Genomic DNA, 50,369 nt, shown 5'->3' with positions numbered 1-50,369 from the left:
GAGTGTTATTGATCATAGTTTGTGTGTGGTCAAGTTTTTAAGGGCGCACGGTGGATGCCTTGGCATTAGGAGCCGAAGAAGGACGTAGGAATCTGCGATAAGCCTCGGGGAGTTGATAACCAAACTTTGATCCGAGGGTGTCCGAATGGGGGAACCCCGCTACCCGGTGTGAGCCGAGGTGGTGACCCGCATCTGAATATATAGGGTGTGTGGAGGGAACGTGGGGAAGTGAAACATCTCAGTACCCACAGGAAGAGAAAACAATAGTGATTCCGTTAGTAGTGGCGAGCGAACGCGGAACAGGCTAAACCGTGTCATGTGTGATAGCCGGCGGGCGTTGCATGATGCGGGGTTGAGGGACTTACCGATCTAGTTCTGCCGGACTAGGAAGGGGAATGGTGCATGTATAGGTGAACGGTTTTGAATGGCCGACCGTAGAGGGTGAGAGTCCCGTAACCAAAATGCAGTGCACTCCCTTTGGTGAGTATCCCAAGTAGCACGGGGCCCGAGAAATCCCGTGTGAATCTGTCAGGACCACCTGATAAGCCTAAATACTACCTAATGACCGATAGCGGACAAGTACCGTGAGGGAAAGGTGAAAAGTACCCCGGGAGGGGAGTGAAATAGTACCTGAAACCGTGTGCTTACAATCCGTCAGAGCCAACGCGCCTCACTTGTGGGGTGGTTGTTTTGGTGATGGCGTGCCTTTTGAAGAATGAGCCTGCGAGTTAGTGTTACGTCGCGAGGTTAACCCGTGTGGGGAAGCCGTAGCGAAAGCGAGTCTGAACAGGGCGAGTTTAGTGGCGTGATCTAGACCCGAAGCGAAGTGATCTACCCATGGCCAGGTTGAAGCGTGTGTAAGAACGCGTGGAGGACCGAACCCACTTCAGTTGAAAATGGAGGGGATGAGCTGTGGGTAGGGGTGAAAGGCCAATCAAACTTCGTGATAGCTGGTTCTCCCCGAAATGCATTTAGGTGCAGCGTTGCGTGTTTCTTACTGGAGGTAGAGCTACTGGATGGCTAATGGGCCCTACAAGGTTACTGACGTCAGCCAAACTCCGAATGCCGGTAAGTCAGAGCGTAGCAGTGAGACTGTGGGGGATAAGCTTCATAGTCGAGAGGGAAACAGCCCAGACCACCAACTAAGGCCCCTAAGCGTGTGCTAAGTGGGAAAGGATGTGGGATTGCTTAGACAACCAGGAGGTTGGCTTAGAAGCAGCCATCCTTAAAAGAGTGCGTAATAGCTCACTGGTCAAGTGATCCCGCGCCGACAATGTAGCGGGGCTCAAGTACACCGCCGAAGTTGTGGATTTCAAACATTGCCCTAACCAGGAGGTTCGTCCTTTGGTTCAGGGGTTTGGAGTGGTAGGGGAGCGTCGTGTAGGCATTGAAGCCGCAGTGTGAACTAGCGGTGGAGCCTACACGAGTGAGAATGCAGGCATGAGTAGCGAAAGACGGGTGAGAAACCCGTCCGCCGAATGATCAAGGGTTCCAGGGTCAAGCTAATCTGCCCTGGGTAAGTCGGGACCTAAGGCGAGGCCGACAGGCGTAGTCGATGGACAACGGGTTGATATTCCCGTACCGGTGAAGAACCGCCAATATTGAACTGGTGATACTAACCACCCAAGCCACCATTGAGTGTCCTTCGGGACCAGGGTGTGTGGGGAGCGTGGGATACTGAACCAGGGAGGTAAACGTATTAACAGGTGTGACGCAGGAAGGTAGCCGAGCCGGGCGATGGTAGTCCCGGTCTAAGGACGTAGGAAGCACGATAGGCAAATCCGTCGTGCTGTCTTTGATGACGATTCTGAGATCTGATGGGACCCCCGTACGGGGGAATTCGGTGATCCTATGCTGCCTAGAAAAGCATCGACGTGAGGTTCAAACCGCCCGTACCCCAAACCGACACAGGTGATCAGGTAGAGAATACTAAGGCGATCGAGAGAATTATGGTTAAGGAACTCGGCAAAATGCCCCCGTAACTTCGGGAGAAGGGGGGCCTGCCCCGTGAAGGAGATTTACTCTCCGTGAGCGGGTGTGGGCCGCAGAGACCAGGGGGAAGCGACTGTTTACTAAAAACACAGGTCCGTGCGAAGTCGCAAGACGATGTATACGGACTGACTCCTGCCCGGTGCTGGAAGGTTAAGAGGACCGGTTAGCACACTTCGGTGTGCGAAGCTGAGAATTTAAGCCCCAGTAAACGGCGGTGGTAACTATAACCATCCTAAGGTAGCGAAATTCCTTGTCGGGTAAGTTCCGACCTGCACGAATGGAGTAACGACTTCCCCGCTGTCTCAACCATAAACTCGGCGAAATTGCAGTACGAGTAAAGATGCTCGTTACGCGCAGCAGGACGGAAAGACCCCGAGACCTTTACTATAGTTTGGTATTGGTGTTCGGAGTGGCTTGTGTAGGATAGGTGGGAGACTGTGAAGTCACAACGCTAGTTGTGATGGAGTCATCGTTGAAATACCACTCTGGTCACTTTGGACATCTAACTTCGGCCCGTAATCCGGGTCAGGGACAGTGCCTGATGGGTAGTTTAACTGGGGCGGTTGCCTCCTAAAAAGTAACGGAGGCGCCCAAAGGTTCCCTCAGCCTGGTTGGCAATCAGGTTTCGAGTGTAAGTGCACAAGGGAGCTTGACTGTGAGAGGGACACCTCGAGCAGGGACGAAAGTCGGGACTAGTGATCCGGCGGCACATTGTGGAATGGCCGTCGCTCAACGGATAAAAGGTACCTCGGGGATAACAGGCTGATCTTGCCCAAGAGTCCATATCGACGGCATGGTTTGGCACCTCGATGTCGGCTCGTCGCATCCTGGGGCTGGAGTAGGTCCCAAGGGTTGGGCTGTTCGCCCATTAAAGCGGTACGCGAGCTGGGTTTAGAACGTCGTGAGACAGTTCGGTCCCTATCCGCTGCGCGCGCAGGAAATTTGAGAAGGTCTGTCCTTAGTACGAGAGGACCGGGACGGACGAACCTCTGGTGTGTCAGTTGTACTGCCAAGTGCATCGCTGATTAGCTACGTTCGGATGGGATAACCGCTGAAAGCATCTAAGCGGGAAGCCCGCTTCAAGATGAGATTTCCATACACCTCAACGTGTGAGAGGCCCCCAGCTAGACCACTGGGTTGATAGGCCGGACGTGGAAGCGAGGACTAAAGACTCGTGAAGCTGACCGGTACTAATAAGCCGATAACTTACACCACACACACCTCGAAAAAGGTATGCTCGCGTTCACTATGTGGTTCCCAACCAACAAACCCACCCGTTTGTACGGCCAGGAACAAAAACAAGCGACCACCAGAAGTAACGGACTCCGTCCAAAACCACTGGTAGTAGCCTGTACAATAAAAGAGAAGTTGTTCCAACAAGAACACCCAACAAACTACCCACCCGCCAGGGACTGGGGAATGAGTTACGGTGGTCATAGCGTGGGGGAAACGCCCGGTCCCATTCCGAACCCGGAAGCTAAGACCCACAGCGCCGATGGTACTGCATTCGTGAGGATGTGGGAGAGTAGGACACCGCCGGACAACACCAAAAACAGGTCGAGGCCCCACACCAACAGGTGCGGGGCCTCCCTGCATTTAACAACCACACCGGCCCGGCTGGCCACCCGCCACGACGCCCACGCAGCGCCTACAAAAATACCGGTCTAACGAAGACACTCACCCGCCGCCTATACATGTCAGCCAGACGCCGGGTGCGTGCTACCTGAGAACAATGTCCGTGGCTGTCGCAGGGGACTGGCCGGTCGAGACAAAACCTGAGACATTGGCCTGGGGGTGTTTGATGATGTCGGTAACCGAGCCCAAGTGCCGCGACAGATCCACTTTGTCTTCCGGCGCGGCGAGCAAGAGCTGGAAACCAAATTCTTGCAAGGCGTTGATTCCTGCGCCGGCGTATTCGGAGTTCGCTTGGATAAAGGCTTCGTCAATCATGACGGTGCCGTAGGTGCTGTAACCCTGGACGTCGATGCCAAGCTGGTACGCCAAAGCTGCGCCCATGATGAAGGAGGTAAATCGCTGGCCTTCACCGCCCGACAATGTGCCGGGCTCAAGCCCTATCTCGATTTCTCCGGTAGGGCGGTGCTCATTGCAGCTGATGGTGACATGCTGGCGGACGTCAAGGACAGTGTCCGCCCAGTGCGCCAGGGCAGGGTCGCCCAGGGCGTTGACGAGGCGTTCAAGCTGCTGATAGCTGGAAGCCATCTTTTCCTCGGTTGCCTTGGTGTAAGCGTTTCCCAGCGCTTCCTTGAGTTCGCTGCGGAACGCCCTGGCTTCGTCGGGAATACTGGTCTTTACTTCCAATCGCAACCGGCTGCCCTTTTCAAACGGCACGTCTGAGAGAATCTGGTTCAACGGCAGAATACGTTCTTCAATGACCCGGCGTTCCTCTTCCAATAGTTGCAGGAGGTCCGAGAAGCGCTCGTAGGAGCGGTTGTTGAAGTACTCGCGGAACTCGTCTTGGCGCTGTGGCAGACCGTCGGAGATGATGCGTTCGTACAGCTCTTCGTAGTGCTCCGTCGCGTCGGCACCTGTGCCGTGACTGGCACTCATGGTTGGCCCGAACTGGCGGCCAAAGGATTTGAAGATTTCGCTCAAAGCGCCTTCGGTCCGGAACTGTTGTTCCTTTAGCGTGGCACTGCGCTCCCCCAAGTCCACGGCAACACCGCTCAGCAGGACCTCCAACTCGTCCAAAGAGGTGGGTTCGCCATTCAAGAGGTACGGAGCAAAGGCGGCAACCGCCCAGTCCGGGGCGCTATCCGTGAGGGTACTGGCATCCTTGAGTGCGGCTTGGACAGCTGCCAGATCCTTGGCGATGGCGGCGGCGTCATGGTGAAGGACGGCTACTCGACCGACTGCCGCTTCAAGTTCGGAATTAGCTTCAGTCAACGATTCACGCAGCTGCGCCAGCGTGGCACTGCCGGCGATGGTCTTTTCCAACGCGGCATGCAGAGCCTCGAAACGGGTAGCCAGCTCCGCGGAATCGAGCTCAGCGAAGCCCCTTTCATCAGTGGCAACGCGCTGTAGCGCGTGCAACTGGCTTGTCGACTGCTCCTTGGCGATGCTGCTTTGCGTTGCGGCGGCGGCAGCTTTCTCATACTGGTCGGCCAGTCCCTGTGCCTGCTCCCGGAGCTGCGCAATCTTGGCGACATTGTTGAAGCCCAACAAGTAATCGCCGGGGTTGAGTGTACGGGTGTCTCGCTCAAAAACGGCAGAACTCAGTTTCACGGTGCCTGCCTGCGATACGGCCTTGCTGTGCTGGTGCAGTCCGGAGTCGTCATTCACGCACGTGAATGCAAAGTCGGCAGCAACCTTCCCGCGGAGCCAGACTCCGGCGTCGGAATCATGAAAATCCAGTATGCCGACAAGCTCGTCGTCGCCCGCCGCCGCGGTTCGGTGCGGGACAGCAATGTTGATCCAGCGCAACTTGCCGTGCCCGTCCAACGCATTGATGGCCTGGGTAACAGCTGCAATGTTCGTCCCGTCGATCAGCAAAGTGGTGGCGAGGGAGCGCAGCACCTTCTCTGCTGCCGCCCGCCACGCGCCGTGCCCGCTGCCAATGTCCACCAGCTCGCCGGCGAACGGCATGTCCTCCACGGTCAGGCCCGTAGCCGTGCAGATGACCCGGCGGGCGGCGGCACTGCGGGAGTCGATATTGCTGCCGCGCCGTTCGAACGATTCGATCTCGGCTCGCAGCTGCTTTTCTTGGTCCCTGATATTCACGCTGGCGGCAACGGCTTGGTATTCAAGCGTCCGCGCAGTTTCCATGTCCGCTTGTTGAAGCTCTACGCCGGCGGCCGCATTGGCACGTGCGGCGTCAAGACCCGCTCTGCTCCAGTCATAGACGAGCCCGGCTGAGTCCAACTCCGCCTGGGCCGCCGTTTCCACGCGTCGGCGCTCTGCCAACTCGCGCTTACCGGTGCGAATGTCTTTTTCCAAGCCTTCGATGGCGCGGCCGCCATGGTTTGCATGCTGCTCTGAGAGGGCTGCAACAGACTCTGCCAGTGCGTCCTTGGCCGTCATTCCAGCGTCAATTTGCCGTTGTTTCTCCTGCCCCGCCTCGGCCAGGGCCACTGCCTTGGCGGCCAGCAATTCAGCCTGGAACTTCTGCCGCAACAACGGCAGCTGAACATTTTTCAATTCAGTTGTGCGCGATAGCATGGTGGCGATGTCCTGCAATTTCTTGTGCAGCTCGGGTACGGGTGCCAGCGCGTCGCGCTGGCCGCGAGCATCCTCCAGTTGGCGGTAGATGCCGCTCAGGTGGCTGAAGTCCTCCACCGCGGCGGTGGCAGCAGCCAGGGTTGCCGGCTTGTCAAGCACCTCGTAGCGGAAGAACCGGTTGACGCCCTTGTCCAGTCCCTTGCCGTTTTGCAGGGTCCGCAGCAACGAGAAGGCCTTGTCATTGTGGATCCCCAGCTTGCGGCGGAACCGTTCGGCAAATGTTTTGTGGACGTCAAAGGCCTCGGCGCCAGGCAACGCGCCATGCAGGGACGACGGCGAAAAGCGCCGACTGCCATGGTTTTCCAGTGCCTCGATATTCAGCTCTGCGTTGTGGATGACGTAGTGCTTGCCCACTTGGCCTTCAAGACCGTTGGCTGGCAGGTCGAAGAGCGCGGCGATAGTGACAATCCTGCCCAACCCGTCCTCGAAGACCAAGGCAACCGCAGACCAAGTGGCGCTGGGGCGTTGGTACACCACGCCGTCGGACGTCTTGATCTTGCGTCCGCGCATATAGCTGAAGGTGGTGCGCCGGTCCTTGCGGTTGGAGGCCTCGTGGGCTGACTCGTTCAGACGCGGAGCAGCGTAAAAGATGTGCTGGATGCCATCGAAAAGTGTTGACTTTCCCACGCCTGGATGACCTGTCAGCAGCGTGCCGGACCTGTCCACGTACATTGAATGGCGGCCGTGGAAGGTGCCCCAGTTGATGATTTGGATCCGACTGAGGCGGAACTGGCCCGGATTGATTTCTTCACCAATGGGCAGGGTGGTGGCAATGCTCATTTAGAACGTCTCCTGCATCAGCGTGGCTTGGCCGTCAGCCGACAAACCGTCGGCAACATCGTTACTGTCCTCGAACGGTTCAGCGGCGGGACTCTTGTCCAGGGCGGCAAGGTAAGCCGGAATTTGATCGATCGAGTCAAAGGGAAGCGCCAAGGCAAGTGCGTTGCTGACTCGGTACTCGTCCGCAAGCTCGGTGGGCACGATCAGTTTCAACCCTGCCAGCCTGGCAAGGGCGGCATCCGTCTGCTCGTCAAGGCGCTTGTCGTCCACGGCACCAGGCTGGCGGTGTTCGGCGAGAATCTCGCGGGCGCCGGCGCGGGAAACGCCCACGTCGGTCTCTGTGCCGGCGTGCCGGTCAAGGAGCACTCGGAGGCGCAACGCCAGGAGCGTCTCCTCCCTGCGCAGCGGCTTGCGGGCCACGATGGGTTGCGTGTGCACGGCATCAATCGCGACGGGGGCCAGAAGCGCGATCTTGCGCTCTGCATCAATGGTCAGCAGCAGGAAGATCTCGCTCAGGTACTGCTGCAGGGAGACGGCGTGGTTGAGGATGGTTGTCCACAGGGCCGGGTCCGTTGTGCCGTCGATGTAAGGCCCGCGGAGCAAACGCACCAGCGCCTGGCGCAATTCCAAGGGGAAGGACCCGGTATCGCCGGCAAAGAGTGTCCGCTCACTTGCGCCTGGGTAATCCTGGCCTGCGGAATCATTTCCGGTGTGAATGGTGCGGCTCATGGGGCGGGGTCCTTCGCAAAGGTGAACAACGGGACTTCGGCGGTGCGAATGGTGCCGTCTATCTGGGTGAAAGTGAGGGTTTGGCTGCGGTGCGAGTCCATGGCGTTGTCCGAACTGCGTGCGGCCATGATGAGACCGCGGATTGAGTTAAGATGCTGCAGTTCACTCGGCAGGGAAGTGTAAACATCGGCCAAGGTGGCGCTGCCGTTGCGGCTGTGCCGGGCAAGTTCGACGGCGGCCTGCAAGACGTCCATGTCTGGCGCGGGCGTGGCGGGTGTGCGGTGGATGTCGGCGTCGCTGAGTGCCGGTGGTGCGGCCAGCCTGGGCGGCGGCACATGGTCCTCGGGGTTGAAGATGCCCAGCCCGGCGAGCGTTTCAAAGGCGGGGGAATACAACAGCGGCGGGGCCACTGCCGTGCGGGAGCCCAGCGAGGCCTTGGCCATTGCTTGTTCGGCAGCGTGGATGGCCTTGCGCAACAGCACCGATTCCCGAAACTCCGCAGACTGCACATAGGCGTGCAGGCTCTCAGACAGGCGACCGTAAATGGAATGGACATCCGCGGCTTGACGACGCATCTCACGCACGAGGGACGCGAGGTTGGCCCGTTCCTCCGAGCTGAGCTGGTCCGTGAAGTCACGTTCAAGCAACTCATTGACCGACTGCCGGAACCTGGCTTGTTGCACCGGGTCGTTGAGAAATTCGGTAAAGCCCTGGAAAGTCTCGCCCTCGGCGGTGCCGCGCAGTGCCTTGTCTCCGGCCAGCACTTGGCCCATGGCCACACCCTTGGTTACCGAGGACTCCATGATTTCCTGGCGGATCGTGTGCAACATGAGTTCGACGCCGTCGCGCATGCGCTTGAAATCCGCCGGTAGGCTGGCGGCCAGGTCCAAGACGCTGCGGGTGGCTGCCACGGCCGAATCATCCGAGAGCACGGCGGGGCTGCCACCGTTGCGCAAGGCGGCAATTTCACTTTCCCGTTCGGCGATTTCCGCTTCCAGGGCGGCAATTCGGGTGTCGGGGTTGGGGTCGCTTTGAAAGGACAACGTCTCGATGCTCGTTAGCAACGTGCTGAGTCGGGAGCTGTTCAGATTGGTGCGGTCGCCGGTCAAGGTGTCCAGCAATGCCAATACACGGGCCGTGCTGGCTGTGGGTTCGTAGAAGAACTTGCCATCCGCCATGGGCCGGGCCAAAAACTGGCTGCGCACCCAGGAGTCGGCGTAGTGCGAGGCCTGCCAAGCCTCGTTCAGGCTCAGATTCTCCCCGCGCAGTTCCTTCATGAAGTCGGCCAGGTCGGCGTGGAGAACTTCCAACGGCACTCGCTGCCTGGTGGCTGTGAACTCAGCACGCAGGAAGGCCACGGCCCACGAGGCACCTTGTAACAATTTCCAAGTGGGGCTCTGCCGCAACTGTTTTTGCGCGTGCCACTGCGCAACGGCGTTGTCAGTGGAGCGCATGAAAGGGCCTTTCGGCAAAAGCGGGAACGGGGTTCATTCCATTTTAAGGCATGGGGAAGGCGTTGGTGACCCGCCACCGCGCAGCTAGGCTCGTTGGGCGGCCCGTTCTGCCAATGCATCGGCCACGGCTTGGAATTCTTCCAGCGCGGCTTGGAGGTCCTCCACAATTTCAGCGGCAATGACTTCCGGTGGCACGCCGTCGTCGGCGTTCTCCAAGGACGGGTCCTTGAGCCAGGTGATGTCCAGATTTGTTTTGTCGCGTTCCAGCAGTTCCGCGTAGCTGAAGGGCTTGAAACGGTCGGACTCCACCCGCTCGGAACGCATTCCGGCCTTGTAGGACGCGATGAAGTCAGCCAAGTGTTCTTCACGCAGCGGATTTTGTTTCATGGTGAAGTGTTCGCCCACACGGAAGTCGTACACCCATAGTTGCTCGGTCCACACTTTGTCCGGATTGGCGGGCTTCCGGTCGAAGAACAAGACGTTGGCCTTCACACCTCCCGCGTAGAAGATCCCGGTGGGAAGTCGCAGAAGGGTGTGCACATCGAATTCGCGTAGCAGCCGTTTGCGAATCGTTTCGCCAACCCCGCCTTCGAACAAGACGTTGTCGGGGACGACGACGGCGGCCCGGCCTCCCTTGGCCAGCAGACTTGCGATGTGCTGGAGGAAGTTCAACTGCTTGTTGGTGGTGGTGACCCAGAAGTCTTGGCGAGAGTATGAGGCATCGTCGCGCTCCGCCCGGCCGTCTTCGCCCACCACGGTGATGGAGGACTTCTTGCCGAAGGGCGGGTTGGCGAGTACCAGGCTGGCGTGCCGGGTGGGCATTGATGACAAGGCGTCACGGACGTCGATCACCGGCTTGCCGTTTTCGCGTCCCACGCCGTGCAGGAACAGGTTCATGGTGGCCAGCCGGGCCGTGGAGTCCACCAGTTCCGTACCGTGGACGGTGCGGCCCTCGCTGAGATCACCGCGCTGTTCCGGCGTCAGGGAGGCGCCGAAGTTTTCCTCAATGTGTTCGATCGCAGCGAGCAGGAATCCTCCCGTGCCACAGGCAGGATCGCTGATGGTGTCTTCGGGGCGGGGTTCCATGACCTGAACCATGGCATGGATCAGCGGACGGGGTGTGAAGTACTGGCCGGCTCCGGACTTCACATCAGAGGCGGAGCGCTGGAGCAGAGCCTCATAGGCGTCACCGTTGAGGTCCCCGCCCACGGCCCACGTCTCGGAGCCGATCAGGTCCTTGATGATTTTACGCAGCAGTGCCGGTTCCTGGATGCGGTTCTGTGCCTTGCGGAAGACGACGCCGAGGTTGGTTGGCTGGGTGCCCAGTGACCGCAGGATCCGCTGGTATTCCGATTCCAGGTCATCGCCGCTCAGAGCCACCAGATAGTCCCAGGAGATCTTCAGGTGGGGAGGGAAGATCTGCATCGGGATGAGGGCATTTTTTTGCTTTTCATCACACATCTTCAGGAACAGGATGAAACTGAGCTGCTCCACGTAGTCGATCGCGGCGACGCCGGCGTCGCGCAGCACGTCGCAATAGCTCCAGAGCTTGTCGACGAGCCTGCGTACTTCGGCCGGATTGCGAGTCATTCTTGGTTCCTTCGGTGGCGGGCGGTGATGGCGGGGGAAAGAAGTTGGCAGAGCGGTTCGGCACTGCGTGAAATGGCAATGACGCGGGCCTCTTTGACCGCATCCAAGTCCAGCTTGCTCCAATGGATTTCCCAGCCGGCGGCAGTGGCCAGCTGGTCAAGGAACGCTGACTGGCTGCGTGTGTTTCCGTCGCGGAACGGGTGCAGGGAGGTCAGCTCACCCCAATGGTGCGCCAGCCTTGCGGCAAATTCGTGGTGGTCAAGGTGGAGCAGGAAATTATCGGCAGCGATACCGGCAAAGACCTCGCCGGCGAAGGCCTCGATGAACTCGGGCCGGCAATGTGCAACGCCTGTTCCCATGGCTTGGGTGTCTGTGGTGCGGATCTCGCCCGCCCAAGAATAGAGCCGTCCCATCAAACGCCGATGGATTGCCTGCAGATGTGGGAAATCGAACACTCCGGCAATCGGATATTCCCGCAATTGGGCCATAACGATTCCGGCTAGGTCCTGTTCGGCGAGATCGAGCTGGTGCTGATCCAAGATGCCCGGAATATTGATGAGGATCTCGGTGCCTGGATAGGTGTACTTGTCCGGCATCGAGCTCACTTGCCAGTTGCGAGAATTTCGGCCAGTCGAATCTCCACAGCCTCGTCAGCGTCCATGTTGCCGCGAAGGACTTCGCGGGACAAGTCGCGTGCACGCTCAGAAGTACAGCCTCCGGCCAGATACTGTGCTGCGTCAGCGAACTCCACGGCTGACTGAACTTCGGCCTCGGTGAGCCCGCTCTTGTTCTTCAGGGTCGACATGCTGCACTCCTTTGCGTTGAACGTGGTGATCCTCGTCAGGATGCACCGTCGCACCCTTTCATTCTACCGGTCCGGACTGACACGGGCCTGAGTGCAAGGCTGGCTGTGGACACTTCTGTGTGCTGGTTTGCGACCTAGACTTTCGCCTTCACAGAAGTACGACGCCGGACGGCTGGCTTTGCGGCGGCACGCTCAGCGGCAATGCGCTCGAGCAGGATGGAAGCAGGTTCGTCGGCAGGGTTCTGATCGACGAGGGTGCCGGCGAATGCGGACGCCAATATACGCTCTCTCAGCCGCCCATTTCTGGTCACGAGCCCCTCAATGTTGTTCACTAGTCGAGATGCGCCGTCTAACTGCTCCGAGACTAAAGTCACGAGGTCATCCTGCTCTTGAACTGGAGGAATTGGAATTGGGAACTTCTTCATAACTCTGAGGCTAACTGATGCTAAATTAACGCTTTGTTTGCCGTTGCGCTCGAACCACTTTCGACCGTAAGAATTTGCATGCCAAGCTATGAGTTCTGGTAGGACCGCGTTTTCTCGAACCCTGATCCGAAACACATGGTTTTGGTGAATGCAATTATCGATTGCCCCTTCCCAGATCCAACCACGGCCAAGTTTGTCACGGTCGCCACCTTCGTTCAAAAGCACGTCGCCAGGCTGCAGCAGCAGCTTTTTGATCTGCTTCTCCGTCGCACGAATTTTGGTGACAACGTCAAGCTTGAGGTGACCAGCTTGGACATTGGCGACTCGAAGGTAGGGGACCTCAGTCAGTGCTGGGTCTGACTGTTTCTTCGCGTCTTTCGTAATTCCGCCGACAACATCGGCTATCTCCTCAAGCCGACCCCACCGCCAATTGTTGGGGATCTTTGGCAAATCGACGTCATCAACATCGGCCGGTGACGGCGGAAGTGCGTATGCATTCGTCATCGTTGCCGTCTCGGAATACCGGTTAAGACGTAACCTGAATGCCGAAGCACGACGAGCAGAGGTGGAAAGCAATGATGATGCTTCGTCAAGCCGTGAGAGCTGTTCTTCGAGGGCTTCGACGATGCGGTGCTGTTCGGCGAGCGGTGGGAGCGGAAACGGGATTGAGTTGGCCGCAGACTTGGTTAGTTTGAGTCGTGTGGTTCCATTTGCGTAGCCTTCGAAGTTGAAAGTATTTAGATAGTAGTGAAGAAACGAATTGGTTGTAGCGTTGGTGGCCCGCAATACGTGAGCATGGTTATTAACCCATGCAGGACCGCTAATTCTGTAAGCTTTCGTTTTGGAAGGGTCAAAAAATTGCACGCCGTCTTCCCCAAGCAGAACTAGATCCTCGTTGAAGATCTCTGCATCGATGGTTCCAACTTGTCCGGTTGCTCCGTAGTAGGGAACTGAGCCGGGCCTTTTTGCCCGCTCTGCAGCACTGAGTGGCACCCGCAGCCGGTCTAGGTTCTCTGAAATTTCGGTGAGCGTCGTCCAAGCCCAGCCGCTTGGCAGTTCTGCCAGTTCGCTCACGCTGCGAGCTCGTGTTGTAGCTGTTCAAAGATGGCGAGTGCATCACTCGGGAAGGCCTGGGCAAAGCCAAACTGGCCACCGCGCTCGGTGAAGGGGGTTTTGGTTAAATCGTCGAGTTCCACGGTTACAGATGTTTTCACTACTTCGGCAATCCGCCGAATCCACCAGCGCTGCTCATCGGTGAAGTGCACTCCGGCGTGTTGCTGCCGCGCGAACCAAGCAACTAGCCTTTCATCCACCAAGGAGCTGTAGGCGCGGATACCGCTACGGGCGATTGCCCCCGCTGAATCTACTGTCCCTCCACCGCCCAACTCGTGCCTGAGTATCGTGACAAGATCGGTCACTCCAGGCTTATGGCCGGGTTCGGCAACCTCACCAAGGGCTGCATAGGCGCTCCAGATGGTGTCCAGCGAGCCAATAGATGGGATTCGTTTGACCTGTTCTGCCAGTTCCTTCAGCTGCGCGTATGTTGGCCGGGCAGTGGCACTGCCATGGAGAAGCTGCAGCACGGCAAGCTCATCCTTGTTCTCCGCGATGAAGTCCCGCCATGACTCGATGGGCGACTTTGCCACGTTTCCGTCCAGAACCGGTGCCGCACTGAGCAGCTCGTCGGCGTTTACCTCATCAAAAATGATGTCCTTGGCTCGGCGGATGTCCATAATCCTCTTCCGTAGCTCAGCGCTGCTTGCCAGCGGCGCCACGCCTGTTCGGATCAGTGCCGCCACGGCGTCGTCGCCCGACTCGCGCGCCTGCTCCACGGCATCGTTGTCCGAAGCGGCAGACAAGCCCTGCACGATGGCACGCAGCGACGTGCCACCGGAAACATGCTCGATTTCCGCAGCTTCATTCGGTTTAAGCTGTGTTGCCAACCGGCCCAGCCGGGCAGCCAACGTGGAGACTTCATCCACGGTGATGGTCAGGGCACCGGCCTTTTCCATCAGTTTTTGCAGGGAGACAGACTTGGGGAGGCGGTCCATGGGATCGGCATCCACCAGCTCGGATTCCGTGACACCCACAGCATCGACAATGACAAATCTGTCCTTGGTCAGGCCGTCCTTCGCATCCGGGGTGACCTGCGCATACGCATCGGAATCCATGGTGCGGGAACCGCGGCCCTTCATCTGCTCGAAGTACACGGCAGAACGAACCTCACGCATGAAGAACACGCACTCGATGGCCTTCACATCGGTGCCCGTGGCGATCATGTCCACGGTGACGGCAACCCTGATGGATGGGCTGTTGCGAAATTGCTGCAGAAGCTGCTGCGGATCATTGCCCTGGCTGCGTGAACGGTAGGTGATCTTCACTGCAAAGTCCTGGCCCTTGCCGAACACTTCACGCACCTGCTGGACGATCTCATCGGCATGGCTGTCATCCTTGGCAAAGATCAACGTCTTGGGCACGTAGCTGCGGCCCGGGAAAATCTCGGTGTAGAGCCGGTCGCGGAAAGTGCTTAGAACAGTGCGAATCTGGTCCTTGTTGATGACGCTGCGGCCCAACTGCTTGCCCGTGTACGAATAGTCTTCTTCCAGTTCCTCGTAACGCTTGCGCCGCGTAGCCCGCTCCCGCATGGGAACTATGGTCCCTGCCTCCACCGTTGCTCCCTGCGACGTAACCTGGGTCTTGATCCGGTAGACATCGAACGGGACGTTGACGCCGTCGGCCACGGACTTTTCATAAGGGTATTCGCTGACAAGGTTCTGGTTGAAGAAACCCAAGGTCTGCTTGGTGGGTGTGGCAGTCAAACCTACGACAGGTGCGTCAAAGTACTCCAGAACCGCGCGCCACTTGCCGTAGATGGAGCGGTGGCATTCGTCCACGATGATCAAGTCAAACGTCTCCGGCGGCAAGGCAGCACTATAGGTGACGTCGACGGGAGACTCCGGCTCGCCGTCGTCGTTCTCATCATTCTCCGTGGCCGAATCCGGCAGGTCCTCGCCAGCCAGCATGCGGAACAGCCGCTGGATGGTGGAGATTGCCACGTTCGTGGAATCGGCAATGGTCCTCCCCGCAACCCGCTGCACAGCGTACGTTTCACCGAAGCGGCGGCCGTCGTCGGGATTCACGAAGTTCACAAACTCCGATTCCGCCTGGATGCCAAGGTTGTTCCTATCCACCAGGAACAGGATCCGCCCCGCGTTGGCGTGGCGGATCAGCCGGTACGCGCTTGTCACCGCCGTGAACGTCTTGCCGGCACCGGTGGCCATCTGGATGAGCGCCCTCGGGTGCTGGCCCTTCAGCGACGTTTCAACCCCGGTGACGGCCTGGACCTGATTCGGCCGCAGCCCGTCCACCTCCAGCACCGGCAGCTGTTGGATCCTGGCCAGCAGCGTTGGAGACTCCGGACTGGTGTCCGCCTCTGCCATCCAACGCTTGAGTGTCTCAGGGCGGTGGAAGCTAAAGACCTCACGGGAGCGGGCATCCGGGTCCAGCAAGTTCATGAACCGGGTTTCGGCACCCGTGGACTCGTAACAGAACGGCAGCGGCGTGTCAGGGTGCCAGGTGGCAAGACGCGCGCTCGCAGGCAGGCCCGTGGCGTACTTGGATGTTTGCCATTCCACACCTGTGAGACTCATGCCTTCCTTCTTGGCCTCCAGCACGCCAACAAGCCTGCTGTCCACGTAGAGCAGATAATCCGCGAAACCGGAATCCAGTGGGAATTCGCGAACCGCCACCCCCATGCCGGCCATGGGGGCGATGTCGCGGTAGTCCTGGACCAGCCAGCCTGCAGCCCGCAGCATCTTGTCGATATTTTTTCGGGCTTGGACTTCGGAAAGCGGCCGGGGGGCTGTGGCTCGATCGATGAATGTTTGGCGCGCCGCCGGAGTTGGCTTGGGCACGTCCCGGCTGAGTCGCGGTTCACTGGAGGCAAGCTCATTGAGCTGAGCCTGCAGCTGCTCCAATTTCGCTGCCATGTCCGATTGTTCTGTCCGTGCAGCGGCAAGTTCGGCCTCAGCCTTTGCGCGGGCCGCGGCTTCGGCCTGGGCTTGTGTGCGGCTCGAATCGAGAACCGTCAGGGCCTCAGCCAGCTCGTCACGGCTGGAATCCAGCGCGTCATGAATTGCATGCAGGCTCGCTGCGTCCTCCGCAGTTGCCGGTGTGAGGTCTGCCGGGCTGGGCGGCAGGAAGGTGCGAACGGTGCGGTCCTTGGTGACGGCCCGGTACAGAAGGGTGCCAAGTTCCCAGCATGTGTGCAGGACGCCCAAAGTGATGTTGGCGTTGAAGAGGTGGCTGTGGGTGGCCTGGTTGCCCGTCTTCCGAATGCGGTGCAGGTCTTCAATGGCGTCCTTCCCCAGGACGCCGGCCGCGGCAAGGGCTTGGATGCGGTCAATCTGTTTGCTGCTGTCCACCGCGGTGTTGCTTCGCAGCAGCAGCTGTTCGGTCAGGACTTCGGCCAGCTGCCGGCACTTGATGAGGGAACCGTTGGGATCCGTGTAGAGGCTGGCTTCTGCGCCGGCGCCATAAACAGCCAGCAGGGGCTCCACGTCGAGGAGGAGCCCAAAGTTGACCGACTTTTGGGCGGCGCTGAGGATCATTGGATCTATGTGCGTCAAAACGTCCCCCTCGGACTGGTCAGCCGTTGTGATTGAGACTACCTGAAAGGACTCCACATGGTTCGGGCGGGATGCTGATGAAGTCGACAGCTTTTCTTTTCAGATGAACAAAAACGCGGACAATAGTGAGTGATTGGAGGTATTTCATGCAGTTGCAAAACCCGCTTCGCGCCATTTGTCCGGCGCTTGAGGCTGACGTCCTCATAGTGCTGGCCGATGGGATTCCCCGCTCACCAGGAAACCTGGTGCGCGAATCCGGAGTCTCCGGATCGGTTTCCGGTGTGCGGCGCTGTTTGGTGAGGCTTGAACAGAGCGGCGTCGTGAGTGCAAGCCACGTGGGAAACCGCATGGAGTACGCACTAAATACCCGGCACATGCTTTCAGGGCTTGTCGTTGAGGCTTCGACGGCGATGCAGCGATTCGTCGGGTTCCTGACTGCGCGGATTGCGGGGTGGGACGAACAGCCATTGCAAGTGACGCTGTTTGGTTCCGCAGCGCGGCGAGAAATGCGCAATGGCTCTGATATTGACCTGTTGTTTGTGGTTCCGGATAGCGCCAGCGACCAGCTTTACGCGGCCATCAGTGACCTTGCCATATCCGCATACCAGCTCACGGGCAATGACGTGCGGCCCATGGTCTATGAAGTTTCTGAAATTCAGCCAGCTCCGATTTTTGACTCCATTCATCGCGACGGCGTTCACGTTTTTGGTGACAGTCGATGGCTGGAGCATCGGGTAGATGAGTTGATGGTTGCCTGATGAGTGCTTCTTCTGACGCCATTGCGACGCTCGCCGTACATGCGGGGATCGCTGCCTCGGATGGTTTCTGCCTGCTGGCCGACGGTCAGCACTCCAAGTCCGGCAACCACGCTGATGCCATTAGAGTCCTGAAAGCTGCAGGCGGAGACAGCGCGACCCTCAGCCGCCTGCTTGGAGAGAAGACCAAAGCTGGATACAACGTCCAGAGCCTCACGCGCAACAAGTCTGCAAAGTGTATTGAGTGGGCAGAAAAGCTGCTGGCCGCTGCCGAAGAGAAGGATCCCAGTGGTGAGGCGGCATAAATCCGCACCCGCGGTTTGGCAGTTCCCTCTCCACCGCATGTGGTGAGACTTACGCACAGGGGTGACTTCCCGGCGTCGTGCTTACGGTAAGATAGACAAGTCTGTGCTGGCACCGGGTCCACTCATTGAGTGGATTTGGCAGCCGTGCAGGCACCGCAAATGAACCTCCTGTTACGGAAATGCCGTAACCGCCTAGACCAAAGGAGGTGGGTTCACATATGCGTCCTTACGAACTGATGGTAATCATCGACCCCGATGTTGATGAGCGTACCGTTGAGCCGTCGCTGCAGAAGTTCCTGAATGTCATCACCAACGATGGTGGAACCATCGAAAAGGTTGACATCTGGGGCCGTCGCCGCCTGGCTTACGACATCCAGAAGAAGTCTGAAGGTATCTACGCCGTGGTGAACTTCACTGCTGCTCCCGCTACCGCTCAGGAACTTGATCGCGTGCTTGGCCTCAATGAGACCATCCTGCGCACCAAGATCACCCGTCCGGAAGAGCAGAAAGTAGAAGCCGAGTAATTTCGGCCCTAACTTTTTAGTTTTTTCTTTGTAGGAAAACACCAAGCAGGAAGCAGGAGCAGATGGCAGGCGAAACCACTATCACGGTCGTTGGTAACCTCACCAGCGACCCCGAACTTCGGTTTACCCCGAGCGGTTCAGCAGTAGCGAACTTCACCGTTGCGTCGACTCCGCGGACCTTGGACCGCCAGAGCAACGAGTGGAAGGACGGCGAAACGCTGTTCCTTCGCGCGTCGATCTGGCGTGAAGCGGCCGAAAACGTTGCCGAGTCCCTGACAAAGGGAACCCGCGTGATCGTTTCGGGCCGGCTGAAGTCGCGGACCTACGACACCAAAGAAGGCGAAAAGCGCACCGTCATGGAGCTTGAGGTCGACGAGATCGGCCCCTCGCTGCGCTATGCCAACGCCAAGGTCAACCGCACCCAACGCTCCGGCGGTCAGGGTGGGAACAACTTCGGTGGTGGCCAAGGCGGCCAGGGCGGAAACTTCGGCGGCGGCAACGCCGGCGGGGGGCAAGGCGGCTTCGGCGGCAATTCCGGCGGAGGAAACTTCGGTGGCAATGGCGGCCAACAGCAGCAATCCGCACCGGCATCCGATCCCTGGGCCACGCCCGGTGGCGGGTCTTCCGGTTGGGGCGCAGGCCCGGACAACTCCGAGCCTCCCTTCTAAACGTGCGGTGCATGCCTTTTCTTGTCGGTTCAGCCGCCAAGCAGGAACCCTGTGCACCACGCTTATTCACAAATGTGCGGCAACCGCCGTACGCACACCATCCCGCGGATTAATATCCACGGGCTCCACTAACACTAAGGAGCTCCACGATGGCTAAGGCTGAACTCCGTAAGCCCAAACCAAAGTCCAATCCCTTGAAGGCTGCTGACATCACTGTCATCGACTACAAGGACGTAGCATTGCTGCGCAAATTTATTTCTGACCGTGGAAAGATCCGTGCGCGCCGCGTCACGGGTGTCACCGTTCAGGAGCAGCGCAAAATCGCTCAGGCAATCAAGAACGCCCGCGAAGTTGCATTGCTTCCCTACTCCGGCGCTGGCCGCGGTTAAGGGAGATAAATTATCATGGCAAAGCTCATTTTGACCCACGAAGTAAGCGGCCTCGGTGCCGCCGGCGACATCGTCGAGGTGAAGAACGGTTACGCACGTAACTTCCTTCTGCCCCGCGGCTTCGCTCTCACCTGGTCCAAGGGTGGTGAGAAGCAGGTGGAAGCCATCAAGGCTGCCCGCCTGGCACACGCCCACGCTTCAGTTGAAGCTGCCCAGGAACAGGCTGCCAGCCTCCAGGGCCAGGTTGTTGCCTTGAAGGTCAAGGCCGGCGCCTCAGGTCGCCTGTTCGGTACCGTCAAGGCCGACGACGTTGCGAAGGCTGTTGCCGCTGCAGGTCTGGGAAGCATTGACAAGCGCAAGGTTGAACTGCCCGCCCACATCAAGTCGGTTGGCAAGCACACGGCAAACGTTCGTCTCCACGACGACGTTTCCGCTGTCATCACCCTGAACGTTGTAGCAAGCTAGTCGCCTGCACAAAGCGTTGCAAGTAGCCCGGCCCCTTTGAATGGGGGCCGGGCTACTTACTTTAAGCCAACGCGTGGAACGGCTTCGCTTGCCGCAGCGGCCTCGAAAGCTGGTTCTTGCCGGACTACAGGGACTGAACCTCCGTTGTGGTCAGGCGCTGGTAACTCAGCGCTATGAGCCGGCGCAGAATGCCTGCATCAATGTCCGCAAGCTTGTTGAGGTATATGCATGATGCCCCCGGATCTGAAGTGGCCCAGCTTCTTCAACAGCTCGGCAGAGCCCGATGTGTCCGTGAGCCCGTATATGACCAGGTTGGCCTTTCGCGGTGAAAATCCTGCAGCAGCAGCGTCGCCCTCACACCCTGAAGCGTACGTGTAATGGTATGAGCCAAACCCAATGATGCTCGGATCCCACCTACGTGGCGGCTGCCCGGTGGTTTCCTGCATCAAGGCTGGTAGCGGGTGGGCATCTGCGCGGCGAGTTGCCGTGGTGTCGACGCTGTTGATGAAATCCACTGGCTCGGCTTCCGCGGCCGACGTCTTATTGCCGCCCTTGGACGTGCTGCCGGGGAGTGGATCCTTGGCCATGTCGCGTCTCCTGTCGTTGCAGGCAGTACGTTGCAGGCAGTCCAGTCCATGACATTTTCGAGTGCTTGCCAGGGATATCCACATGCGGGCATATGTCTGTGGATATTGTTGTGAGCTGCCGCGAATAAACACGGGCAACGCTGTGAGCAGAGAGACATTTTGTATCCGAAAAATGTACTCCTCCACAGGCAGTGGACAACGTTTGTACAGGTCAGAAGCACATTCTCTGGCTAATCCTGTACTTATCCACACTCTTGTCCCCATCCTGTGCACAAGCTGAGGCAGTTAATGCACCGGTTATCCACAGCCTCGGTGGGCAGCGGGGTTGGTGGATGCCCTTTCAGCGTCTAACGTAGCAACTAGGCTCTCCGAAATGACGACTTTGTCCGTACCAGCTGGCATGGAGCAGTCGATAAAAAAACACACCGCCAGCGGCGGTGAAAGACCCGGCCAGCAGGGCGGAAAGAGGGCACAGACATGTCGGCTCCAGCCAGGGAAATAGGGACAACCCCCCGTGAACCGGATTTTGCCAGGACACCGCCGCAGGATTTAGTGGCAGAACAAAGTGTCTTGGGTGGCATGATGCTCTCCAAGGATGCCATTGCAGACGTCGTGGAAGTACTGCGTGGCAATGATTTCTACCGCCCGTCGCATGAGAGCATCTATGAGGCCATCCTGGACCTCTATGGCAGGGGAGAACCCGCCGATGCCGTGACGGTAGCCGACGAGCTGACAAAACGCGGCGAGATTACCAAGATCGGCGGTGCAGCCTACCTTCACCAACTCATCCAGTCTGTTCCCACGGCCGCCAACGCCGGTTTTTATGCGGAAATTGTGGGCGAGCGGGCCGTGCTGCGCCGCTTGGTGACGGCCGGAACGAAGATCGTCCAGATGGGCTATGCCCAGGACGGAGAAGTCGAAGAGGTCGTCAACGCAGCTCAGGCAGAGATCTTTGCCGTGGCTGAACGTCGGACCACGGAGGACTACGTGCTCCTGAAGGACGTCATGGAATCCACTGTGGATGAAATTGAGGCTTCAGGGCACAAGGGTGAGGGTATGACAGGGGTGCCCACGGGATTCTACGAATTTGACGAGCTGACCAACGGGCTCCACCCCGGCCAGATGATCGTCATTGCTGCCAGACCAGCCGTGGGCAAGAGTACTTTCGCGCTTGACTGGGCACGCTCGGCGGCCATTGACCACAACATGGCCACAGTGGTTTTTTCCTTGGAAATGGGCCGCAATGAGCTTGCGATGCGCTTGTTGTCGGCCGAGGCCACCATTAACCTGCAGGACCTGCGCAAGGGTACCGTCAAGGACGACCAGTGGTCCAAGATTGCCACGACCATGGGCAAAATGAACGAAGCTCCACTCTTTATCGACGATTCTCCCAATATGTCGCTGATGGAGATCCGCGCCAAGTGCCGTCGCCTGAAGCAGCAGCACGACCTCAAGCTGGTCATTTTGGATTACCTTCAGCTCATGTCCTCCGGCAAGCGCGTTGAGTCACGCCAGCAAGAAGTCTCCGAGTTTTCCCGTGCACTGAAACTGCTGGCCAAGGAGCTTCAGGTCCCCGTCGTTGCCCTGTCGCAGCTGAACCGTGGGTCTGAGCAGCGCACCGACAAGAAGCCCATGGTCTCGGACCTTCGCGAGTCGGGCTCCATCGAGCAGGACGCTGACATGGTGATCTTGCTGCACCGCGACGACATCTATGACAAAGAATCAGCCCGCGCCGGCGAGGCGGATGTGATCGTGGCCAAGCACCGCAACGGTCCTACGAAAACAATGGTTGTGGCCTTCCAAGGCCACTACTCGCGCTTTGCCAACATGGCCAGCGACGGCGGGGGAAGCTACTAGCTGCATGGCGCCGAGGCGGTGCGGGCGCGGCCGATCGTGTGCACCCGTCGACGGACGTGGCCGTTAGGTATGTGGACGTCAAGCACCGCTGCGGCCGATACTGTTAAAGCATGTCCAAACCAACGACGCTGACCGACGCCTCCGGGGACAATCGCCGCGCCACCGCCAGGGCCATCCGGGGCTTGGCGATACCCGCATTCGGCGCCCTTATAGCAGAACCCCTATTCCTGTTGGCCGATTCAGCCATTGTGGGACACTTGGGAGTTTCACAACTGGCGGGTGTTGGTTTGGCGGCCACAGTCCTGCAAACAGTGGTGGGGCTTATGGTGTTTCTGGCATACTCCACGACTCCTGCCGTGGCACGGCTTTTGGGGGCAGGGCGGCACGCGGATGCCCTTGCGGTTGGACGCGACGGCCTGTGGCTTGCCGCGCTCCTGGGACTGGTGCTTGCTGTTTTTGGCATAATTGCCGGGGGCGGACTTTTTCGCGTCATGGGTGCCGGCGGGGAGGTACTGGAATACGCGCAGACGTACTTTATGATCAGCCTGGCCGGGATCCCCGCCATGCTGCTGGTTATGGCGGCTATGGGTGTGTTGCGCGGGCTGCAGGACACAAAGACACCACTCGTGGTCGCGGTTGTCGGGTTCGCCGTCAACATCATGCTGAATCTTGTGCTGGTCTACGGTGTGGGGATGTCGGTGGCCGGAGCCGCATTGGGCACGGTGATTGCCCAGTGGGGCATGGCGGCGGTGTATCTGGTCATAGTGGTGCGAGCGGCCCGACAGTACGGTGTGGGGCTTCGCCCCGACTGGGCAGGGATCCGAACGGTGTCCCGGGTGGGCAGTTGGTTGATGCTGCGGACCCTGTCGTTGCGCGGCGCCATCTTGGCCACCGTACTTGTTGTGACGGCGCAGGGCGCCACTAATCTGGCGGCGCATCAGCTGGCCATGACAGTCTTTACGTTCCTCGCCTTCGCTCTCGACGCCCTTGCCATCGCCGCCCAAGCCTTGATTGGGAAGGAATTGGGCGCCGGCAACATTGTTCAAGTGCGTGTCTTGACGCGGACCATGACCCGATGGGGTTTGGTCTTTGGCATCGTGACGGGACTTTCCCTATGGGCCGCCTCAGGCGCCGTCGGCTGGATATTCACCCCCGACGTCGGCGTCCATGCGGCACTTAGCGCCGCGCTGGTGGTGATGGCTGTCGGCCAGCCACTCGCCGGTTACGTGTTTGTGCTTGACGGCGTGCTCATCGGCGCAGGGGACGCCCGGTACCTTGCCCTGGCCGGGATTGGGAACTTGCTGGTGTATTTGCCTCTGCTCTTCTGGGTTTCGCAACTGGACTTTGGAGACACCGTTCCAGGACTGTTCTGGGTATGGGCAGCATTCAGTATCGGATACATGGGTGCCCGCGGCCTGACCTTGGGCCTGCGCGCCCGCACTGGGCGATGGATGCAAATCGGCGTTCCGGCCAGCCGCGGTTAGACTTGATGGGTGAGTGAAACTGCGCTGCCCCAGTCAAACAATGCCCGCGCCGTCGCGCCCGGCATCCCTGCGTTGTGGCAGCCCGTGCTGCTGCGGGCTGTTGTGACGCTGGCCTTTGGTCTGGTCACGGTCTTCTGGGCCGAGCCCGGGGTGCTGGGCCTGTGTATTGGCTTCGCCGGCTACTTCCTGGCCCTGGCAGCCACCCAGTACTGGGTGGTGCGAACGCTCGAATTGCCTCGCGGGCATCGTGGCAGGTTGGTGCTTCTCGGCGCCGCGGGCTTCCTCGCCATGAGCGGTGTCGTGGTGGCAATTTCTGCCACCACCGTGGTTGCAGCCTGGCTTGGCGGGGCCGCCCTTGCCTTGATGGGCGCCGCGGAACTGTTCGCCGCCCTGGGCAAGTCGGCAGCAGAGACGAAGGCCAAGCTCGCTTTGCGCAGCGACTGGATCATCTCCGGATTTCTTGGACTTGGCACTGGAATCCTGTTGCCGTTCTTTGCCGGCGTGGGTCCCCACGCGTTGATCGGCGTCAGCGGCGGCGGGGCTTTGATGATTGGCGCACTTTGGGCATTGTCGGCCCTCACCTTGCATCATGACGGCACCAAGGTAAAAGCCCAGTAAACTGAAACCGTATGTTCTACTTTGCGTAGAAACCATGGTGCTCAAACACCTAACAAGCAAAAGGATCAATTGTGGGCAGTGTAGAGCCGCAGAACCCGAATTCGGGTAATTCCATCAAGTTCCCCCTTGGTTTCTCCGGTGCCCTAGCCGCAGTTGCCGGCCTTGTCACGCTTGTGGTTTCTGCCGGCGGGACGGTGCACGGGCTGCGCTGGGACCTGGCCGCCATCGCCTTTGGCATTGTCTTCGTTGTGAGCTTGCTGCTGTCCTCGCTGCTCGTCATGGGACACAAGGAAAACGAAGAGTACCTCAGCGAAGGTTCGGGCGTTAACCGCCGTTCGGCCGACCGCCTCAAGCAGATCAAGTTGGACCAGGCGGCCGACGGCGGAGCCGCAGGGAAAGTGGACGACGGCGAAACCCCGTCCCGCTAATCCGCCCGCGCCCGCTGGAACGTCCGCGCGGGATCAGCCGCGTATTGCTGCCAAACTGTCCTGAATTCGGGCAAAGACCGCTTCATCCACCGCAATGCCGTGGCGCTTAAGCACCAATACGGCCGAACCGACCACGCCATCTTCCACCAGAACTGGTGCAATCGCGGTTGTGGCAACTGCATCCCCTTCACGTGCCGTCGCCGCCAACGCGTTCACCACGGCTTGGGCCACCGTGCCACCCTTGGTGAGCACGCTGCCTCCGAACACCAGCGGCAACGCCGCAACCGGCGCAGCTCGCATAGCCCCTGAAGTGCCATCAGTTCCTGTTCCGCCGGCCACCACTTCACCGGCTCCAAAGCCTTGACTGACCGCTAGCAGTGTCTGTGCCAGTGCCTTGGCTGCCCGCTGAACAATATCCTTCGCGACGGCATCGTCCTGGACAGCAAAAACCAAGGGAGCGAACCGGGAGAGCTCTATGGAGCCGTGTTCGTAGACTTTGGCGATCAGTTGCTGTTGGGCCCGCACCCGCCCCTGCACGAGTGCTTGGGGCCGGGCGTCAATCCCCAGCTCGGCAAGCAACAATTCGGTGAGCCCCGTTGCTTGGCCGCGGCCGTCAAGGGCTGCCGCCACAGCCCGTGCCACTTCTCTGCCAAGCCAGAATCCGGAGCCTTCGTCGCCGAGCAGCCACCCCGTGCCGTCTGCGACAGCCGCCAGCCGGCTCCCGCTGATACGTGCTCCCACTGCTCCGGTCCCAGCTATCAGAGCGAAACCATCATCATGATAGCTTCCAGAGTAAAAGGCCGCCAATAAATCAGATTCGATCATTGCGTTTCCCGTGAGACCCAACATCTCGAAGCTGTCACGGTACAAATGGGTCGGCAGCTCAAGCGATGCACCGGCCATGGCGACGAGAACGCCGGAGATGGTCCGGGGGGTGCCTTCCAGGGCCATGGATGAAGCACGCGTGAGGGCCTCAAGAGCGGGTCCAAATCCGCGGGAAACCGGGTTTCCGCCACCGGCTGTCCCATAGCCGCGGCAAGCTCCCGTGGAGTCAAGGAAGACCGCCCTGGTGGACGTTCCGCCGGCATCAATTGCAAGGTAATTTTGCATCGTTATCATTCCGTGTCTGGGTGTGACTTGACTTACAGCCGTGGTGATAATAGTTTTCAATGTGTAGTCACCGAAAAGAAATGGATTTTCACATGTCACCCTTTACGACTCCTGTAGTAGCGGCAACGGCCGCTGGTGTCGTGAACCGCATTCAGGCCAAACTACCTGATATGCCGACGGCCATGGCAAAAATCGGTTCTTACCTACTGGAACACCCCCAGGCACCGCTGGAACTGTCCATCATGGAGCTGGCGGAACAAACAAAAACGTCTCCGGCAACTGTCACACGTTTTTGCCGCCTGCTCGGCTATGCCGGTTACGTGCCTTTCCGCGTGAGCATCGCCTCGGACCTGGGGCGCAGCGATGCGCGCGAGTCGTGGAAGGCTGACATTGGGCGCGCCTTTGGGCCCGACGACTCGCCACGCGACGTGTTGAGCACGCTTGTCAACGCCCATACGCGCTCCCTGGAGGAAACCGCGGCGGTGATGGACCTGGCCTTGATGAACAAGATTGCCCGCCGCATTGCCATGAGTTCCCACGTGGACATCTATGGCATCGGCGGCAGTGCCGTCATGGCCAAGGAGCTTCAGTCGCGCCTGTATAGGATCGGCATTAACGCCCATCATTGGTCGGAGGTCCATGCCGGTCTGACAAGTGCTGCCATTCAGGACTCCGGCACAGTGGCCATCGGTATTTCCAACACCGGCCGAACTGAAGAAACTCTCCAAATGCTCCGCGAGGCCGGAGAAGCCGGGGCGCTGACGGTGGCATTGAGCAACAACCCAGGCTCACCGTTGGCGGAAAGCGCCGATGCTTCCATCATCACTTCCGTCCATGAGCAATTCCTGCAACCGGACGACCTCTCCGCCAAGCATGTGCAGCTGCTTGTGCTTGATTTGATCTATTTGCTGGTGGCCCAGGTGAATTTTGCCAAGACCACCTCGAAGCTTGCGGCTTCAGCCATGGCAGTCTCCCCGCACAGGCGCCCCACTCGGGCTGCACGCTTGGAAGTGGGCGGCCACAGGGGGAACCGCAGCACAGGAAAGGGTGAGGGCCATTTCTAATTCCGTTACAAATTTCAGCCTTGAAGTTTCCGCCCGGCTGGAAGCCATTACGACGTGGGCGGTTGCCGGCGGTGTCGATGAGGCTGCTGCCGCCATGGCCGACGCGTTGGCCAAGGGTGGTGTCATTCAAGCCTTTGGTACCGGCCATTCCGAGGCTTTTGCCATGGAAATCGCGGGCCGCGCTGGCGGGCTGATTCCGACGAGCAAAATTGCCCTGCGCGACCTTGTGCTCCATGGCGATCGGGACGTTGCCGTATTGGACTCTCTTGAGGGCTCCATTCTGGAGCGCGAGCCAGGCGTAGCCGAGGAACTTTTCAACCTCTCAGTGGTTGACCCGCGGGACATCTTCATCATTTCCTCTAATTCAGGGGTGAATGGCGCAATAGTCGGCCTGGCCCTGGCAGCCAAGGAGCGTGGCCACACGGTTATTGCCGTCACCAGTCTGCAGCACACCAATGCTGTTGAGCCCAAGCACCCAAGTGGGATGCGGCTCAGCGAGATAGCAGATATTGTTATCGATAACATGGCGCCGTATGGCGACACGACAATGGAAATTTCCGGCGGAGGAGGTGTTGGTGCTGTTTCATCGATCACGGGCGCATACATTGCGCAGCTGCTCACCATTGAGACAGTCCAGAGCCTGATCCGTGCGGGGAAAAAGCCGCCCATCTATATTTCGGCAAATATCCCGGGCGGGGACGAACACAACACCGCATTGGTGGGCCAGTATGTTGGCCGGCTAAGGCGAGAGGCGTGATTCCGGCAGAACACACGCTGAAGTCGGCCGAATGAAATGCAGTAGCAGCACCATTTAGTACAAGGTAGTACCGAATTAGCGCTCGTACCATCAATGGAAGGCAGTATTTAGAATGAGTATTCAGAACAAGCCGTTGCAGCGTCGTGGATTCCTCCGCGGGGCCCTGGCCACAGCAGTACTTTTGCCCATGGGTGGCGCACTTGCTTCCTGTGCAGGCGGCGGAGATTCCGCAGACAAGTCGGCAGCCCCGGCCGGTGACGTCGACCCCACGAAAAACCCGTTTGGTGTTGCCAAGACCGGCGCACTTGACGCAGTGATCTTCAAGGGCGGATACGGCATCGACTACGTTGACTTCGCCGGAGCCATCTTCACGAAGAACTTCCCCGACGTTTCGGTCAAGATCAGCCCCTCGACGGATATCGCCCAGGAAATGCAGCCCCGCTTCGTCGGTGGCACGCCTCCGGACCTGATCGACAACTCCGGTGCCAAGGCCATGGGCTTCAGCGGTATCCTTGATCAGCTGGAAGACCTCACCTCCGTCACCGAGGCCAACAACCTCGAGGGCACCAAGATCTCCGACACGCTGTTCGACGGCGTCTTGGCACCGGGCACCTTCGGTGGCAAGGTGGCCGCCATCAACTACGTGCTGACTGTCTATGCAATGTGGTACTCCGCCAGCCTGTTCAAGGAAAATGGCTGGACACCCCCCACTACGTGGGAAGAAGCACTGGCTCTCGGCGCCAAGGCCAAGGAAAAGAGCAAGGACCTGTACCTGTTCGCCTGGGGCAAGGAAGCTGCCACGTACTACCAGGAAATGGCCATCGCCTCAGCGATCAAGGAAGGCGGCGACGACGTCCGGCTGGCTCTTGAGAACCTCAAGCCCGACGCCTGGTCGAACCCGGCCATCCAGAGCGTCTTCACTGCCATGGAGAAAGCGGTCAAGGCAGGCTACTTCAAGCCCGGTGGTTCCGGCACCGTCTTCACGGCGGCACAGGCTCAGTGGTCCAACGACCAGACGGCATTGCTGTACCCGTCGGGTTCCTGGATTGAGAACGAGATGAAGGACCTAACCAAGAAGGGCTTCGAGATGACGGGTGCTGCCGTACCGGTTGTCTCCGACAGCCCGAAGCTGCCCCAGACGGGCCTGCACTCAGCAGCCGGTGAGCCCTTCATTGTTCCCTCCAAAGGCGTCAATGTGGCCGCGGGCAAGGAATTGCTGCGCACCATGCTCTCCAAGGAAGCTGCCACCAACTTCGCCAAAACCAAGCTGGCTCCGACAGTTGTCAAGGGCACTGTCCCGGCCGACGGCTTCGGTTCCACAGCACTTGTCTCGCAGACGGACTTGCTTGATGCTGCCGGCAAGGACATCTTCACCTGGAACTTCATCGACCTGTACGGCATGAACGCCGACATGCTTGTCCCGTGGAACTCCTTCCTCGATGGCAAGATCGATGTTGCCGCCCTCACCAAGGCCCTGCAGGAGATCACGGACAAGGTAGCCAAGAACGACTCCGTCGAGAAGATTGAAGTGAAGTGACACACGCAACAAACGAAGTGAAGTCGGGCGGTGGCGCTGTCGCCACCGCCCGGCGGCGCCGGAAAAAACTGACATTCGACAAGGTCAGCTTCATGGCAGTCTTCCTGGGACTGCCGTTGGTGATCTATCTGGTCTTCGTGATCTCGCCTTTCGCCCAGGCAATTTACTACTCGATGACCAGCTGGAGCGGCTTCGACAACAACATGCCGTTCGTAGGGCTTGGCAACTACGTCAAGCTGTTCAATGACGACATCTTTATGATCTCCATCCGCAACAGCATCATTTTGGTCATCTTTCTGCCGATCATTACCATTGTTTTGAGTCTCATCCTCGCTACCCTGGTGACCATTGGCGGCAGCAGCCGCGGGCAGATCAAGGGACTCAAGGGTGCGGGCTTCTACCGGATCATCTCCTTCTTCCCGTATGTGATCCCGGCGGTGGTTATAGGCATCATTTGGGCCCAAATTTACACTCCCGATAACGGCTTGCTCAACGGCATCTTGACCGGGATTGGGCTTGACGGGTTTAAGGACTATCCGTGGCTTGGCGACGCGCGCACGGCCATGGTTGCTTCGATGGTGGTGATGGTGTGGGGCTTTGTGGGCTTCTACATGATCTTGTTCATCGCAGCGATCAAGGGCATTCCCGCCGAAACCTATGAAGCCGCACGCATTGACGGTGCCGGCCGTTTCCGGACGGCAATGAGCATCACCATTCCGTTGATTCGCGACAACATCCAGACGGCCTACGTGTACATGGGCATTTTGGCGTTGGACGCCTTCGTTTACATGTCCGTGTTGAACTCCACGGGTGGACCGCAGAACTCAACGCTGGTCATGTCGCAGAAACTGTTCAGCACTGCCTTCTCCAAGCAACAGTTCGGCCTTGCCTGTGCCATGGGCGTGGTTTTGGCAGCAATTACATTGGCTTTCTCGGCACTGGTATTTCTGGTGAACCGGATCACCGGCGGCAGCAAGGATGTGGCTGAATAATGTCACTTGATACTTCAAGGAAATCGGCCCCAGCGGGCCACGTCGAACGCAAAGGCGAGGATACCAAGAGCGACAAGGTAGTGGCCGGCGTTTCACACGTCATGCTCAGCCTGTGGGCGCTGATGGTGCTCATTCCCCTCGCCTGGACCTTGTTGTCGTCCTTCAAGACGACCAAGGAAATTTTAATCTCACCCTTCTCACTTCCGGCGGACTGGAAGTTTGACAACTACGTCAGTGCATGGAACACCGCAGGCATTGGGCTGTACTTCTTCAACACTGTCATTGTGGTGGGCTTCGCCCTGGTCATCGTCATGGTGCTGGGGGCCATGTGTGCGTATGTCCTGGCCCGCTACGTGTTCCCGGGTTCGCGCGCCATCTATTACCTGATGCTCGCCGGCCTGACGTTCCCGATCTTCCTGGCCATCGTGCCGCTGTTCTTCATCCTCAAGAACATCGGCCTGCTCAACACGCTGCCCGGCCTGATCATCGTCTACGTGTCGTTCGCTCTCCCCTTCACGGTGTTCTTCCTGTTCTCCTTCTTCAAGGCGCTCCCCAAGGAGATTGCGGAAGCTGCACAGATTGACGGTGCCGGTGAATGGCGCACCTTCTTCCAGGTCATGCTGCCCATGGCCAAGCCGGGAATGGCCTCCGTTGCCATCTTCAACTTCCTGGGCTTGTGGAACCAGTACCTGATTCCCGTGGCCATCAACACCAATCCGGAGAACTACGTGCTTTCGCAGGGCATTGCGGCCTTCGCCGGCCAGCAAGGCTATGCTGTGGACTTTGGTTCGCTGTTTGCCGCGGCGATCATTGTGGTTGTTCCTGTTTTGATCATGTACATCCTGTTCCAGCGCCAGCTCCAGGGCTCGGTGTCCGCAGGAACCATGAAGTAGACTCGCACTTCCCAAATCGAAAGGGGAGCAGTTGCCAATGTTTTTATAAAACATTGGCAACTGCTCCCCTTTCGATTTTCCTAAGGGTGGCCCGCGCTGCCCAGGCCTGATTGACGACGGCGATAGGCGGCCACGTGGGCACGGTTGCCGCAGTTGCCGGTGTCGCAATACCGTCGGGAGCGGTTTTTGGACAGGTCGATGACCATGGCGCAGCAATCCGGGGCCGCGCAAACCTTCAGTCGTCCCAGTTCCTTGGCGCGGATGACGTCGACAAGGGCCATGGCGGCCTCGACGCCCATGCGCTGCGCGAGGGGAGCGGCAGGTGCGGTGGCATGCAGGTGCCAGTCCCACTGGTCGTGCTTGACCAGCTGCGGCAGTGCCTGTGCCCGGGCCAGAAGTTCGTTGACAGTGGCCGCGGCAGTGTCCTCGTCGGCGCTGAAGATGCTGCGCATTTCGGCACGCATGTCGCGCACCGCCGCGACCTCGGCGGCTGAATGTTCGCGTGAGCCGGTGAATTCCTCACGCACCACAAATTCGTCGAGTTGGGCCACAGTTTCCATTGAGTCCGGCCCTGTTGGTGTCCCGTCGGCGGACACTGTGCTCGGTGCCGTGTTGATGAGGTTGACGGCGGACAGCAGAGCCACCTCTGTGTCATGACTAAAGATCATATTGACTCCTGACATTCCTCGGGCGTAGTGTCACTAGTCTAACGCCGATCACTGCTGACATACGGAACATCCATGACCACTGCAAAACACCCATCCCTCGCGCCCGCTGCCGGAACGCGGAAGTCGATGCCCTCCTCGGCCCTCCTGCTCGCGTTCGTCTCGGCAGCCGCCTTTGCCTTGTCCGGGCCCTTTGCCAAGTCCCTTTTCGACATCGGCTGGTCCCCCGGGGCTGCTGTCGCCGTGCGCATAGGCGGCGGCGCCGTCGTTTTGTTAATTCCCGTCCTCGTCACCCTCGTCAGGCGCTGGTCGGAGGTCAAAGGGTCGCTGGGACGCATAGCCATTTACGGCATCGTGCCGATCGCCCTGTGCCAGCTGTTTTACTTCAATGCCGTACAGCACCTGTCCGTAGGGGTGGCGTTGCTGCTGGAATACCTCTCGCCGGTGCTGCTTGTGGGCTGGGTATGGCTGAGCACCCGCCAGAAACCGCGGATACTGACAGTGGTCGGTGCCATCAGCGCCATGACAGGGCTGGTGTTGGTGCTTGATCTGGCCGGAAGCCAGGAGGTCAGTGTCGAAGGGATCTTGTGGGGGTTGGCGGCGGCGGTGTGCTCGGCCGTCTACTTTGTGATGTCCTCCCGGTCAGGGGACAACGTCCCGCCGATCCTCATGGCCGGCGGGGGAATGGTGGCGGGGGCTGCGATGATCATCGGGCTGGGCGTGACGGGCCTGCTGCCCATGGCCTTTGCGTTTGGCAGTCCTGTTTTCGCCGGCGTGCAGGTGCATTGGCTGGTTCCCGTGCTGGGGCTTGTGCTGATCACCACGGTGCTTTCCTATCTGGTGGGCATCATTTCCACGCGCGGGCTCGGGTCCAAGGTGGCCTCCTTTGTGGCCTTGTTCGAGGTTCTTTTTGCCGTCATCTGGGCCTGGCTGCTGCTTGGCGAGCTGCCCCGCGCCATTCAGCTGATGGGCGGGGTGGCCATCATGTTTGGCGTGGTCCTTGTCAGGCTGGACGAGCTGCGCGGGTGGCCGCGGCGCGGGGAGGCGTACGCCGTTGACCTTGACGCCGCTGGTCCCGCCTCCGCCGGCCCCGCCTCCGCCGGCCCCGCCTCCGCCGGCCCCGCCGCCGCTGGTCCCGAGCCGGTGCTGGAACTACCTGCCGAAGCGCCGCAGCCGTAGCGAGTTTGCCACCACAAGCACCGAGCTGGCGGCCATGGCTGCTCCGGCGATCATCGGGTTGAGCAGGCCCAGCGCGGCCACGGGAATGCCTATCGCGTTGTAGAAGAAGGCCCAGAACAAGTTCACCTTGATGGTCCCCAGCGTTTTGCGCGAGAGGGCAATGGCCGTGGCCACCTGGGCCAGGTCGTTGCCCATGACCGTCAGGTCGGCTGCTTGGATGGCAACGTCAGTGCCCGAGCCCATGGCGATTCCGAGGTCGGCCTGCGCCAGGGCGGCAGCGTCGTTCACGCCGTCACCGGCCATGGCCACGGTGGCCCCGCCTGCCTGCAAGGCCACGACGGCGTCGACCTTGCCTTGGGGCAGCACCTCCGACTGGACATCCTCGGCGGCAATTCCGACTGCTGCAGCCACCTGGCTTGCCACGGCAGCGTTGTCGCCCGTGAGCAGGATGGGCCGCAGGCCGAGCTCCTTGAGCTTGGCAATGGCCGCCTTGGACCCTTCCTTGATGGTGTCCTTGAGCGCGATGAGCCCGGCGGCCTCGCCGTCCACGGCCACCCAGATGGCAGTGGTTCCGCGTTGTTCCTGCTCAGCCAGGGCGGCCATGGCCTCGGGGGTCAGCGGGACGTGGTTTTCTTCCAACCAGCCGGCGCGACCGGCCAGAACCGTGCGACCGTCGACGGTGGCCCGCACGCCGCCGCCGGGAGCGGAGGTGAACTCGGAAACCTCAGGCAAAGTCCCTGCCTCGCGGGCGTGGGCTGTGATGGCATGGGCGATGGGATGTTCGCTGTGGGACTCCACAGCCCCTGCCAAGCGCAGGATGTCCTCCGCCGGCACCTGGGCGAGGGGTACGACGTCGACCACGCTCAGCCTGCCCTCGGTGACGGTGCCAGTCTTGTCCAGCAGGATGGTGTCAACGGTGCGCGTGTCCTCGAGGACCTGCGGGCCCTTGATGAGGATGCCCAGTTGGGCGGCGCGGCCGGTGCCTGTCAGGAGGCCGACGGGCGTGGCCAGACCCAGTGCGCAGGGGCAGGCGATGATCAAAACGGCGACGGCGGCCGTGAACGCGGACTGGAGGTCGGCGGACCCGATCACCGGCAGGCTGAAGAGCAGCCAGAGGCCGAACGTCAGCACGGCAATGACTAAGACGATCGGCACGAAGACTGCGCTGATCCGATCGGCCAAGCGGGCGATGGGCGCCTTGCCGGCCTGCGCGGAGCTGACAAGCCGGCCCATCTGGGCGAGCGTGGTTTCGCTGCCGACGCGGGTGGCCCGGACCAGGAGGCGCCCGGAGGTGTTAATGGTGGCGCCGGTGACAGTGCTGTCCACCGTGACGTCGACGGGCACTGATTCGCCGGTGATGAGCGAGGTGTCAACGGCGGACGTGCCATCGACGACCACGCCGTCGGTGGCAACCTTTTCCCCCGGGCGGACCACGAATATTTCATCCACGGCAAGCTCTGCCGCCGGGATCTTGACCTCGTCGCCGTTGCGCAGCACTGTTGCTTCCTTGGCGCCAAGATTCAGCAGCGCCTTGAGGGCGTCGCCCGCCTTGGACTTCGCTTTCGCTTCGAGATAGCGGCCCAGCAGCAGGAATGTCACCACCACGGAGGAGACTTCAAAGTACAGCGGGGCGTGGCCCTCCATGGCACTGCCGTGGGCCGTCAACGTCGGATCCAGGACCAGGGTGACGGTGGAGAACAAAAATGCGGCGCTGACACCGATGGAGACCAAGGTGTCCATGGTGGACGCGAAGTGGCGGGCGTTGATGGCTGCCGCGCGGTGGAAAGGCCAAGCGCACCAAGTGACAACAGGCAGGGTCAAGACGCCCACAACCCAGCCCCACTGGGGGAACTGCAGAACGGGGAACATGGAGAAGAGAAAGACCGGAATGGTCAAGATGGCTGCCGCGAGCAGGCGTGGGAGCAGCGTGGCCGCGGTGCCTCCGTGCGCCATGTGGTTCTGCTCCGTGTCCGCGTCGTCTGCGTCGTTGGGGCTCTCCTTCGCAGCATCCGGGTGGGACGCGGGCGAGGACCGGGTTTCGGCGTCGTGCTTCAAGGTGGCTGCGTAGCCGGTGGCCTTGACGGTGTCGAGGATTTGCTGGTCGCTAATGCCGGCGGGGGCCGTGACCAGCGCCGATTCCAGCGGGAGGTTCACGGAAGCGCTAACGCCTGCGAGTTTGCCCAGCTTGCGTTCAACCCGGCTCACGCAAGAGGCACAGGTCATGCCCTCGATGTCGATTTCGACAATGCGGGGGCCCGAGTCGGTGGTTTGGGACAAAATCTCTGCTGCGCTCATGGCACTCCTTAGGGTGGGTTAGGCGTTGTTGGCGACGACGAGGTAGCCGGCTTCTGCAACAGCTTCGCCGATTTCGGCCGGGTCAAGCGTCAGGGTTGAGGTGATGGCAACTTCGGATATTCCGCCCTCGTTGAGTTCCACAAAGACGTTTTCCACGCCCTTGAGTCCGCTCAATTCCTCTGTGACGGCGTTGACGCAATGGCCGCAGGTCATGCCCGAGACGTTGATGGTGGTGGTTTTGCTCATGGCGCTAGCTCCTCAGCAGGCGGGAAATGGCAGCGGTGGCTTCAGTGACCTTCTCCGCAACGATCTCCGGGTTGCCGGTGGTTTGGGATTCGTTGGCGGCCCCAACCACGCAATGGGCAATGTGGTCCTCGAGCAGGCCGATGCTGACGGCGTGCAGGGCCTTGTTGACGGCGGCCATCTGGGTGAGGACGTCGATGCAGTACTTGTCCTCTTCAATCATTCGGGCAATGCCGCGCACCTGACCTTCGGCGCGCTTGAGGCGTCGCAGGAAGGCAAGCTTGTCCTCCGAATAACCGTGGGTGTTCTCTTCTTCGTTCATGCTTCCAGCGTATACCCCCATGGGGTATACGTAAAATGTGGAGCTGGAAGGAGCGTCACGGCGGGGCCGGGTGCGGATGTTACCGGCGGGTTACCTCTTGAAGCTCAGTGGTGGGTGTGGTCGAATTCATTGCATGACAAACAACGAAGCGAAACCGCAGGGGAGAGGCACGACGTTGCTGGCGGTGGGCACCAAGAAGGGGCTCTGGCTGGGAACCAGCACGGATCGTTCCAACTTCACCTTTACCGGACCGCACTTTCTCATGCATGAAATCCCCAGCATCGGCATCGACGCCAGAGATGGCCGCACCCGAATTTTGGTGGGTCTGCGCAGCGAACACTGGGGCCCCACCGTGGCGCACTCGGACGACCTTGGCACCACTTGGCAGGAACCAGACCAGGGCGCCATCAGCTTCCCCTCGGACACGGGGGCGGCTTTGGAGCGAGTATGGCAAATACAGCCGGACAGTGAGGATCGCCCGGGTGTTGTGTGGGCCGGGTGTGAGCCCATTTCACTGTGGAAGTCCACCGACGGCGGTGAGCACTTCGAGCTCAACCGCGGACTCTGGGAACATCCGCACCGGTCCGAATGGGGTGCCGGATTCGGCGGCGCCGCTGCACACACCGTCCTGCCCAGTCCGGCAGATCCCAACACCATCCACGTCGCCATGAGCACTGGTGGTGTTTACCGCAGCACCGATGCGGGGGAGTCCTGGGAAGCGCGGAACAAGGGCATCGGCGCCTATTTCATGCCGGATCCGCTGCCGGAGTTTGGCCAATGTGTGCACAAGGTGGCCCGCGACCCCAACAACCCGGATGTCCTTTACGCCCAAAATCACCATGGCGTTTACCGCACCGACGACGCCGGCGACAGCTGGAAGTCCATCGCCGAAGGCCTTCCCACCGACTTTGGCTTTACCGTGCTGACCCATCCGAGCCGCTCGGACACCGCCTGGGTTGTTCCGATCATGGCCGACGGTGAGCGGATTCCGCCGCAGGGACAGCTGGCTGTCCACCGCACGGACGACGGCGGAAGGTCGTGGACACGGTTGGCCGACGGCGTGGTGGAACCCGACTACAACGTGGTGCTCAGGGATGCTGCCGCCGTTGACACCGCCGAACCGGCAGGGGTGTACTTCGGCACCCGGGGAGGCTCCGTCTATGCCAGCGCCAATGAAGGCGGGAGCTTCGCCGAGGTCCTCAGCCGCCTTCCGGACGTGCTCTGTGTCCGCGCTGCCGTCGTCGAACTTTAAGCGCATTGATCTTTATGGAGGAGCCATGACCGGCGAAGTGACGTTGCTGGTGCCGCGGCTGTTGCAGCCCTTGGTGGACGGCAGGGACGAACTGCGCCTCGACGTGGGCGCGGGTGCGTTGGTGAAGGAGCTCCTGGATGCCATTGGCACTGAGTTTCCCGTTTTTGAGCGCAGGCTCCGTGACGAAACCGGGGAGCTGCGCCGGTACGTGAACATCTACCTCGACGGCGAAGACGTGCGCAGGCTGGCCGGGCTGCAAACGAAAGCAGCCGCCGGCCAGGAACTGATGGTCATTCAGTCCGTGGCCGGTGGCTGAACACCGAGCGGGCAGGGCGAGGCCCTGGTCAGGGATGCACCACTGCCTTCAAGGCGCCGGGGTTGGCGCCTGCCAAAAGTGCAGCCTCGACACCGTCCAAGCCGTGCGTTGAGGTGACAAGTCCGTCCAAGTCGATCTGCCCGGAAGCAGCCAGGGCGATGGCGGTTGGCCACGTATTCGCATAACGGAATGTACCGGTGATCATGAGTTCGCGCCCCTGCACCAGCGGCACGGGCAGGGCAATGGTGTCCGTCCCCATGCCCACCATGACGCAGCGCCCGCGAGGGGCCAGCCGGGCCAAACCGTCAAGTATGGCCTGCTCCGCACCTGTCGCGTCGATGAACACGTCAAACTCCGCTTCCACGGGAGGCTGGTGGGCCGCCGTGAAAGTATGAGCGGCGCCGTACTTCTTGGCAACGGCCAAGCGTTCCGCCCGCACATCGGTCAAGCTGACCTCGGCTCCGGCCAATTGGGCCACCTTTGAAATAAGCAGCCCGATGGGGCCGGCGCCTGCCACCAGCACCTTGTCGCCAATCAGGATCTTGCCGGCGGACCGTGCGGCAAGGGCCACGCTGAGTGGTTCAAGCAGGGCGGCGGCGTCGTCCGAAAGGGAGTCCGGGACTGGATGGCAAAACGCGCCCGGATGCACGGCGTACTCGGAAAAAACGCCGTCGATGGGAGGGGTGGCGAAGAAGCGGACTCCCGGGTCCAGGTTGTAGCAACCTGCCAGCGTCTGCGCGGACAGCGGGTCCGGGATGCCCGGCTCCAGCGAGACGCGCTGACCCACAGCGCGGTCCGCAACGCCCTCGCCCAGCGAGACGATGACCCCTGCCGGTTCGTGGCCCAACACCAGCGGGGCGTCCACCACGTACGGGCCGATCCTGCCCTCCGTGTAGTAGTGGGTGTCCGAACCGCACACGCCCACGGACGTGATCCGCACCAGCACCTCCCCAGGGCCCGGCGTGGGGACCGGCCGCTGCTCGGTGCGCAGCTCGCCGCGTCGGACAAGCACCGAGCTCGTCATGGTTTCCGGAACGGACTCTCTTGATATTTGTTGTTCAGCCATGCCCTATTTCACCGCACCCATCGACAATCCGCGAACAAGTTGCTTTTGCGCCACCCAGCCGGCGATGACTACCGGCAGCGACGCCAGCACGGAAGCGGCGGACAGCTTGGCCAGGAACAGGCCCTCGCTTGTCATTTGCGAAACCAGGAACACTGGCACCGTGGCCGCGTTGGCGGCCGTGAGGTTCAGGGCGAAGAAGAACTCGTTCCAGGCGAAGATCACGCAGATCAGCGCAGTGGCGGCCAGCCCCGGCGTGACCATGGGCATCAAGATGGTGCGCAGGGTCTTGATCAGCCCGGCGCCGTCCATGGATGCCGCCTCGAGGACTTCTGCCGGAATTTCCTGGAAGAAGGAACGCATCATCCAGACAGCGATGGGAAGATTCATGGCCGTGTAGAGGATGATGAGGGTGCCAATGTTGTCCAGCACCTTGAGTTGGCCGGCGATCACATAGATGGGCATGATCACGGCCACCACGGGGAGCATCTTCGTTGAGATGAAGAAGAACAAGACATCCTGGGTCTTTTTCACCGGACGGATGCTTACGGCATAGGCGGCCGGCACGGCCAACAGGATCACCAGGACGGTCGAGACGCCCGTGGCGATCAGGGAGTTGAGGAAATACCCGCCGGCCCCGCCGGCAAGGACCGCCCCGAACTGTTCGAAGGTCGGAACAAAGAAGAACACCGGAGGGTTGGAAGCGGCAAGGGATTCGGGCTTGAAAGCCGTCATGACAAGCCAGATCACGGGGGAGAAAAAGATGAACGCAAGTAGCCACGTAACGGTGGTGATGCTGGAACCGGTGAAACGGCGTCGTGCTTCACGGGATTTTCGTTCGTCGGACTTTGTCGTCGGGGTAACGGGGGCAGGGGTGGTGGTGGTAGTCACGGCTTAGTCCTTTGCGTCAAAGCTGCGGAAGATCAGGCGGAGGGCGAAGGAGGCGATGATGATGGTGGCGATGACCACCACAACACCCATCGCGGCAGCCTGGCCAATGTCGAAGCCCAGAAAGGCCCGCTGGTAGATGTAGAACGGCAGGTTGGCGCTGGCTGTGCCCGGCCCGCCGGCGGTCATGAGGTAGATCTGGTCGAAGGTGTTCACCACGTAAATGGTGCCCAGGAGCACGCCGAGCTCAATGTAGCGGCGCAGCTGCGGCAGCGTGACCCAGAGGAACGTCTTGGTCCAGCCGGCACCGTCGATCTGCGCGGCCTCGAGGACGTCCTTGGGCTGGGACTGCAATCCGGCCAGCACCAGCAGCATGGTGAAGGGGGTCCATTGCCAAACCAGGGCCATGAGGATGGAGACGATGGGGTACGACGCCGTCCAGTCGACGGGCGGGATGCCCACCAGTGAGATGACCCAGTTCACCAGGCCGAAGCTCGGGTTGAGCATGGAGATGCTCCACAGGGTGGCGCCTGCCACCGGCATGATCAAGAACGGGGTGATGAGCATGGTCCGCACAACGCCCTGGCCGCGGAACTTGCGGTCGAGCATGAGGGCGAAGATGATGCCCAGGACCATGGCAAGGAACACGCAGCCGAGGGTGATGACGATGCTGTTCACGGCAGAGCTGCGGAACGTGGAGTCCATGAAGATGTCCACATAGTTTTGCAGCCCGGTGAACTGGTTGCCGTCGGGACGCAGCAGGTTCCAGTTGCGCAGCGAGTACCAGATGGTGACAAGGAAGGGCAGCTGCGTGACGATGATCGTGAAGATTAGCGCCGGGAGCAGCGGGCCGCGGCGGCGCCAGCCTTCGGCCTTGGACCTGCCGTCGCCGTCTTTGGGTTCTTTGCGGGCGTGTTGTTTAAGGTTGTGTCGATCAACCAGCGTGTTGGCCATTATTTGCCTCCTTCTTGGTATGACTTTGCAATGGGTTCGGCGTATTGCTGTGCCTGTTTCAAGGCCTCGTCAACTGACTTCTGCCCGGCAATGGCGGCAGAGATTTGCTGGCTGACCCGGGTGCCCAGATCTTGGAATTCCGGGATTCCCACAAACTGCAGTCCCGGGTACGGCACGGGGTTGACCATGCTGGTGGACTGCTTGGCGCTGTACATGGCGTCGAGCGTCGGCTTGGCGTAGGCCTTGGCGACTGCGGCGTATTCGGGTATCTCGTAGGTGGACTGGCGGCTGCCGGGCGGGACGCGTTCCCAGCCGATCTGGTTGCCCACCAACTTGATGTAGTCCTTGTTGGTCATCCAGGAGACGAAGTCCCAGGCGGCGTCCTTGTGTTCGCTGGTGCTGGGAATGGCCAGCGACCAGCTGTACAGCCACCCTGCGGCCTCGGTTTCCTTCACCGGCGCCGGTGCATACTGCGACTTTCCTGCGACGAGGGAAGAGGCGGGGTCCTCAATGCTGGAGACCATGGCCGTCGCGTCGTACCACATGGCCGCCTTGCCCTGGCTGTACCGGGTGATGCAATCTCCATAGCCGCTGGTTGCGGCGCCTGGCTGGCCGGCGTCGTGCAGCAAGTCGACATAGTCGGTGACTGCGGCCTTGACTTCGGGCGTGTTCAGCTTGGCGTTCCAGTCCGTGTCGAACCACTGGCCGCCGTAAGTGTTGATGACGGTGTCCAAGGGGGCCATGACCTCGCCCCAGCCGGCCAAGCCACGCAGGCAGATGCCGGCGAAGTCCTTGGCGGGGTCGTTGAGCTCGCGGGCAATTTCGCCAATCTCGTCCCAGGTGGGGTTCTTCGGCATGGTGATGCCGGCCTCCTTGAAAAGGTCCTCGCGGTAGACAAGGAAGGATGATTCGCCGTAGAACGGCACCGAGTACATGTCGCCCTCGTAGCTGAGTGCATCCTTGATGGTGGGGATGAAATCGCCTGTGTCATAGCCCTCGGTGGCATCGGCGAGGGGCTGGAGGTTGTCGATCCAGCCGTTCGCGGCCCACATTTCGGTTTCGTAGTTGGAGATCATGACGACGTCGAACTCGCCGCCGCCGGTGGCCACCGACGCCGTGATCTTGGCGCGGGCCTCGTTCTCTGGCAAGGTTACGAACTTGACGTCGACGCCGGGGTGCTTGGACTTGAAGTCGTCCTGAAGGGAGACGGCGTCCCTCATCTGGGGGTTCGCCACTATGGCGACCACGATGGTTTCCTGGTCGCCGCCGGCTGGTGCGCAGCCGCCCAAGGCAAGTGCGGCCGCCGCCGCCACGGCGAGCAGTTTGGTGGTACGGAGGCCTGTGCGGCTGCCAGCGCGGTCGGGATGCGCTGTCGGGGCGCGAAATGGGGGGAACTTCATTGGTCACTCTCAATCTCGATGCTCATTTGAGACTATGGATTCTGCTCATTTGTTAAGTGACTCTAGTCATATACACTCGTTTGAGCAAGGGTGATTGCTCAAAAGTTACAGTCAAGGAAGGCGCAACGTGCCGGAAATATCCCATGAGGAGCTGCTCGCCCGCATTGGGCAGGCCTATTACCTGGACAACCGCTCAAAGGTTGAGATTGCCACCGAACACGGAATCTCGAGGTTCCAAGTGGCTCGCTTCCTCGATGAGGCTCGTGCCGAAGGCATTGTCCACATTGAAATCCGACGTCCCGGGCGCGACGCGAAGATTGACGCCAAAGCGCTCGCCGCTTCCCTCGGCGTTCGGCGGGTGGTGGTCGTCAAGACCGTGGAGGACGACTTTCAGCAGCGCGACATGCAGGCCCAGGCCGTTGCAGAGGAAATCAAGCGCGAGGCACGCACAGGCATGACAGTCGGCATCTCCTGGTCACGGACCTTGGATCTGGCGGCTCGGCACGTGGCGGAGCTGCCCAAGTGCAACATTGTCCAGCTTGCCGGGGCACTGCCCGTGTCGGGAGGCGGCAACCCGTTGGAACTTGTCCAACGCTTGGGGCGTGCAGGTGGCGGGAGTACTTGGCCCATGTGGGCGCCGTTGGTGGTGGACAGTGCAGCCACGGCCTCCGGACTGCGGCGGCAACCGGAAATTGCCGAGGCCATGCGAAAAGCGGATTCCCTTGATCTTGCGGTTGTCGCCATTGGGGCCTGGGCGCCCAACCTGTCAACTGTGTGGGATCGCGTTGACAATGCAGTGCGCCAGGACGGTATCAACAAAGGGGCCGTTGCCGAATGCTCCGGCCGCCTAATCGCTGCAGGAGGCAAAACCGTGGTGAGCGAATTGGATGCACGGGTCCTTTCCGTCACCGTTGAACAACTCCAACGCACCCCAAAGGTCATCGCGGTGGCGCAGGATGCAGAGCGTGCGGACGCCGTTAGAGCGTGCCTTGCGGCGGGAATTGTCCACACACTCGTCGCGGATGAGTCGCTGGCGAAGGAATTGCAGTCACATTCGCGCAACAAGGGGGTGTCGGCATGAGCGCGGACCTGGTGGTGGGAGTCGACTCGTCCACGCAGTCCTGCAAAGTAGTGGCGGTGGACTTGGCCACGGGTTCCCGGATCGCCACCGGCTCCGCGGCACACCCGGACGGCACCTCCATCAACCCGCACCTCTGGACCGCGGCATTGGCCGAGGCGTGGACCGTTGCGGGCATTCCATCCTTGGGGGAGCGGGTTGCCGGGGTGGCCGTTGCCGCCCAGCAGCATGGCATGGTGGGCGTCGACGAAGCCAACGAGCCCGTCCATGACGCGTTGCTGTGGAACGACGTGCGCAGCGCGGAAGAGGCAGCCCTCATGGTTGCAGAACTGGGCGCGGAAGCGTGGGTGGACACGGTCAATGTGCTCCCCGTGGCCTCGTTTACGCTGACCAAGCTGGCGTGGCTGGCCCGGCACCGGCCCGAAGCAGCGGCCAGGCTGAAGACCGTGGGGCTGCCGCACGACTGGCTGAACCTGCAACTGTCGGGTGCGTGGAGCACCGACCGCAGCGATGCCACCGGCACGGCCTACTTTGACCCGCTGGAGAACCAATACCGGCCCGAATTGCTAGAGCGATTCTTTGGCCGGGTCCCCTCGCTGCCGCCCGTGCTGGCACCCAACGCAAGCGCCGGAAAGCTCCTGCCAGGTTGGGGAGGAAATGCCGCCGTCGTCGGTGCAGGCATGGGCGACAACGCAGGCGCAGCATTGGGGCTGGAACTGGCGCCCGGGGAGATCGTTGTCTCGATTGGTACGTCGGGAACGGTTTTTGCCGTCTCGGACGAGCCCGTGCACGATGCTTCCGGGCAGGTGGCAGGCTTCGCCGACGCCACGGGACGGCACCTGCCGCTGCTGGCCACGATCAATGCGGCCCGCGTGATGGTGGCCGGGGCCGCCATGCTCAATGTGGACTTGGCTGAATTCGACCGGCTCGCGCTCGCAGCCGCCCCTGATGCCGGCGGACTGACGCTGCTGCCCTATCTCGACGGCGAACGCACGCCGAACCTGCCCGATGCCACCGGGACCATGGTCGGTTTGTCCCGAGCCAACATGACTCCCGACAACCTGGCGCGGGCGTCAGTGCTGGCCGTGTTGAACTCGCTGGCCGATGGGCTTGCCGCCCTGGCCGCCCTGGGCGTTCCGGTGGAGCGGGTGCTGCTCATTGGAGGCGGTGCGAAGTCCCGGGCGCTCCGCGAGGCTGCGGCAACGGTGTTTGGCGTTCCCGTGGAAGTACCCGAACCGCGGGAATACGTGGCCCTGGGCGCTGCCCGGCAGGCAGCTTGGGCGGCCACCGGCGAGCTGCCGGTGTGGGGCCGGCGAATTGAGCAGTCCTATGTGCCGGAAGGCACGTGGGGCACAACGGTGCGCGAACGCTACATTGCGGCTCGCCAGGCGGTCTACGGGAGGTAGCTCTGCGGCCCACTCCCCAAAGTGACCGGCCAGCCGTCGAGGACGTGGCAGGCCGGCGATTATGGGTGAAGTTTCCCCTACATTCGCCAGCTTGCCACGTCCTCAGTCGTCCGGATCCACAGTGCAGGGTTATCCACAGGTGGTCGGGTGGGCCTTGAATGCGCGCCCAGGCAGGACAAGGCTTGTGGCATGGACATACGAGCGCTGGCAGCAAGGCTTGACCGGGACTGGCCGGGGGGCCTGACCTCCGCCACCACGGCTGAGCTCACCAGGTCCGGGTTGGGGCCGCGGCGTCTGACCATGGGGGTGCAGTGTGGTCTACTCTTCCGTCTCCGGCACGGTGTATACATTCGCAGGAGTGATTGGGAAACCCAATATCCCTCCCAGAAGGACATGCTGCGGCTGCTTGCACACTGTCAGGCCACGAAAGCAATGGCACTTTACAGCCACCTCAGTGCGGCTCGGCTGTGGGGACTCCATGTTTGGAACGGCAGCCCGGAAATCCATGTGAACGCGAAGTCTGCGCTCGCAGGCGACAGTGCTGTTCCGGGTGTACGTGTGCACCGCCGCACGCTGGCGCCGGAGCTGCGCCGGCGCATCACCCATGGAAAATGTGGACGGGTGAGGGTGACTTCGCTGGAGCAAACCGTTGTGGACTGTGCGCGGACCGAGGCTTTTGCCACTGCAGTGATCATTGGGGATTCCGGGCTGCACCGTGGGGCACGCCTTGATGTCATGCTCCAGTTGTTGGATGGGATGGCCGGGCACCGGGGTGTCAGGGCCGCGCGGCAGGTGGTGGCAGCCATGAACAAGGGCTCTGAATCCGCTGGTGAGACCCGGCTGCGCCTGGTGGTGGCGGACATGGAAATCCCCCAGCCGGAATACCAAGTGTGCTTGCAGGGTTCGGGAAACAATTACCGGGTTGACGGTGCCTGGCGTGACATCAAGCTGGCGTTGGAATTTGACGGAAAAACCAAATACTTCAACTACAAGCGCACCGACGAGGCCATTTATGAAGAGCGGCAACGGGAACGTGAGCTGATGGAGGAGGGTTGGATGTTCATTCGAGTTGAGTGGCGTGACCTAGGCAAGCCAGAGCTGCTGAAACGGCGGATACTGGCAGCCATTGCTGCAGCCCGCGGACGCTTCAACTAGTTAGGTGCCGAGGACGTGGCAAGTTGGCGACTGTGGGTGAAATTTCCCCAACAGTCGCCAGTTTGCCACGTCCCGGACGAAGGTGTGAAGTTACCGGCCCAGGGCCACGAGCTCCTCGACAGCTGCCCGGGACCCCTTTTCGTGCAGGGTGTTCAAGGTGCGGAGGTAGGAGTCGGTGAAGCGGGCGTGGTCCACGAGGTCGCCGAAGACTTCGCGGTTGCGCAGAAACGCCAGCTTGTCATCATGCTGCAGGGCTGCTGCGGCCATGAGCGGGGCCTGCAAGGCGTCGACCACGTCGATGGGTGCCCCGGATTCGTCCGTCCCTTCGGCATATCGGGCCCACGAGGCGACGATTCCGGCGGAACGGGCGATCTCGCCGTCGTTCTTCAGGTTGATCCAAATGACGGGAACCAGCCACTTGGGGATCCTGTCGGAGCTCTCCGCGCACAGGCGGGCGAGGGTGTCGCGGACGTGCTCGTTGGCGAACCGCTCAATGAGGGTGCGCTTGTAGAGCGGGAGGTCGACGCCGGGCAGGGGAGAGAGCGCGGGCGTTCCCTCAAGGTCCATGTAGTCCAGCAGGAACTGCACGAAAAGCGGGTCTTGGCAGACTTCGTGCGCGTACGTGTAACCGGCCAGTGAGCCGAAGTAGCACTGGGCCTGGTGGCTGGCGTTGAGCAGGCGTAGCTTCATGAGCTCATAGGGTTCGACGTTGTCGACAAGCTGCACGCCAGCGTCTTCCCAAGGGGGGCGGCCCAGCGTGAAATGGTCCTCCAAAACCCACTGCTCGAACGGTTCGCAGACCACCGGCCACTGGTCGACAACGCCGAATTCCTTCGCGATGGCGCTGCGATCCGCATCCGTGGTGACGGGGGTGATCCGGTCCACCATGGAGTTGGGGAAGGGCACATTTTCGCGCATCCACGCGGCAAGGTGCGGGTCCCGCAACTGGGCAAAGGCCGTGAACATCTTCTTGGCCATGTCGCCATTGCCTTGGATGTTGTCGCAGGACATGACGGTGAAAGGGGCAATTCCGCGGGCACGACGGCGGGCAAGCGCCTCCGTGACGAGGCCGAAGGACGTGCGCGGGGCCGCGTTGGGTGCAAGGTCGTGGACAACGTCCGGATTTTCGGCGTTGAAGTCTCCTGTGACGTGGTGGAAGTTGTAGCCGCCCTCGGTGACGGTGAGCGAAACAATGCGGGTTTCAGCGGAGGCCATCTTTTCAATGACGGCCTCCGGATCGGCCGGAGCGAACAGGTATTCAATGATGGAGCCGATCACACGGGCCTCGCGCCGACCGTCGGGGTGTTTCAGGAGCATGGTGTACAGGCAGTCCTGATCGGCCATGACTTGGGCCATCTTCTCATCGTGGGGCAACACGCCGACCCCGCAAATCCCCCAGTCGAGCGCTTTTCCGGCGTTCATCAGCCGGTCGAGGTACATGGCCTGGTGGGCGCGGTGGAAGCCGCCCACGCCAAAGTGCACGATCCCGGTGGTGACCTTGGCTCTGTCATAGGTGGGGACGGCAACGGACTCCGGCAGGTGGGCGAGGCTCTCGGCATTGAGTTGCGGCATGGTGGCGCTCCTTTGGGGACGTGATCTTCGTCCTACTATATCAAACGAGCGCTCTAACTTCACTCAAACGAGCGCAGAGATGCGGCCCTTCCGCGCGGAGCGAAGCCGCGTGCCGGGGAGGCTATATTGGCCAGTATCCACTTGAAGCACTCACCCGCAGCAGGAAGGCTCATACATGGCCAAGGAACTTGCCACCCAACTCATTGAACAATTGCAATCTGCCGGAGTGCAGCGCATTTACGGGATTGTGGGGGACAGCCTGAATCCGCTGGTGGATGCGGTGCGGAAGACCGGAGGCTCGGTCAGGGGCGGCATTGACTGGATTCACGTCCGGCATGAGGAAGCTGCAGCGTTTGCGGCCGGTGCCGAGGCGCAGCTGACCGGGAAGCTGGCCGTGTGCGCAGGCTCGTGCGGGCCAGGCAACCTGCACCTCATGAACGGACTGTACGACGCCAACCGCACCGGCGCACCGGTGCTGGCCATCGCGTCCCACCTCCCGAGCAAGCAGATCGGCAGTGAGTTCTTTCAGGAAACCCATCCAGACAGAATCTTCCAAGAGTGCTCGGTGTATTCGGAGCTGGTCAGCACGGCAGAGCAGGCCCCCAGGGTTATGCACAGCGCCATCTCGCATGCGTTGGGGCTGAATGGGGTGGCCGTCGTGACGCTGCCCGGCGACATCGCCAGCCTTCAGGTCAGCGCGCCAACGCCGCAATGGACCCCGTTCACCCGGGCAACGCTGACCCCCGCACCGGAGAGCGTGGCGGAACTGGCGGAGGCCATCAATCAAGCGGACAAGGTGGCCATCTTTGCTGGCGCCGGCGTGCAGGGCGCCCATGACGAAGTCGTGGCGTTTGCCAAACTTGTCAATGCGCCGATTGGACACAGCCTGCGTGGAAAAGACTTCATCCAATACAACAACCCCTATGACATCGGCATGACTGGATTGCTGGGCTACGGTGCCGCGGCGGAAGGCATCGCGGACGCGGACTTGCTGATCCTGTTGGGCACGGACTTTCCCTATGACCAATTCCTGCCTGACACTCGCACTGCCCAGGTGGATCGCGCACCCCAGCACTTGGGCCGGCGTACCAACGTAGACGTAGCAGTGCACGGAGACGTGTTGCCTACATTGCAGGCGTTGACGCCTCTTGTGGCTGCCAAAAAGAGCAGCAAGTTTCTGGATCAAATGCTGAAAAAGCATGATCGGCTCATGAACAAAGCAGTCGGTGCGTACACCCGCAAGGCTGAGAAGCTGATGCCCATCCATCCCGAATATGCCGCCTCGCTGCTGGATGAAATTGCGGCGGACGACGCAATTTTCACAGCTGACACCGGCATGTGCAATGTATGGACAGCCCGCTACATCAACCCGCTGGGAACCCGCCGTCTGATCGGTTCCTACCTCCACGGTTCCATGGCCAACGCGCTGCCGCAGGCCATCGGTGCGCAGGCATCCCACCCTGGGCGGCAGGTCATCTCCGTTTCCGGCGACGGCGGGTTGTCGATGCTGCTGGGTGAGCTCATCACGGCAGCCGCCCAACAGCTGCCTGTCAACGTGATCGTGTTCAACAACTCCACCCTGGGCATGGTGAAACTGGAAATGTTGGTTGACGGGCTGGCCGACTTTGGTGTTGACGTGCCGGATGTGAACTACGCAGCCGTGGCCACGGCGCTGGGCTTCCACTCGGTCCGGGTGAGCGATCCCGCCGATATCGCGGACGCGTACCGGGCCGCTTTTGCCCACGAAGGGCCATCGTTGGTGGAGCTGACAACCGATCCGCAGGCCCTGTCCATCCCGCCCAAGATCTCTGGGAGCCAGGTTCTTGGCTTTGCCACGGCCATGTCCAAGGTGGTCCTGAACAAGGGTGCCGGAGAAGTGGTCAGCATGGCCCGGAGCAACTTGCGCAATATTCCGCGCAGCTGACCAAAACCGTTCGAATGTGATCTTGGCGGCCAATACGAGACAGCAGGGGGTCCGTAGGAGACAATAGAAAGGATGACTTCCCCCAAAAACACCCCCAGCCCCGTCGACGGCGCATCCGCCGAGACTGCCTCCAAGACGCGAACGGTTCGCCGTCCGGCGCAGGTCATGCCTGCCACCGAGGGCTGGAAGCAGGCCAAGGATCCGGGCGGGCGCCCACTGCTGCAGTTCAAGTCCCCGCGCGTGTCTCAGCCCCCGATGCACCTGGCTGACATGACCCTGCCCGAGCGTGAGGCGAAATTCAAGGAAATGGGCCTGCCCGCGTTCCGGGCCAAGCAGCTCTCCGTGCACTACTTCCAGCACTACACCACCGATCCCGAGCAAATGAGCGACCTTCCCAAGGATCGCCGCGCCGAGATTGTGGAGACCATGTTTCCCAAGCTGCTGACCGAGGTCAAGCGACTGTCCACCGACAACGGCGACACCGTGAAGTTCCTGTGGCGGCTCTTTGACGGCTCGCTCGTGGAGTCCGTCCTCATGCGCTACCCCGGACGCGTGACCCTGTGCGTGTCCAGCCAGTGCGGCTGCGGCATGAACTGCCCCTTCTGTGCCACGGGCCAAGCCGGTCTGACCCGCAACATGTCCGCTGCGGAGATCCTGGACCAGATTGTCCAGGCCAACCGGGTCATCGCCGAGGGCGGCCTAGGCAATCTGCGCCGCGACGGAGGGCACGACGCCGAGCGGGTCACCAACATTGTTTTCATGGGCATGGGCGAGCCGCTGGCCAACTACAAGCGCGTCATGAACGCCGTGCACCGCATGGTGGCCGAGGCTCCAGAGGGTCTGGGCATGTCCGCTCGCGGCATCACGCTTTCCACGGTGGGTCTTGTCCCGGCCATCAACAAGCTGGCCGAGGAAGGCGTCGCCATCACGTTTGCGCTGTCATTGCACGCCCCGGACGACGAGCTGCGCGATGAACTGATTCCCGTCAACGACAAGTGGAAAGTCGACGCGGCCCTCGACGCTGCGTACAACTACTACAAGGTGACCGGACGCCGCGTGTCCATCGAGTACGCGCTGATCAAGGACATGAACGACCACCCGTGGCGTGCCGAGCTGCTGGCCAAGAAACTCAATGCGCGCGGCCGCGGCTGGGTCCATGTGAATCCGATTCCGTTGAACCCCACTCCCGGATCCATCTGGACATCCTCGGAGCCGGAAGTCATGCAGGAATTCATTGACACGTTGATTGAAAACGGTGTGCCCACCACACTGCGCGACACCCGTGGCAAGGAAATTGACGGCGCCTGCGGCCAGCTCGCGGCTGCCGAGTAAAGCCGCACCCAGCGAAGCAGCTCTGAGCGAAGCAACATTGAGCAATACAAAACTGAAGAACGACGCCGGGGCCCAGGTTCCGGCGTCGTTCTTGGGTTAAGCGGTGGTTTGGTTGCGCCAAGCGACGGGCCCCAGCCCTGAGGAAGAGGTCGCCTGGCCCGCTCTCGCTGGCGGCCCAGGTTCGCCGGCGGCCTGGCAGCTTACTTCACCTGCGCTGCAGCCACCTTCGTCCGGCCACCTGCGCTGCAGCCAC

43 protein-coding genes and 2 rRNA genes (1 of these 45 cut by a window edge) are annotated in these 50,369 nt (G+C 60.8%); 25 read left to right on the top strand and 20 right to left on the bottom strand.

Features of this window, described 5'->3' with window-relative positions; all coding sequences use genetic code 11:
- Positions 1-27: 27 nt before the first annotated feature.
- Both QMG25_RS02080 and rrf read left to right on the top strand, forming a co-directional pair.
- Positions 28-3,207, top strand: a 23S ribosomal RNA gene (locus QMG25_RS02080).
- A gap of 210 nt (positions 3,208-3,417) precedes the next feature.
- A 5S ribosomal RNA gene (gene rrf, locus QMG25_RS02075) occupies positions 3,418-3,534 on the top strand.
- Between the two features lie 177 nt (positions 3,535-3,711).
- Here the strand turns inward: rrf and QMG25_RS02070 are convergent.
- The 8 genes from QMG25_RS02070 to QMG25_RS02035 all read right to left on the bottom strand — a co-directional run bounded on the left by QMG25_RS02070 (position 3,712) and on the right by QMG25_RS02035 (position 16,639).
- The gene (locus QMG25_RS02070; RefSeq protein ID WP_283456841.1) at positions 3,712-7,008 is read right to left on the bottom strand and encodes an ATP-binding protein; all 3,297 of its coding nucleotides are present in this window, start codon (positions 7,006-7,008) and stop codon (positions 3,712-3,714) included.
- The gene (locus tag QMG25_RS02065) at positions 7,009-7,737 is read right to left on the bottom strand and encodes a DUF4194 domain-containing protein (protein ID WP_283456839.1); all 729 of its coding nucleotides are present in this window, start codon (positions 7,735-7,737) and stop codon (positions 7,009-7,011) included.
- Positions 7,734-9,191: a DUF3375 domain-containing protein gene (locus QMG25_RS02060; protein ID WP_283456837.1), complete on the bottom strand. Its 1,458-nt coding sequence runs from the start codon at positions 9,189-9,191 to the stop codon at positions 7,734-7,736. The genes QMG25_RS02065 and QMG25_RS02060 overlap by 4 nt, the downstream gene beginning before the upstream one ends.
- Before the next feature lie 84 nt (positions 9,192-9,275).
- Entirely contained in the window at positions 9,276-10,781 is a 1,506-nt protein-coding gene (locus QMG25_RS02055) for a class I SAM-dependent DNA methyltransferase (RefSeq protein WP_283456835.1), read from the bottom strand.
- Positions 10,778-11,377: a Fic/DOC family protein gene (locus QMG25_RS02050; RefSeq protein WP_283457362.1), complete on the bottom strand. Its 600-nt coding sequence runs from the start codon at positions 11,375-11,377 to the stop codon at positions 10,778-10,780. The genes QMG25_RS02055 and QMG25_RS02050 overlap by 4 nt, the downstream gene beginning before the upstream one ends.
- 5 nt (positions 11,378-11,382) lie before the next feature.
- Positions 11,383-11,586, bottom strand: a complete 204-nt coding sequence (locus tag QMG25_RS02045; protein WP_283456833.1) for an antitoxin VbhA family protein — start codon at positions 11,584-11,586, stop codon at positions 11,383-11,385.
- A 134-nt stretch (positions 11,587-11,720) separates the two neighbouring features.
- Positions 11,721-13,085, bottom strand: coding sequence for a restriction endonuclease subunit S (locus tag QMG25_RS02040; protein ID WP_283456831.1), 1,365 nt, complete (start codon positions 13,083-13,085; stop codon positions 11,721-11,723).
- Complete coding sequence (locus QMG25_RS02035) at positions 13,082-16,639, bottom strand: DEAD/DEAH box helicase family protein (protein ID WP_283456830.1); 3,558 nt, start codon at positions 16,637-16,639, stop codon at positions 13,082-13,084. Before QMG25_RS02035 ends, QMG25_RS02040 begins: the two co-directional genes overlap by 4 nt.
- Positions 16,640-16,785: 146 nt before the next feature.
- Here QMG25_RS02035 and QMG25_RS02030 point away from each other — a divergent pair, with 146 nt between their 5' ends.
- From QMG25_RS02030 to rplI, 6 genes are all read left to right on the top strand, one after another.
- On the top strand, positions 16,786-17,397 hold the full coding sequence (locus tag QMG25_RS02030) for a nucleotidyltransferase domain-containing protein (RefSeq protein ID WP_283456829.1): 612 nt from the start codon (positions 16,786-16,788) through the stop codon (positions 17,395-17,397).
- On the top strand, positions 17,397-17,699 hold the full coding sequence (locus QMG25_RS02025; RefSeq protein ID WP_283456828.1) for a hypothetical protein: 303 nt from the start codon (positions 17,397-17,399) through the stop codon (positions 17,697-17,699). Before QMG25_RS02030 ends, QMG25_RS02025 begins: the two co-directional genes overlap by 1 nt.
- A 218-nt stretch (positions 17,700-17,917) precedes the next feature.
- A complete protein-coding gene (gene rpsF, locus QMG25_RS02020) occupies positions 17,918-18,223 on the top strand; it encodes a 30S ribosomal protein S6 (RefSeq protein ID WP_207345654.1) in 306 nt (101 codons plus the stop codon).
- A 62-nt stretch (positions 18,224-18,285) separates the two neighbouring features.
- Positions 18,286-18,891 (top strand): single-stranded DNA-binding protein, encoded by a 606-nt coding sequence (locus QMG25_RS02015; RefSeq protein WP_283456827.1) that lies wholly within the window; start codon positions 18,286-18,288, stop codon positions 18,889-18,891.
- Positions 18,892-19,040: 149 nt separating this feature from the next.
- Positions 19,041-19,280, top strand: coding sequence for a 30S ribosomal protein S18 (gene rpsR, locus QMG25_RS02010; RefSeq protein ID WP_003800144.1), 240 nt, complete (start codon positions 19,041-19,043; stop codon positions 19,278-19,280).
- Between the two features lie 15 nt (positions 19,281-19,295).
- Positions 19,296-19,745 carry a 50S ribosomal protein L9 gene (rplI, locus tag QMG25_RS02005; RefSeq protein WP_283456760.1) on the top strand — a complete coding sequence of 150 codons (450 nt, stop codon included), beginning with the start codon at positions 19,296-19,298 and terminating at the stop codon, positions 19,743-19,745.
- A 197-nt stretch (positions 19,746-19,942) separates the two neighbouring features.
- On the opposite strand, the gene QMG25_RS02000 is transcribed toward rplI, so the two are convergent.
- Complete coding sequence (locus QMG25_RS02000; RefSeq protein ID WP_283456759.1) at positions 19,943-20,332, bottom strand: DUF1801 domain-containing protein; 390 nt, start codon at positions 20,330-20,332, stop codon at positions 19,943-19,945.
- 477 nt (positions 20,333-20,809) lie between these two features.
- Here QMG25_RS02000 and dnaB point away from each other — a divergent pair, with 477 nt between their 5' ends.
- The 4 genes from dnaB (at position 20,810) to QMG25_RS01980 (ending at position 24,719) form a co-directional block, all read left to right on the top strand.
- Positions 20,810-22,189: a replicative DNA helicase gene (gene dnaB / locus QMG25_RS01995; protein WP_283456757.1), complete on the top strand. Its 1,380-nt coding sequence runs from the start codon at positions 20,810-20,812 to the stop codon at positions 22,187-22,189.
- A gap of 110 nt (positions 22,190-22,299) precedes the next feature.
- The gene (locus QMG25_RS01990) at positions 22,300-23,673 is read left to right on the top strand and encodes an MATE family efflux transporter (RefSeq protein WP_283456756.1); all 1,374 of its coding nucleotides are present in this window, start codon (positions 22,300-22,302) and stop codon (positions 23,671-23,673) included.
- A 9-nt stretch (positions 23,674-23,682) separates the two neighbouring features.
- Positions 23,683-24,291 carry a hypothetical protein gene (locus QMG25_RS01985; protein WP_283456754.1) on the top strand — a complete coding sequence of 203 codons (609 nt, stop codon included), beginning with the start codon at positions 23,683-23,685 and terminating at the stop codon, positions 24,289-24,291.
- Between the two features lie 71 nt (positions 24,292-24,362).
- Positions 24,363-24,719, top strand: a complete 357-nt coding sequence (locus tag QMG25_RS01980) for a hypothetical protein (protein WP_283456752.1) — start codon at positions 24,363-24,365, stop codon at positions 24,717-24,719.
- A gap of 33 nt (positions 24,720-24,752) precedes the next feature.
- Here QMG25_RS01980 and QMG25_RS01975 read toward each other — a convergent pair whose 3' ends face one another.
- A complete protein-coding gene (locus tag QMG25_RS01975; RefSeq protein ID WP_283456750.1) occupies positions 24,753-25,829 on the bottom strand; it encodes an N-acetylglucosamine kinase in 1,077 nt (358 codons plus the stop codon).
- A gap of 92 nt (positions 25,830-25,921) precedes the next feature.
- Here QMG25_RS01975 and QMG25_RS01970 point away from each other — a divergent pair, with 92 nt between their 5' ends.
- The 5 genes from QMG25_RS01970 (at position 25,922) to QMG25_RS01950 (ending at position 31,072) form a co-directional block, all read left to right on the top strand.
- The gene (locus tag QMG25_RS01970) at positions 25,922-26,893 is read left to right on the top strand and encodes a MurR/RpiR family transcriptional regulator (RefSeq protein ID WP_283456748.1); all 972 of its coding nucleotides are present in this window, start codon (positions 25,922-25,924) and stop codon (positions 26,891-26,893) included.
- On the top strand, positions 26,877-27,650 hold the full coding sequence (locus QMG25_RS01965) for a sugar isomerase domain-containing protein (protein WP_283456746.1): 774 nt from the start codon (positions 26,877-26,879) through the stop codon (positions 27,648-27,650). Before QMG25_RS01970 ends, QMG25_RS01965 begins: the two co-directional genes overlap by 17 nt.
- Before the next feature lie 112 nt (positions 27,651-27,762).
- Positions 27,763-29,187, top strand: coding sequence for an N-acetylglucosamine/diacetylchitobiose ABC transporter substrate-binding protein (ngcE, locus tag QMG25_RS01960; RefSeq protein ID WP_283456744.1), 1,425 nt, complete (start codon positions 27,763-27,765; stop codon positions 29,185-29,187).
- 92 nt (positions 29,188-29,279) lie between these two features.
- The gene (locus QMG25_RS01955) at positions 29,280-30,179 is read left to right on the top strand and encodes a carbohydrate ABC transporter permease (protein ID WP_502866335.1); all 900 of its coding nucleotides are present in this window, start codon (positions 29,280-29,282) and stop codon (positions 30,177-30,179) included.
- Between the two features lie 101 nt (positions 30,180-30,280).
- Positions 30,281-31,072, top strand: a complete 792-nt coding sequence (locus tag QMG25_RS01950; protein WP_283457361.1) for a carbohydrate ABC transporter permease — start codon at positions 30,281-30,283, stop codon at positions 31,070-31,072.
- A gap of 80 nt (positions 31,073-31,152) precedes the next feature.
- Here the strand turns inward: QMG25_RS01950 and QMG25_RS01945 are convergent, their stop codons facing one another.
- Positions 31,153-31,740, bottom strand: a complete 588-nt coding sequence (locus QMG25_RS01945; RefSeq protein WP_283456740.1) for a CGNR zinc finger domain-containing protein — start codon at positions 31,738-31,740, stop codon at positions 31,153-31,155.
- Between the two features lie 72 nt (positions 31,741-31,812).
- Here QMG25_RS01945 and QMG25_RS01940 point away from each other — a divergent pair, with 72 nt between their 5' ends.
- Complete coding sequence (locus QMG25_RS01940; protein WP_283456738.1) at positions 31,813-32,916, top strand: EamA family transporter; 1,104 nt, start codon at positions 31,813-31,815, stop codon at positions 32,914-32,916.
- On the opposite strand, the gene QMG25_RS01935 is transcribed toward QMG25_RS01940, so the two are convergent.
- The 3 genes from QMG25_RS01935 to QMG25_RS01925 are packed head-to-tail and all read right to left on the bottom strand — an operon-like array spanning position 32,890 to position 35,776.
- Complete coding sequence (locus tag QMG25_RS01935; protein ID WP_283456736.1) at positions 32,890-35,211, bottom strand: heavy metal translocating P-type ATPase; 2,322 nt, start codon at positions 35,209-35,211, stop codon at positions 32,890-32,892. The genes QMG25_RS01940 and QMG25_RS01935 overlap by 27 nt on opposite strands.
- 18 nt (positions 35,212-35,229) lie before the next feature.
- Positions 35,230-35,457, bottom strand: a complete 228-nt coding sequence (locus QMG25_RS01930) for a heavy-metal-associated domain-containing protein (protein ID WP_283456734.1) — start codon at positions 35,455-35,457, stop codon at positions 35,230-35,232.
- A 4-nt stretch (positions 35,458-35,461) separates the two neighbouring features.
- Complete coding sequence (locus tag QMG25_RS01925; protein WP_283456732.1) at positions 35,462-35,776, bottom strand: metal-sensitive transcriptional regulator; 315 nt, start codon at positions 35,774-35,776, stop codon at positions 35,462-35,464.
- Between the two features lie 133 nt (positions 35,777-35,909).
- On the opposite strand from QMG25_RS01925, the gene QMG25_RS01920 reads away from it, so the two are divergent.
- Both QMG25_RS01920 and QMG25_RS01915 read left to right on the top strand, forming a co-directional pair.
- Entirely contained in the window at positions 35,910-37,028 is a 1,119-nt protein-coding gene (locus QMG25_RS01920) for a WD40/YVTN/BNR-like repeat-containing protein (RefSeq protein ID WP_283456731.1), read from the top strand.
- Positions 37,029-37,053: 25 nt separating this feature from the next.
- On the top strand, positions 37,054-37,344 hold the full coding sequence (locus QMG25_RS01915; protein WP_283456729.1) for a MoaD/ThiS family protein: 291 nt from the start codon (positions 37,054-37,056) through the stop codon (positions 37,342-37,344).
- 28 nt (positions 37,345-37,372) lie between these two features.
- Here QMG25_RS01915 and QMG25_RS01910 read toward each other — a convergent pair whose 3' ends face one another.
- From QMG25_RS01910 to QMG25_RS01895, 4 genes are read right to left on the bottom strand one after another with little or no spacing between them, the layout of a single operon-like run.
- On the bottom strand, positions 37,373-38,410 hold the full coding sequence (locus QMG25_RS01910) for an NAD(P)-dependent alcohol dehydrogenase (RefSeq protein WP_283456727.1): 1,038 nt from the start codon (positions 38,408-38,410) through the stop codon (positions 37,373-37,375).
- A gap of 3 nt (positions 38,411-38,413) precedes the next feature.
- The gene (locus QMG25_RS01905) at positions 38,414-39,298 is read right to left on the bottom strand and encodes a carbohydrate ABC transporter permease (protein ID WP_502866326.1); all 885 of its coding nucleotides are present in this window, start codon (positions 39,296-39,298) and stop codon (positions 38,414-38,416) included.
- A 3-nt stretch (positions 39,299-39,301) separates the two neighbouring features.
- Entirely contained in the window at positions 39,302-40,249 is a 948-nt protein-coding gene (locus tag QMG25_RS01900; protein ID WP_283456726.1) for a carbohydrate ABC transporter permease, read from the bottom strand.
- Positions 40,249-41,649 carry an ABC transporter substrate-binding protein gene (locus QMG25_RS01895; RefSeq protein ID WP_283456724.1) on the bottom strand — a complete coding sequence of 467 codons (1,401 nt, stop codon included), beginning with the start codon at positions 41,647-41,649 and terminating at the stop codon, positions 40,249-40,251. The genes QMG25_RS01900 and QMG25_RS01895 overlap by 1 nt, the downstream gene beginning before the upstream one ends.
- A gap of 127 nt (positions 41,650-41,776) precedes the next feature.
- Between QMG25_RS01895 and QMG25_RS01890 the strand changes: the two genes are divergently transcribed.
- The 3 genes from QMG25_RS01890 (at position 41,777) to QMG25_RS01880 (ending at position 45,288) form a co-directional block, all read left to right on the top strand.
- Positions 41,777-42,730, top strand: coding sequence for a sugar-binding transcriptional regulator (locus tag QMG25_RS01890; RefSeq protein WP_283456722.1), 954 nt, complete (start codon positions 41,777-41,779; stop codon positions 42,728-42,730).
- On the top strand, positions 42,727-44,133 hold the full coding sequence (gene xylB, locus QMG25_RS01885; RefSeq protein WP_283456720.1) for a xylulokinase: 1,407 nt from the start codon (positions 42,727-42,729) through the stop codon (positions 44,131-44,133). The genes QMG25_RS01890 and xylB overlap by 4 nt, the downstream gene beginning before the upstream one ends.
- 432 nt (positions 44,134-44,565) lie before the next feature.
- On the top strand, positions 44,566-45,288 hold the full coding sequence (locus QMG25_RS01880) for a hypothetical protein (RefSeq protein WP_283456718.1): 723 nt from the start codon (positions 44,566-44,568) through the stop codon (positions 45,286-45,288).
- Positions 45,289-45,378: 90 nt separating this feature from the next.
- Here QMG25_RS01880 and QMG25_RS01875 read toward each other — a convergent pair whose 3' ends face one another.
- Entirely contained in the window at positions 45,379-46,860 is a 1,482-nt protein-coding gene (locus QMG25_RS01875; RefSeq protein WP_283456716.1) for a mannitol dehydrogenase family protein, read from the bottom strand.
- Between the two features lie 175 nt (positions 46,861-47,035).
- Here QMG25_RS01875 and QMG25_RS01870 point away from each other — a divergent pair, with 175 nt between their 5' ends.
- Both QMG25_RS01870 and rlmN read left to right on the top strand, forming a co-directional pair.
- Positions 47,036-48,784 carry a pyruvate dehydrogenase gene (locus QMG25_RS01870; RefSeq protein WP_283456714.1) on the top strand — a complete coding sequence of 583 codons (1,749 nt, stop codon included), beginning with the start codon at positions 47,036-47,038 and terminating at the stop codon, positions 48,782-48,784.
- 72 nt (positions 48,785-48,856) lie between these two features.
- On the top strand, positions 48,857-50,116 hold the full coding sequence (gene rlmN, locus QMG25_RS01865) for a dual-specificity RNA methyltransferase RlmN (protein ID WP_502866325.1): 1,260 nt from the start codon (positions 48,857-48,859) through the stop codon (positions 50,114-50,116).
- A 96-nt stretch (positions 50,117-50,212) separates the two neighbouring features.
- Here the strand turns inward: rlmN and QMG25_RS01860 are convergent, their stop codons facing one another.
- On the bottom strand, positions 50,213-50,369 hold the end of the coding sequence (locus QMG25_RS01860) for a peptidyl-tRNA hydrolase (protein WP_283456712.1). Its footprint extends 662 nt past the window's final position; the window shows 157 of its 819 coding nt (coding positions 663-819); its start codon lies off the right edge, out of view; the stop codon is at positions 50,213-50,215.

It is taken from the genome of Arthrobacter sp. H35-D1, assembly GCF_030063185.1.
In the GTDB taxonomy this organism is placed as follows: Bacteria; Actinomycetota; Actinomycetes; order Actinomycetales; family Micrococcaceae; genus Specibacter.
The sequence above is the reverse complement of the archived record's forward strand: the minus strand, read 5'-3'. Positions and strand labels throughout refer to the sequence as shown.

Coding starts and splice junctions, on each gene's coding strand:
- QMG25_RS01870 (WP_283456714.1), top strand. CDS start 47,036: ATGGCCAAGGAACTTGCCACCCAACTCATTGAACAATTGCAATCTGCC.
- rpsR (WP_003800144.1), top strand. CDS start 19,041: ATGGCTAAGGCTGAACTCCGTAAGCCCAAACCAAAGTCCAATCCCTTG.
- QMG25_RS01975 (WP_283456750.1), bottom strand. CDS start 25,829: ATGCAAAATTACCTTGCAATTGATGCCGGCGGAACGTCCACCAGGGCG.
- rplI (WP_283456760.1), top strand. CDS start 19,296: ATGGCAAAGCTCATTTTGACCCACGAAGTAAGCGGCCTCGGTGCCGCC.
- QMG25_RS01925 (WP_283456732.1), bottom strand. CDS start 35,776: ATGAACGAAGAAGAGAACACCCACGGTTATTCGGAGGACAAGCTTGCC.
- QMG25_RS02015 (WP_283456827.1), top strand. CDS start 18,286: ATGGCAGGCGAAACCACTATCACGGTCGTTGGTAACCTCACCAGCGAC.
- QMG25_RS01945 (WP_283456740.1), bottom strand. CDS start 31,740: ATGATCTTTAGTCATGACACAGAGGTGGCTCTGCTGTCCGCCGTCAAC.
- QMG25_RS01940 (WP_283456738.1), top strand. CDS start 31,813: ATGACCACTGCAAAACACCCATCCCTCGCGCCCGCTGCCGGAACGCGG.
- QMG25_RS01935 (WP_283456736.1), bottom strand. CDS start 35,211: ATGAGCGCAGCAGAGATTTTGTCCCAAACCACCGACTCGGGCCCCCGC.
- ngcE (WP_283456744.1), top strand. CDS start 27,763: ATGAGTATTCAGAACAAGCCGTTGCAGCGTCGTGGATTCCTCCGCGGG.
- QMG25_RS02025 (WP_283456828.1), top strand. CDS start 17,397: ATGAGTGCTTCTTCTGACGCCATTGCGACGCTCGCCGTACATGCGGGG.
- QMG25_RS01895 (WP_283456724.1), bottom strand. CDS start 41,649: ATGAAGTTCCCCCCATTTCGCGCCCCGACAGCGCATCCCGACCGCGCT.
- rlmN (WP_502866325.1), top strand. CDS start 48,857: ATGACTTCCCCCAAAAACACCCCCAGCCCCGTCGACGGCGCATCCGCC.
- QMG25_RS01970 (WP_283456748.1), top strand. CDS start 25,922: ATGTCACCCTTTACGACTCCTGTAGTAGCGGCAACGGCCGCTGGTGTC.
- QMG25_RS01915 (WP_283456729.1), top strand. CDS start 37,054: ATGACCGGCGAAGTGACGTTGCTGGTGCCGCGGCTGTTGCAGCCCTTG.
- QMG25_RS01930 (WP_283456734.1), bottom strand. CDS start 35,457: ATGAGCAAAACCACCACCATCAACGTCTCGGGCATGACCTGCGGCCAT.
- QMG25_RS02030 (WP_283456829.1), top strand. CDS start 16,786: ATGCAGTTGCAAAACCCGCTTCGCGCCATTTGTCCGGCGCTTGAGGCT.
- rpsF (WP_207345654.1), top strand. CDS start 17,918: ATGCGTCCTTACGAACTGATGGTAATCATCGACCCCGATGTTGATGAG.
- QMG25_RS01920 (WP_283456731.1), top strand. CDS start 35,910: ATGACAAACAACGAAGCGAAACCGCAGGGGAGAGGCACGACGTTGCTG.
- QMG25_RS02070 (WP_283456841.1), bottom strand. CDS start 7,008: ATGAGCATTGCCACCACCCTGCCCATTGGTGAAGAAATCAATCCGGGC.
- QMG25_RS01910 (WP_283456727.1), bottom strand. CDS start 38,410: ATGGCTGAACAACAAATATCAAGAGAGTCCGTTCCGGAAACCATGACG.
- QMG25_RS02050 (WP_283457362.1), bottom strand. CDS start 11,377: ATGCCGGACAAGTACACCTATCCAGGCACCGAGATCCTCATCAATATT.
- QMG25_RS02065 (WP_283456839.1), bottom strand. CDS start 7,737: ATGAGCCGCACCATTCACACCGGAAATGATTCCGCAGGCCAGGATTAC.
- QMG25_RS01955 (WP_502866335.1), top strand. CDS start 29,280: ATGGCAGTCTTCCTGGGACTGCCGTTGGTGATCTATCTGGTCTTCGTG.
- QMG25_RS01900 (WP_283456726.1), bottom strand. CDS start 40,249: ATGGCCAACACGCTGGTTGATCGACACAACCTTAAACAACACGCCCGC.
- QMG25_RS01950 (WP_283457361.1), top strand. CDS start 30,281: ATGCTCAGCCTGTGGGCGCTGATGGTGCTCATTCCCCTCGCCTGGACC.
- QMG25_RS02045 (WP_283456833.1), bottom strand. CDS start 11,586: ATGTCGACCCTGAAGAACAAGAGCGGGCTCACCGAGGCCGAAGTTCAG.
- dnaB (WP_283456757.1), top strand. CDS start 20,810: ATGTCGGCTCCAGCCAGGGAAATAGGGACAACCCCCCGTGAACCGGAT.
- QMG25_RS02060 (WP_283456837.1), bottom strand. CDS start 9,191: ATGCGCTCCACTGACAACGCCGTTGCGCAGTGGCACGCGCAAAAACAG.
- QMG25_RS02000 (WP_283456759.1), bottom strand. CDS start 20,332: ATGGCCAAGGATCCACTCCCCGGCAGCACGTCCAAGGGCGGCAATAAG.
- xylB (WP_283456720.1), top strand. CDS start 42,727: ATGAGCGCGGACCTGGTGGTGGGAGTCGACTCGTCCACGCAGTCCTGC.
- QMG25_RS02055 (WP_283456835.1), bottom strand. CDS start 10,781: ATGACTCGCAATCCGGCCGAAGTACGCAGGCTCGTCGACAAGCTCTGG.
- QMG25_RS01990 (WP_283456756.1), top strand. CDS start 22,300: ATGTCCAAACCAACGACGCTGACCGACGCCTCCGGGGACAATCGCCGC.
- QMG25_RS01875 (WP_283456716.1), bottom strand. CDS start 46,860: ATGCCGCAACTCAATGCCGAGAGCCTCGCCCACCTGCCGGAGTCCGTT.
- QMG25_RS01880 (WP_283456718.1), top strand. CDS start 44,566: ATGGCACTTTACAGCCACCTCAGTGCGGCTCGGCTGTGGGGACTCCAT.